This is a genomic window from Nonomuraea sp. NPDC049400 (assembly GCF_044466425.1).
Classification (GTDB): Bacteria; Actinomycetota; Actinomycetes; order Streptosporangiales; family Streptosporangiaceae; genus Nonomuraea.
This window is the reverse complement of record NZ_JBITMP010000005.1, coordinates 167,482-222,541: the sequence shown is the minus strand read 5'-3', so window position 1 is coordinate 222,541 and position 55,060 is coordinate 167,482. Positions and strand designations below refer to the sequence as shown.

At 70.1% G+C, this 55,060-nt stretch carries 54 protein-coding genes (2 of these 54 running past the window's edge); 23 read left to right on the top strand and 31 right to left on the bottom strand.

All coding sequences use genetic code 11. The annotated features are described in order from the left end of the window. Positions 1-677, top strand: partial view of a GTPase Era gene (era, locus tag ACIBVN_RS09140; RefSeq protein WP_349457030.1) — the 3' portion only. The gene continues 232 nt to the left of window position 1, outside the view; 677 of the gene's 909 nt are visible here — the last part of the coding sequence; its start codon lies off the left edge, out of view; the stop codon is at positions 675-677. A 3-nt stretch (positions 678-680) separates the two neighbouring features. Here the strand turns inward: era and ACIBVN_RS09135 are convergent, their stop codons facing one another. Genes ACIBVN_RS09135 through ACIBVN_RS09105 form a run of 7 tightly spaced genes read right to left on the bottom strand, consistent with a single transcriptional unit; the run spans position 681 to position 5,830 of the window. Beyond that, positions 681-1,151 carry a hypothetical protein gene (locus ACIBVN_RS09135; protein WP_397134306.1) on the bottom strand — a complete coding sequence of 157 codons (471 nt, stop codon included), beginning with the start codon at positions 1,149-1,151 and terminating at the stop codon, positions 681-683. A gap of 29 nt (positions 1,152-1,180) precedes the next feature. Next, positions 1,181-1,948, bottom strand: coding sequence for an urease accessory protein UreD (locus ACIBVN_RS09130; RefSeq protein ID WP_397134304.1), 768 nt, complete (start codon positions 1,946-1,948; stop codon positions 1,181-1,183). Next, positions 1,948-2,622, bottom strand: a complete 675-nt coding sequence (gene ureG / locus ACIBVN_RS09125) for an urease accessory protein UreG (RefSeq protein ID WP_397134302.1) — start codon at positions 2,620-2,622, stop codon at positions 1,948-1,950. Before ureG ends, ACIBVN_RS09130 begins: the two co-directional genes overlap by 1 nt. Before the next feature lie 17 nt (positions 2,623-2,639). Beyond that, the gene (locus ACIBVN_RS09120; protein ID WP_397134300.1) at positions 2,640-3,512 is read right to left on the bottom strand and encodes an urease accessory protein UreF; all 873 of its coding nucleotides are present in this window, start codon (positions 3,510-3,512) and stop codon (positions 2,640-2,642) included. Further along, positions 3,512-5,227 (bottom strand): urease subunit alpha, encoded by a 1,716-nt coding sequence (locus ACIBVN_RS09115; RefSeq protein WP_397134298.1) that lies wholly within the window; start codon positions 5,225-5,227, stop codon positions 3,512-3,514. Before ACIBVN_RS09115 ends, ACIBVN_RS09120 begins: the two co-directional genes overlap by 1 nt. Further along, complete coding sequence (locus ACIBVN_RS09110) at positions 5,220-5,531, bottom strand: urease subunit beta (protein ID WP_397134296.1); 312 nt, start codon at positions 5,529-5,531, stop codon at positions 5,220-5,222. Before ACIBVN_RS09110 ends, ACIBVN_RS09115 begins: the two co-directional genes overlap by 8 nt. Further along, positions 5,528-5,830, bottom strand: a complete 303-nt coding sequence (locus ACIBVN_RS09105) for an urease subunit gamma (RefSeq protein WP_127930875.1) — start codon at positions 5,828-5,830, stop codon at positions 5,528-5,530. The genes ACIBVN_RS09110 and ACIBVN_RS09105 overlap by 4 nt, the downstream gene beginning before the upstream one ends. A gap of 199 nt (positions 5,831-6,029) precedes the next feature. Between ACIBVN_RS09105 and urtA the strand changes: the two genes are divergently transcribed. Genes urtA through urtE form a run of 5 tightly spaced genes read left to right on the top strand, consistent with a single transcriptional unit; the run spans position 6,030 to position 10,517 of the window. Next, complete coding sequence (urtA, locus tag ACIBVN_RS09100) at positions 6,030-7,250, top strand: urea ABC transporter substrate-binding protein (RefSeq protein WP_397134293.1); 1,221 nt, start codon at positions 6,030-6,032, stop codon at positions 7,248-7,250. Then, positions 7,250-8,098, top strand: coding sequence for an urea ABC transporter permease subunit UrtB (gene urtB / locus ACIBVN_RS09095; protein ID WP_397134291.1), 849 nt, complete (start codon positions 7,250-7,252; stop codon positions 8,096-8,098). Before urtA ends, urtB begins: the two co-directional genes overlap by 1 nt. Then, on the top strand, positions 8,095-9,114 hold the full coding sequence (gene urtC, locus ACIBVN_RS09090; protein ID WP_397134289.1) for an urea ABC transporter permease subunit UrtC: 1,020 nt from the start codon (positions 8,095-8,097) through the stop codon (positions 9,112-9,114). The genes urtB and urtC overlap by 4 nt, the downstream gene beginning before the upstream one ends. Next, a complete protein-coding gene (gene urtD / locus ACIBVN_RS09085; RefSeq protein WP_397134287.1) occupies positions 9,098-9,850 on the top strand; it encodes an urea ABC transporter ATP-binding protein UrtD in 753 nt (250 codons plus the stop codon). The genes urtC and urtD overlap by 17 nt, the downstream gene beginning before the upstream one ends. Then, positions 9,828-10,517 (top strand): urea ABC transporter ATP-binding subunit UrtE, encoded by a 690-nt coding sequence (gene urtE / locus ACIBVN_RS09080; RefSeq protein WP_397134285.1) that lies wholly within the window; start codon positions 9,828-9,830, stop codon positions 10,515-10,517. Before urtD ends, urtE begins: the two co-directional genes overlap by 23 nt. A gap of 22 nt (positions 10,518-10,539) precedes the next feature. Here the strand turns inward: urtE and ACIBVN_RS09075 are convergent, their stop codons facing one another. After that, a complete protein-coding gene (locus ACIBVN_RS09075; RefSeq protein WP_397134623.1) occupies positions 10,540-11,211 on the bottom strand; it encodes a Mut7-C RNAse domain-containing protein in 672 nt (223 codons plus the stop codon). Positions 11,212-11,291: 80 nt separating this feature from the next. Here ACIBVN_RS09075 and ACIBVN_RS09070 point away from each other — a divergent pair, with 80 nt between their 5' ends. Beyond that, on the top strand, positions 11,292-12,197 hold the full coding sequence (locus ACIBVN_RS09070; RefSeq protein ID WP_397134283.1) for a TAXI family TRAP transporter solute-binding subunit: 906 nt from the start codon (positions 11,292-11,294) through the stop codon (positions 12,195-12,197). Here the strand turns inward: ACIBVN_RS09070 and ACIBVN_RS09065 are convergent. The 5 genes from ACIBVN_RS09065 to ACIBVN_RS09045 form a co-directional block, all read right to left on the bottom strand. Beyond that, positions 12,188-13,516: an ATP-binding protein gene (locus tag ACIBVN_RS09065; RefSeq protein WP_397134281.1), complete on the bottom strand. Its 1,329-nt coding sequence runs from the start codon at positions 13,514-13,516 to the stop codon at positions 12,188-12,190. The two genes, ACIBVN_RS09070 and ACIBVN_RS09065, sit on opposite strands and share 10 nt — an antisense overlap. Then, the gene (locus ACIBVN_RS09060; RefSeq protein WP_397134279.1) at positions 13,513-14,178 is read right to left on the bottom strand and encodes a response regulator transcription factor; all 666 of its coding nucleotides are present in this window, start codon (positions 14,176-14,178) and stop codon (positions 13,513-13,515) included. Before ACIBVN_RS09060 ends, ACIBVN_RS09065 begins: the two co-directional genes overlap by 4 nt. 9 nt (positions 14,179-14,187) lie before the next feature. Continuing rightward, positions 14,188-15,501, bottom strand: coding sequence for an MFS transporter (locus tag ACIBVN_RS09055; RefSeq protein WP_397134277.1), 1,314 nt, complete (start codon positions 15,499-15,501; stop codon positions 14,188-14,190). Positions 15,502-15,667: 166 nt separating this feature from the next. Further along, positions 15,668-16,642 carry a GNAT family N-acetyltransferase gene (locus ACIBVN_RS09050; RefSeq protein WP_397134275.1) on the bottom strand — a complete coding sequence of 325 codons (975 nt, stop codon included), beginning with the start codon at positions 16,640-16,642 and terminating at the stop codon, positions 15,668-15,670. A 42-nt stretch (positions 16,643-16,684) separates the two neighbouring features. Beyond that, complete coding sequence (locus ACIBVN_RS09045) at positions 16,685-16,930, bottom strand: DUF2630 family protein (protein WP_397134273.1); 246 nt, start codon at positions 16,928-16,930, stop codon at positions 16,685-16,687. 101 nt (positions 16,931-17,031) lie between these two features. Between ACIBVN_RS09045 and ddaH (ACIBVN_RS09040) the strand changes: the two genes are divergently transcribed. The 3 genes from ddaH (ACIBVN_RS09040) to ACIBVN_RS09030 all read left to right on the top strand — a co-directional run bounded on the left by ddaH (ACIBVN_RS09040) (position 17,032) and on the right by ACIBVN_RS09030 (position 20,595). After that, positions 17,032-17,778 carry a dimethylargininase gene (ddaH, locus tag ACIBVN_RS09040; RefSeq protein WP_397134271.1) on the top strand — a complete coding sequence of 249 codons (747 nt, stop codon included), beginning with the start codon at positions 17,032-17,034 and terminating at the stop codon, positions 17,776-17,778. Between the two features lie 207 nt (positions 17,779-17,985). Beyond that, entirely contained in the window at positions 17,986-19,695 is a 1,710-nt protein-coding gene (gene leuA, locus ACIBVN_RS09035; RefSeq protein ID WP_397134269.1) for a 2-isopropylmalate synthase, read from the top strand. A 453-nt stretch (positions 19,696-20,148) separates the two neighbouring features. Continuing rightward, positions 20,149-20,595, top strand: coding sequence for a hypothetical protein (locus ACIBVN_RS09030; RefSeq protein WP_397134267.1), 447 nt, complete (start codon positions 20,149-20,151; stop codon positions 20,593-20,595). 284 nt (positions 20,596-20,879) lie between these two features. On the opposite strand, the gene ACIBVN_RS09025 is transcribed toward ACIBVN_RS09030, so the two are convergent. Genes ACIBVN_RS09025 through ACIBVN_RS09015 form a run of 3 tightly spaced genes read right to left on the bottom strand, consistent with a single transcriptional unit; the run spans position 20,880 to position 23,913 of the window. After that, complete coding sequence (locus ACIBVN_RS09025; RefSeq protein ID WP_397134265.1) at positions 20,880-21,470, bottom strand: hypothetical protein; 591 nt, start codon at positions 21,468-21,470, stop codon at positions 20,880-20,882. Beyond that, complete coding sequence (locus ACIBVN_RS09020; protein ID WP_397134263.1) at positions 21,467-23,674, bottom strand: hypothetical protein; 2,208 nt, start codon at positions 23,672-23,674, stop codon at positions 21,467-21,469. Before ACIBVN_RS09020 ends, ACIBVN_RS09025 begins: the two co-directional genes overlap by 4 nt. After that, positions 23,671-23,913, bottom strand: coding sequence for a hypothetical protein (locus tag ACIBVN_RS09015; RefSeq protein ID WP_397134261.1), 243 nt, complete (start codon positions 23,911-23,913; stop codon positions 23,671-23,673). Before ACIBVN_RS09015 ends, ACIBVN_RS09020 begins: the two co-directional genes overlap by 4 nt. A 427-nt stretch (positions 23,914-24,340) precedes the next feature. Between ACIBVN_RS09015 and ACIBVN_RS09010 the strand changes: the two genes are divergently transcribed. After that, positions 24,341-24,901: a TOPRIM nucleotidyl transferase/hydrolase domain-containing protein gene (locus ACIBVN_RS09010; RefSeq protein WP_397134259.1), complete on the top strand. Its 561-nt coding sequence runs from the start codon at positions 24,341-24,343 to the stop codon at positions 24,899-24,901. Between the two features lie 48 nt (positions 24,902-24,949). Here the strand turns inward: ACIBVN_RS09010 and ACIBVN_RS09005 are convergent, their stop codons facing one another. Continuing rightward, positions 24,950-26,956 (bottom strand): hypothetical protein, encoded by a 2,007-nt coding sequence (locus ACIBVN_RS09005; protein ID WP_397134257.1) that lies wholly within the window; start codon positions 26,954-26,956, stop codon positions 24,950-24,952. Between the two features lie 201 nt (positions 26,957-27,157). Next, positions 27,158-28,081: a LysR family transcriptional regulator gene (locus ACIBVN_RS09000; protein ID WP_397134255.1), complete on the bottom strand. Its 924-nt coding sequence runs from the start codon at positions 28,079-28,081 to the stop codon at positions 27,158-27,160. 142 nt (positions 28,082-28,223) lie between these two features. Here ACIBVN_RS09000 and ACIBVN_RS08995 point away from each other — a divergent pair, with 142 nt between their 5' ends. The 4 genes from ACIBVN_RS08995 to ACIBVN_RS08980 all read left to right on the top strand — a co-directional run bounded on the left by ACIBVN_RS08995 (position 28,224) and on the right by ACIBVN_RS08980 (position 34,248). Continuing rightward, positions 28,224-29,630 carry a M20 family metallopeptidase gene (locus ACIBVN_RS08995; RefSeq protein WP_397134253.1) on the top strand — a complete coding sequence of 469 codons (1,407 nt, stop codon included), beginning with the start codon at positions 28,224-28,226 and terminating at the stop codon, positions 29,628-29,630. Positions 29,631-29,896: 266 nt separating this feature from the next. Continuing rightward, a complete protein-coding gene (locus ACIBVN_RS08990; RefSeq protein ID WP_397134251.1) occupies positions 29,897-31,312 on the top strand; it encodes an MDR family MFS transporter in 1,416 nt (471 codons plus the stop codon). Further along, positions 31,309-33,651 (top strand): PEP/pyruvate-binding domain-containing protein, encoded by a 2,343-nt coding sequence (locus tag ACIBVN_RS08985; RefSeq protein WP_397134249.1) that lies wholly within the window; start codon positions 31,309-31,311, stop codon positions 33,649-33,651. Before ACIBVN_RS08990 ends, ACIBVN_RS08985 begins: the two co-directional genes overlap by 4 nt. A 6-nt stretch (positions 33,652-33,657) precedes the next feature. Then, on the top strand, positions 33,658-34,248 hold the full coding sequence (locus ACIBVN_RS08980; RefSeq protein WP_397134247.1) for a TetR/AcrR family transcriptional regulator: 591 nt from the start codon (positions 33,658-33,660) through the stop codon (positions 34,246-34,248). Here the strand turns inward: ACIBVN_RS08980 and ACIBVN_RS08975 are convergent. The 3 genes from ACIBVN_RS08975 to ACIBVN_RS08965 are packed head-to-tail and all read right to left on the bottom strand — an operon-like array spanning position 34,235 to position 36,159. Continuing rightward, positions 34,235-35,116, bottom strand: coding sequence for a hypothetical protein (locus ACIBVN_RS08975; RefSeq protein ID WP_397134245.1), 882 nt, complete (start codon positions 35,114-35,116; stop codon positions 34,235-34,237). The two genes, ACIBVN_RS08980 and ACIBVN_RS08975, sit on opposite strands and share 14 nt — an antisense overlap. Further along, a complete protein-coding gene (locus tag ACIBVN_RS08970; protein ID WP_349457202.1) occupies positions 35,113-35,442 on the bottom strand; it encodes a helix-turn-helix transcriptional regulator in 330 nt (109 codons plus the stop codon). Before ACIBVN_RS08970 ends, ACIBVN_RS08975 begins: the two co-directional genes overlap by 4 nt. A 24-nt stretch (positions 35,443-35,466) precedes the next feature. Continuing rightward, positions 35,467-36,159, bottom strand: a complete 693-nt coding sequence (locus ACIBVN_RS08965) for a TetR/AcrR family transcriptional regulator (RefSeq protein WP_397134242.1) — start codon at positions 36,157-36,159, stop codon at positions 35,467-35,469. Positions 36,160-36,272: 113 nt separating this feature from the next. Here ACIBVN_RS08965 and ACIBVN_RS08960 point away from each other — a divergent pair, with 113 nt between their 5' ends. From ACIBVN_RS08960 to ACIBVN_RS08950, 3 genes are read left to right on the top strand one after another with little or no spacing between them, the layout of a single operon-like run. After that, positions 36,273-36,431: a hypothetical protein gene (locus tag ACIBVN_RS08960; RefSeq protein WP_397134240.1), complete on the top strand. Its 159-nt coding sequence runs from the start codon at positions 36,273-36,275 to the stop codon at positions 36,429-36,431. 2 nt (positions 36,432-36,433) lie between these two features. Then, a complete protein-coding gene (locus tag ACIBVN_RS08955; protein ID WP_397134238.1) occupies positions 36,434-37,345 on the top strand; it encodes an NAD-dependent epimerase/dehydratase family protein in 912 nt (303 codons plus the stop codon). Further along, complete coding sequence (locus ACIBVN_RS08950) at positions 37,342-38,229, top strand: Gfo/Idh/MocA family protein (protein ID WP_397134236.1); 888 nt, start codon at positions 37,342-37,344, stop codon at positions 38,227-38,229. The genes ACIBVN_RS08955 and ACIBVN_RS08950 overlap by 4 nt, the downstream gene beginning before the upstream one ends. Here the strand turns inward: ACIBVN_RS08950 and ACIBVN_RS08945 are convergent. The 5 genes from ACIBVN_RS08945 to ACIBVN_RS08925 form a co-directional block, all read right to left on the bottom strand. Further along, positions 38,213-39,034 carry a trypsin-like serine peptidase gene (locus tag ACIBVN_RS08945; protein WP_397134234.1) on the bottom strand — a complete coding sequence of 274 codons (822 nt, stop codon included), beginning with the start codon at positions 39,032-39,034 and terminating at the stop codon, positions 38,213-38,215. The genes ACIBVN_RS08950 and ACIBVN_RS08945 overlap by 17 nt on opposite strands. 57 nt (positions 39,035-39,091) lie before the next feature. Continuing rightward, the gene (locus ACIBVN_RS08940; RefSeq protein ID WP_397134232.1) at positions 39,092-40,096 is read right to left on the bottom strand and encodes an acetamidase/formamidase family protein; all 1,005 of its coding nucleotides are present in this window, start codon (positions 40,094-40,096) and stop codon (positions 39,092-39,094) included. Further along, positions 40,093-41,460: an APC family permease gene (locus ACIBVN_RS08935; protein WP_397134230.1), complete on the bottom strand. Its 1,368-nt coding sequence runs from the start codon at positions 41,458-41,460 to the stop codon at positions 40,093-40,095. The genes ACIBVN_RS08940 and ACIBVN_RS08935 overlap by 4 nt, the downstream gene beginning before the upstream one ends. A gap of 83 nt (positions 41,461-41,543) precedes the next feature. Next, on the bottom strand, positions 41,544-42,026 hold the full coding sequence (locus ACIBVN_RS08930; protein WP_397134228.1) for a cupin domain-containing protein: 483 nt from the start codon (positions 42,024-42,026) through the stop codon (positions 41,544-41,546). Positions 42,027-42,112: 86 nt separating this feature from the next. Continuing rightward, positions 42,113-43,342 (bottom strand): Glu/Leu/Phe/Val dehydrogenase, encoded by a 1,230-nt coding sequence (locus ACIBVN_RS08925; protein WP_397134226.1) that lies wholly within the window; start codon positions 43,340-43,342, stop codon positions 42,113-42,115. A gap of 218 nt (positions 43,343-43,560) precedes the next feature. Here ACIBVN_RS08925 and ACIBVN_RS08920 point away from each other — a divergent pair, with 218 nt between their 5' ends. From ACIBVN_RS08920 to ACIBVN_RS08905, 4 genes are all read left to right on the top strand, one after another. After that, positions 43,561-45,111, top strand: a complete 1,551-nt coding sequence (locus ACIBVN_RS08920) for an alkaline phosphatase D family protein (protein ID WP_397134224.1) — start codon at positions 43,561-43,563, stop codon at positions 45,109-45,111. A gap of 21 nt (positions 45,112-45,132) precedes the next feature. After that, positions 45,133-45,843, top strand: coding sequence for a class I SAM-dependent methyltransferase (locus tag ACIBVN_RS08915; RefSeq protein WP_397134222.1), 711 nt, complete (start codon positions 45,133-45,135; stop codon positions 45,841-45,843). Between the two features lie 83 nt (positions 45,844-45,926). After that, positions 45,927-46,520, top strand: coding sequence for an RNA polymerase sigma factor (locus ACIBVN_RS08910; RefSeq protein ID WP_397134220.1), 594 nt, complete (start codon positions 45,927-45,929; stop codon positions 46,518-46,520). Next, positions 46,513-47,742, top strand: coding sequence for a CU044_5270 family protein (locus ACIBVN_RS08905; protein WP_397134218.1), 1,230 nt, complete (start codon positions 46,513-46,515; stop codon positions 47,740-47,742). The genes ACIBVN_RS08910 and ACIBVN_RS08905 overlap by 8 nt, the downstream gene beginning before the upstream one ends. A gap of 58 nt (positions 47,743-47,800) precedes the next feature. On the opposite strand, the gene rocD is transcribed toward ACIBVN_RS08905, so the two are convergent. The 3 genes from rocD to ACIBVN_RS08890 all read right to left on the bottom strand — a co-directional run bounded on the left by rocD (position 47,801) and on the right by ACIBVN_RS08890 (position 50,424). Then, positions 47,801-49,015, bottom strand: coding sequence for an ornithine--oxo-acid transaminase (gene rocD / locus ACIBVN_RS08900; RefSeq protein ID WP_397134216.1), 1,215 nt, complete (start codon positions 49,013-49,015; stop codon positions 47,801-47,803). Positions 49,016-49,017: 2 nt separating this feature from the next. Further along, on the bottom strand, positions 49,018-49,815 hold the full coding sequence (ddaH, locus tag ACIBVN_RS08895) for a dimethylargininase (protein WP_397134214.1): 798 nt from the start codon (positions 49,813-49,815) through the stop codon (positions 49,018-49,020). A gap of 123 nt (positions 49,816-49,938) precedes the next feature. Continuing rightward, positions 49,939-50,424, bottom strand: coding sequence for an Lrp/AsnC family transcriptional regulator (locus ACIBVN_RS08890; RefSeq protein WP_397134212.1), 486 nt, complete (start codon positions 50,422-50,424; stop codon positions 49,939-49,941). 92 nt (positions 50,425-50,516) lie between these two features. On the opposite strand from ACIBVN_RS08890, the gene ACIBVN_RS08885 reads away from it, so the two are divergent. Continuing rightward, entirely contained in the window at positions 50,517-52,862 is a 2,346-nt protein-coding gene (locus tag ACIBVN_RS08885; RefSeq protein WP_397134210.1) for a GH1 family beta-glucosidase, read from the top strand. A 5-nt stretch (positions 52,863-52,867) separates the two neighbouring features. Here ACIBVN_RS08885 and ACIBVN_RS08880 read toward each other — a convergent pair whose 3' ends face one another. Then, positions 52,868-54,247, bottom strand: a complete 1,380-nt coding sequence (locus ACIBVN_RS08880; protein ID WP_397134208.1) for a glycoside hydrolase family 16 protein — start codon at positions 54,245-54,247, stop codon at positions 52,868-52,870. Between the two features lie 208 nt (positions 54,248-54,455). Further along, positions 54,456-55,060: the 3' portion of a DUF5941 domain-containing protein gene (locus ACIBVN_RS08875; RefSeq protein ID WP_397134206.1), read on the bottom strand. Its footprint extends 115 nt past the window's final position; the window shows 605 of its 720 coding nt (coding positions 116-720); the start codon falls outside the window, past its right edge; the stop codon is at positions 54,456-54,458.

Sequence of the window (55,060 nt, the reverse complement as noted above, 5' to 3'; positions counted from 1 at the left end):
TCGACAGCCTGGTGCTGTCCACGCTGACGGAGGTGGACGTGATCGGCTTCTGCGTGCCCGCCAACGAGCCGATCGGCAAGGGTGACCGGTTCATCGCCGACAAGCTCTCGGCGGTGAAGAAGACGCCGGTCGTGGCCGTGGTGACCAAGTGCGACCTGGCGAGCAAGGAGCAGATCGCGGAGCAGCTGCTGGCGGTGTCGCAGGTGGCGGAGTTCGCGGCGATCGTGCCGGTGTCGGCGCAGTCGGGTGAGCAGCTCGACGTGGTGGCCGATGTGCTGATCGAGCACCTGCCGGAGTCGCCGCCGCTCTACGAGGGCGGGCAGCTCACCGACGAGCCGGAGCAGGTGCTGGTGGGCGAGCTGATCAGGGAGGCGGCGCTGGAGGGTGTACGCGACGAGCTGCCCCACTCGATCGCCGTGGTCGTGGACGAGATGCTGCCCCGCGAGGGGCGCGACGACCTGCTGGACATCTACGCGCACATGTTCGTGGAGCGGCCCTCGCAGAAGGCGATCGTCATCGGGCACAAGGGAGAGCGGCTGCGCGAGGTGGGCACCAAGGCCCGCAAGCAGATCGAGGCCCTGCTGGGCACCCGCGTCTACCTGGACCTGCGGATCAGCGTGGCCAAGGACTGGCAGCGCGACCCGAAGCAGCTCCGGCGGCTGGGCTTCTACGACTGACGGTCAGGCGCGGCGCACCAATGCGAGGACGGAGAGCACGACGACCGCCACCGCGCAGCCCAGCGCCGCGAACCAGCCGAACTTGACCGCGGGACCGATCGACAACATCTCGCCCAGGTCCACGGAGATCCGGTCGCGCAGACCGCCCCCGTCGGTCATGAAGAGCACCAGCACCGCCACCGCCGCGGCTCCGGGGAGGGCGGCCAGGGCGGCGATCCTGGGCCGGGTGAGCAGGCCCGCGACGCCGAAGCCCAGGGCGACCAGCCCGGCCAGCAGCGTGTAGACGCCGAACCGGTCGTCGATGCCGCGCACGTCGTTCGCCAGCGCGCCGCCGATGAGGTCGCTCTTCACCTCCAGCCCGGCCCACGGGAGCACGGCGCAGAACACCAGGAGCGCTCCGGCGACCACCACGCCCAGCGCGTAGCCGCGACGGGCCGCCGGTCTGGCTGGGGTGGACTGGAGGTCATCGGCCACACGATCACTGTAAGCCGGGGGCGCGCCTGTCACCAGGCATACGCAACGGACTCGTCACCACCGTCGCAGGGGTCAGGACAGGTGGCGGCGCGTTCGCCCCATTCGAGGCGGGAGCGGAGCAGGACCGCGTCGCCGGCCAGGGCGGACACCAGCGTGCCCGGGCCGGCCAGGGGCAGCACGGCGACGCCCTCGGCCACGACCGGCTCCTTGGCGGTCGTCGTGAGGAACGTGGTGCCGACGCAGCGGGCCGCACCGTAGACGGCCGGGGACGTGTCCAGGGCCGGGTCGCCGACGGTGAACTCCTGCCTGAGCAGCGGGCGGCCCTCGCGCGTCGCGTCGAAGCGGGCATGGCAGCGTCCCGGCGCCTCGCCGTGCCGGCCGAAGACGATCTCTTCGCGCCACCGCACTTCGGCGTCCGCCGCCAGCTCGAGACGTACGAGGAGGCGGTGCCGGCAACCGGCGGCGAGCACCGTGGGCTCCGGGGCGAAGCGGAGCCTGGCGCCCGCCCCCACCCGGGCGGTGACCAGCAGCTCGGACTCGCCGTCCCCCGGCAGGACCAGAGTGGCGGCGACCGAGCCCAGCTCCAGGGTGGTGCGCGGGGCGACGTCGAGGTCCAGATGGAGGCGGTCGCCACCGAGCGGGCCCGCCGCCGTGGAGACGAGGTGCACGGTGTACGGGCCCGTCTGGCGCAGCGTCAGCGGGGGCGCCGAGGCCAGGCGGTGGATGAGGGTCCGGCCATCTGGGGACAGGGCCGTGGCCACCGCGGCACCGGCCCGCATCGCGCGACGGCCGGACATCAGGAGACGGGGGCCGCGTGGGTGTGGGCCCAGGCGCTCACCTGTTCGGAGACCCAGCCGGCGACCGTGGCGGCGGTGGGGTCCTGCCTGATCGAGGTGAACAGCACCGGCCTGTCACCGCGTACGGCCGCCGCGTCGCGGTCCATAACGCCCAGGTCGGCGCCCACCATCGGGGCGAGGTCGGTCTTGTTGACGACCAGCAGGTCCGCCGTCGTGACGCCCGGGCCGCCCTTGCGCGGCACCTTGTCACCGCCCGACACGTCCAGCACGAAGATCTGCCTGTCGGCCAGCCCCCGGCTGAACGTGGCCGTCAGGTTGTCACCGCCGCTCTCCACGATCACCAGGTCCAGCGGGCCGAACCGGTGCTCCAGGGTCTCCACGGCGTCCAGGTTCGCGGCGATGTCGTCGCGGATGGCGGTGTGGGGGCAGCAGCCGGTCTGGACGGCGAGGATGCGCTCCTGGTCGAGCACGCCCGCCCGGCGCAGGAAGTCCGCGTCCTCGGTGGTGTAGATGTCGTTCGTCACCACGCCCAGGGACAGCGACGGGCCCAGCGTCCTGCACAGCGCGGCCACCAGGGCCGTCTTGCCGCTGCCTACCGGACCGCCCACGCCGAGCCGCAGCGCCCGGCCACGGCCGTCGGGGGCGTGGTGGTGGTCATCATGATTGGCGCCCATATGTCGTGATCCCTTCATTATGAGACGAACAACCTGACCTCGGCCCGCGCATGCTGCTCGGCCAGGAGGTCAAGGGCTGGGGACGAGTACGCGGGCAGCTCCCCCCAGCGGGGGTGCGCGTTCGCGGCGGCGAAGTGAGCCTCCGCGGCCACGGCGGTGAGGTCTGGGGCGAGGTCGGCCAGCAGCCCGTGCACGGCCACCGGATCGAGCCCGAGGAGCCGTACGGCCGCCGTGGCCGGCCCGCTGATCGCGTGGTACGCCGCCGCCATGGCCGCCTCCTCCGGCGTGGCGCCCGCCGCGTGCGCCGCCACTCCGAGGGCGATCGGATGATGGGGGTTCGGTACGTCCCGCGCAAGCTCGTCCAGCACCGGCGACGGCCACACCCGGCGGGCGACCCTCAGCAGGAGCCTGCCCTGCGTCCTGGACGCGTCCCGCTGGGCGGGTGCGGCGGTCCTGGCATCGACCTCGGCGTCGAGCAGCACCCACGGCGACTCCGCGCCGCCGCCCGCTTCCGGGAACGGGTTTCCGAACGCCGACTCGCCCGCGAACGTGCCTGCACCGCCGGTGCGCTGCGGCATCGTGGCGGTCGGCATCGTGGCGGTCGGCGGCGCGGTGGCCGGTTGTGCGGTGGGCGATGGTGCGGCGGCCGAGGGCGCGGCCGGCGGGGGCAGGGCGGCCGGCGAGGTGGCGGACTGGGCGCAGGCGGCGGCCGTCAGGGCGGCGGCGACCGTGCCCGCCGTGTGGAGTCGTCCCCGCAGGAAGCGGGCCAGCGAGGGCACGTCGTGCACCGCTCCCGACGTGATGGCCTGTTCGGCCCCGCCCGAGTGGGCGTGGCCGCCGGCCGGCAGGCGGGAGTCGGCGAGGAGGAGCAGGGCCGGGTTCATCGCCATCAGAAGAGGAAGTAGCGCTGGGCCATCGGAAGGCTGGCGGCGGGCGCCGGTTCGACGAGGTCGCCGTCGATGCGTACCTCGAACGTGTCGGGAGCCACCTCGATCCTGGGCATCGCGTCGTTGAGCGGCATCGACGACTTGCCGCGCCGCCGTACGTCCGCCACCGGCGCCAGGCGGCGGCGTACGGACAGGCGGTCGGCGAGGCCGGAGTCGAGCGCGAGCGGGGCGACGAAATGCAGGGAGGTGGCGGCGGCGGTCACCGGTGAGGCGCCGAACATGGGGCGGGGCAGCACCGGCTGGGGCGTCGGGATGGAGGCGTTGGCGTCGCCCATCTGCGCCCAGGCCACCACGCCGCCCTTGAGCACCAGATCCGGCTTGACCCCGAAGAACGCCGGGTCCCACAGGACGAGGTCGGCGAGCTTGCCGCGCTCGACGGAGCCGATCTCGCCGTCCAACCCGTGGGCGATAGCCGGACATATCGTATATTTCGCGACATATCGGCGGGCGCGCAGATTATCCGCAGGCCCGCCCAGAGAGCCGCGACGGCCCTTCATGACGTGCGCCGTCTGCCACGTACGGATGATCGTCTCCCCGATCCGCCCCATCGCCTGCGAGTCCGAGCCGATCATCGAGATCGCCCCCAGATCGTGCAGCACGTCCTCGGCGGCCATCGTGGTGGGCCTGATGCGGGACTCGGCGAACGCCAGGTCCTCCGGGATCGACGGGTTGAGGTGGTGGCACACCATGAGCATGTCGAGGTGCTCGTCGAGCGTGTTGACGGTGTGCGGCCGCGTGGGGTTGGTGGAGGAGGGCAGGACGTTGGCGTAGGCGGCGACGCGGATGATGTCCGGCGCGTGCCCGCCGCCGGCCCCCTCGGTGTGGTACGCGTGGATCGTCCGGTCCCCGATGGCGTTCAGCGTCGACTCCACGAACCCGGCCTCGTTCAGCGTGTCCGTGTGGAGCGTCACCTGCACCCCGGCGGCGTCCGCCACGCTCAGGCACGCGTCGATGGCGGCCGGCGTCGAGCCCCAGTCCTCGTGCAGCTTGAAGCCCGACGCGCCCGCCCTGAGCTGCTCCATCAGGCCCTCGGACGAGACGGTGTTGCCCTTGCCGAGCAGCGCGAAATTCAGCGGGTACGCGTCCAGCGACTCCAGCATCCGGCCCAGGTACCAGGTCCCGGTGACGGTCGTCGCCTTCGTGCCCTCGACGGGTCCCGTGCCGCCGCCGACGATCGTGGTGACACCGGACGCGATCGCCTCGTCGAGGAGCTGCGGGCAGATCAGATGGACGTGCGAGTCGACGGCCCCGGCGGTGAGGATCTTGCCGTTGCCCGCGAGCACCTCCGTGGACGGCCCGATGACCAGGTCGACGCCGTCCATCGTGTCGGGGTTGCCGGCCTTGCCGATGGCATGGATGCGGCCGTCGCGGATGCCGACGTCGGCCTTGACCACGCCCCAGTGGTCGAGGATCACCACGCCGGTGATGACCAGGTCGGCCGCGCCCTCCGCCCGGGTGGCCCGCGCCTGCCCCATGGACTCGCGGATCACCTTGCCGCCGCCGAAGACGGCCTCGTCGCCGGGTCCGGAGGGCCCGATCGACAGGTCCTCGGTGACCTCGATGAACAGGTCGGTGTCGGCCAGCCGGATCCGGTCGCCGACCGTGGGCCCGTACAGTGCCGCGTAGCGGGCGCGCGAGATCCGAGCTCCGTCAGCCATCGAGCGGCCCCGCCCACTCCGGCCGCAGCCCCGGGACCACCCGGTTGCCGGCCAGCGGTACCAGCGTCACGTCGCGCTCGACGCCCGGCTCGAACCTGATCGCCGTCCCGGCCGGCACGTCGAGCCGCATGCCCCAGGCCGCCTGCCTGTCGAACTCCAGCCCAGGGTTGGCGGCCGCGAAGTGGTAGTGGGAGCCCACCTGCACCGGCCGGTCGGCCGTGTTGACCACCCGCACGGTCACCCGCTCGCGCCCGGGATTGAGCGCGAGAGCGCCCTCCGGGTGCACGTACTCGCCCGGGATCACGGGATCGGCCTGTGTACGGTGACCAGCTTCGTGCCGTCGGGGAACGTCGCCTCGATCTGCACGCTCTCCAGCATCTCGGGAACGCCTTCCATGACGTCGGCCCGGCCGAGCACCGACCGTCCGGCCTCCATCAGCTCGGCCACGGTGCGCCCGTCCCTGGCACCCTCCATGAGGAACGACGCGATGATGGCGGTAGCCTCGGGGTGGTTCAGGCGCAGGCCCCTGGCCTGCCGCTCGCGCGCCACCCCGGCGGCGACGTGAATGAGCAGCCGTTCCTGCTCGTGTGAGGTAAGCCGCATGGCCGGACCATAGGAACCGGCGGTTTCGTGGCTGTTGCCGAGGGATGTCGTGTTGGTTTCGCGCTGCTTCTCAATCGCCATATTTCGGATTAAGTGCGTTTGTGAATATTCGGCAAACGCGTCTTAACAACCGGGATCTACTCGGGAAATCTCGCCGAGTCACCTTTCTCGCAGTATCGGTCGCCAGGAAGGAACGGCTGTGCGAATCTCCCGTCCGATTGTCTCGGCGCTGGCAGTGGGGGCACTGGTGTCCGCCCTCTCTGCCTGCGGATCCGACGCGAAGCCCGCCGCCGAGTCGAAAGAGATCAAGGTGGGGCTCCTCCACTCGCTCAGCGGCACGATGGCGATCAGCGAGGTCACCGTCCGCGACGCCGAACTGCTCGCGATCGACGAGATCAACAAGGCGGGCGGCGTGCTGGGCAAGAAGCTCGTCCCCGTGGTCGAGGACGGCGCCTCCGACTGGCCCACGTTCGCGGAGAAGGCGACGAAGCTGATCAGGCAGGACAAGGTCGCCACCGTCTTCGGCGGCTGGACCTCGGCCAGCAGGAAGGCCATGCTGCCGGTCTTCGAGCGTTACAAGGCGCTGCTGTGGTATCCGGTGCAGTACGAGGGGCTGGAGAGCTCGCCGTACATCTTCTACACGGGCGCCACCACCAACCAGCAGATCATCCCGGGCCTTGACTACCTGAAGGAGCAGGGCAAGAAGAAGTTGTTCCTGGTGGGCAGCGACTACGTCTTCCCGCGCACCGCCAACAAGATCATCAAGGCGTACGCGGCGGCGAACGGGATGGAGATCCTCGGTGAGGAGTACACCCCGCTCGGCCACACCGAATACTCCACCCTCGTCAACAAGGTCATGCAGGCCAAGCCGGACGCGGTCTTCAACACGCTCAACGGTGACAGCAACGTGGCCTTCTTCAAGCAGCTCAAGAGCGCGGGCGCCTCGGCACAGACCATGCCGGTGCTTTCTGTGAGCATCGCCGAGGAGGAGGTCACCGGCATCGGCGTGGACAACATCGTGGGCCAGCCGGTCGCCTGGAACTACTACCAGACCACCGACACCCCGGCGAACGAGGCCTTCGTCAAGGCGTACAAGGCCAAGTACGGGCAGAACAAGGTCACCTCCGACCCCATGGAGGCCGGGTACAACGCGGTCTACCTGTGGGCGGAGGCGGTCAAGAAGGCGGGCACGACCGAGGTCGAGGCGGTCAGGAAGGCCGCGCCCGGCATCTCGCTCGAACGCCCCGAGGGCCAGGTCACGATCGACGGCGAGAACCAGCACATGTACAAGACCGCCCGCATCGGCGTCATCCAGCCCGACGGCCTGATCAAGCAGGTGTGGGACTCCGGCAAGCCGATCAAGCCGGACCCGTACCTCAAGGGTTACTCCTGGGCGGCCGGCCTGGCGGCGGCGAAGTGATGTCGGCCTTCGCCAACCAGCTCCCCATCGGGCTGTCGATCGGGGCGGTGCTGCTGCTCATCGCGCTCGGGCTGACGTTCACGTTCGGCCAGATGGGGGTGATCAACATGGCGCACGGCGAGTTCATCATGGCCGGGGCGTACACCGCGTTCCTGCTGCAGGACCTCCTGCTGGCGCTGCCGGCGGCGTTCCTGGTGGCCGGCGTCATGGGGCTGATCCTCGAGCGGGCCGCCATCAGGCACTTCTACGGCCGGCCGCTGGACACGCTGCTGCTCACCTGGGGCGTGAGCCTGGTGCTGCAGCAGCTCGCCCGGGACCTGTTCGGGGCGCCGAACGTGCAGGTGCCCGCCCCTTCCTGGCTGTCGGGAGGGGTGGGCATCCTGCCCTACAACCGGCTGTTCATCATGGGGCTCGCGGTGGCCGGCGTGGTGGCGGTATGGCTGTACCTCACCCGCACCGGGCTGGGGCGCAGGACGCAGGCCGTGGTCCAGAACCGGCAGCTCGCCGCGACCAGCGGCATCGACACCGGCCGGGTGGACATGCTGACGTTCTTCATCGGGTCAGGGCTGGCGGGTGTGGCCGGGGTGGCGCTGACGCTCATCGGGCCCGTCGGGCCGGCGCTCGGGACGTACTACATCGTGGACGCCTTCCTCGTCGTCGTGGCGGGCGGGCTCGGGCAGCTGCGCGGGGCCGTGCTGGCGGCGATCGGGCTGGGGCTGCTGAACTCCTACGCCGAGTTCTGGTCCGACGCCTCCCTGGCGAAGGTGATCGTCTTCGCCGTGCTCATCGCGTTCCTGCAGATACGGCCGCAGGGCCTGTTCGTGCTGCGGTCGAGGGTGCTCACATGATCAAGAGAAATCTGCCTTTCGCGACCGTGGCCGTGATCGCCCTGGTGGCGGCCCCGCTGCTGCTGGAGCCGTTCCGGCTGGGGCTGCTGGCGAAGTACCTGTGCTATGCGATCGTCGCGCTCGGGATCGGGCTGGCCTGGGGCCAGGGCGGCATGCTCACGCTCGGCCAGGGCGTCTTCTTCGGGCTCGGCGGCTACTCCATGGCGATGTACCTCAAGCTGACCGAGGCCGGCGGCGGGCTGCCCGACTTCATGGTGTGGAGCGGGGTGGAGCGGCTGCCCGCGCTGTGGGCGCCGTTCGCCAACCCGGTCTTCGCCCTCGCCATGGCCGTGCTGGGGCCCGTGGCGATCGCCCTGATCCTGGGCACGCTGGTGTTCAGGCAGCGCGTACGGGGCGCGTACTTCGCCATCCTCACCCAGGCGCTGGCCGCGGCCATGGTGATCCTGCTCGTCGGCCAGCAGGGCCTGACCGGCGGCACCAACGGCATGACCAACTTCTTCGAGCTGTTCGGCCAGGACCTGGCCGAGGACTCCACGCAGCGGACGCTCTACGTGGTGGTGGCGTGCGTACTCGGGATCCTGTACCTCGCCACCCGGCAGCTCGTGAACAGCCGCTACGGCCGGCTGCTGGTCGCGGTCAGGGACGGCGAGGACCGGGTGCGCTTCCTCGGCTACGACCCGGCGCTGGTCAAGACCGTCACGTTCGCCGCCTCGGCCGGTATGGCGGGGCTGGCCGGCGCGCTGTTCGTGCCGGTGGTCGGCATCATCTCGCCCGCGCTGCTCGGCGTCGTGCCCTCGCTGGAGCTGGTCGTCGCGGTGGCCGTCGGCGGGCGGCACGCGCTGGCCGGGGCGGTGCTCGGCGCGGTCGTCATGGGGTACGCCAAGACGGCGTTCAGCGAGCAGTTCGCCGACGGCTGGCTCTACCTGCAGGGCGCGCTGTTCATCCTGGTCATGACGCTCGCCCCCAAGGGCATCGCCGGCATAGCGGGAAGGTTGCGACGTGCTCGAGCTACGTGACGTCCATGTGGTGTTCGACGGGTTCAAGGCGCTCGACGGCGTGGACCTGACCGTGCCGGAGGGCGAGCTGCGATTCCTGATCGGACCCAACGGCGCGGGCAAGACCACGCTGATCGACGTGATCACCGGGCTCACGAAGCCGTCGGCGGGCAGCGTGCGGTTCGGCGAGCACGACCTGGTCGGCAAGAAGGAGCACCGGATCGTCCGGCTGGGCGTCGGCCGCACGTTCCAGACGTCGGTCGTGTTCGAGGAGCTCACGGTGGTCGAGAACCTCGACCTCGCGGCCAGCTTTCGCAAGCCCCTGTGGTCGCTGGCCCGGCGCCGCAAGGGCGTGTCTGGGGCCGTGGAGGAGGCCCTGGCCAGGACCGGGCTCGAAGAGCTCGCCGAGCGTTCAGCGGGCGTTCTCTCGCACGGCCAGCGCCAGTGGCTGGAGATCGGCATGCTGCTGGCGCAGCGGCCCCGGCTGCTGCTGCTGGACGAGCCGGTGGCGGGCATGTCCGGCGACGAACGTCAGCGCACCGGCGAGCTGCTCACCCAGATCGCCGAGGACCACACGGTGATCGTGGTGGAGCACGACATGGAGTTTCTCCGGCGGCACGCCTCGACGGTGACCGTGCTGCACGAGGGCAAGGTGCTCGTGGAGGGGCCGGTGGACAAGGTCAGCGCCGACCCCCGCGTGCAGGAGGTCTACCTGGGGAGGAGGAAGGCGAGCGATGCTGTCGGTAACCGGCCTTGAGTCGGGGTACGGGAGGGCGCGCGTACTGTTCGGGGTCTCGCTGGAGGTCGGGCCAGGGCAGCTCGTGTGCGTCATGGGGCGCAACGGCGTGGGCAAGACGACGCTGCTCAACACCGTCATGGGGGTGCTCCCGGCGACGGCCGGCACGGTCATGTTCGAGGGGCGCGACGTGACCAGGCTGAAGCCGCACGAGCGGGTGCGGCTGGGCATGGGGTACGTACCGCAGGGCCACGCCTGCTTCCCCCAGCTCTCGGTCCTGGGCAACCTGCTGGTCACCATGGAGGCCGCCAAGACGCCCAAGCAGGCACTCGACGAGGCGCTGGACGTCTTCCCCGCGCTCAAGCCGCTGCTCAAGCGGAGCGCGGGGCACCTGTCGGGCGGCCAGCAGCAGCAGCTCGCCATGGCCCGTGCCCTGGTGACCAGGCCCAAGCTGCTCATCCTCGACGAGCCGACCGAGGGCATCCAGCCGTCGATCATCCTGGAGATCGAGGCGGCCATCGAGCGGCTGCACGCCTCGGGGCTCGCCGTGCTGCTCGTGGAGCAGTACCTGGACATCGCGCTGCGGCTGGCCGACACGTTCGTCATCCTCGACGGCGGGCACGTCGTACGCACGGGAGCCGCCGAGGAACTGCACGGAGAGGAGGTACGCCGCCTGCTCGCCGTCTGACGCGAGACGCCACGCCCGCCCTTCAGGCCGACCAGGCGCGCGCCGACCTGACGATCTCCTCCAGGTGGTCGCTGTGCGCGCCGCGCCAGTAGACCTGGCCGCACTCGCCGCACCGCCCGTACGCGTCGTAGTTGCGCTCCGTGCCCGCCTCCAGCAGCGGCGCCACCTCCTGCTTGGCGACCGGCTCCAGCTCGCCGTTGCACGCCGTGCACCGCGTCCACGGGCGCAGCGGCGGGGTGAAGCGCTCGAGCAGGTCGCGGAGCTGGTCGGCGGGGCGGGAGCCGCGCACGTACGCGCCCAGCCACAGCGCGCGGCGGCGCAGCAGGCCACGGTCCTGCGTGAGCAGCACCCGGCGCTCCTCGTTGGCCTGCACCACCAGCGCCGGGTCGTCCATGTCGTTGTGGTAGGCCGCGTCGATGCCGAGCAGCCGCAGCCGCCGCGCCAGCGTGCCCAGGTGCACGTCGAGCAGGAAACGCGGCTCGTCCGGCAGCGGCTGCGGGCGGGGGATCGGGTGCACCTCCACCACGTCACCGGGCACGAGCTGGTACGAGGGCGGCACTCCGTGGCCGTCCACGAGCATCGGCCCCACCTCGGTCAGCGGGATGCCGAGCGACTCGACGTGGTGGCCCAGCGTGGAGGTGCCATCCGGCGTCACCTTCTGCCACTCCTGCCGCCGGCTCACCGGCAGGAACATCGTCAGGTCCGAGGCGATGCGTAGGCGTGCGTCCAGTTCGCTCACAGAGTCTATTCTGGTGGACCAGATAACGTGAGTTCATGTCGATATCCCGCCGCGCCTTCCTCGGGCTCGCCGCGCTGGCCGCCGGATGCTCGGCCTCCGGCGGCACGTGGCCCGAGCTGCGGCTGGCGACCGGCGTGACCGGCGGGATCTACGAGCAGCTCGGCGACGGGCTGGCGGGGGAGCTGCGGCATGACGGGCTCTCGGTGCGGGTGATGAAGACCGCGGCCAGTGTGCAGAACCTGACGATGATGACCGACGGGCGGGCCGACGTGGCGTTCGCACTGGCCGACAGCGCCGACGACGCCGTCAGGGTGCGTCACCAGCCGGTGTCCGCGCTGGCCAGGGTGTACATGAACTACGTCCACCTGGTGGTGCGCCGGGGCTCCGGCATCGCGGGGCTCAAGGACCTGGCGGGACGGACGGTCTCCATCGGGCTGGAGGGCTCGGGCACGGCGGTGACCGCCACCCGGGTGCTGGCCGTGGCCGAGCTGGCCGAGCCCGCCGAGATCAGCAGGCTGGGCCTCGACGAGTCGGTCAACGCGCTGCGCGACGGCGAGATCGAGGCGTTCTTCTGGTCCGGCGGGGTGCCCACACCTGTCCTGGTCTCGTTCGAGGACATCGAGCTCGTGCCGCTCGATCCGCTGGTGCCGGTGCTGCGCCGCCGGTTCGGCCCGCTCTACGAGCACGCCCTGGTGCCCCCCGGTGTGTACGGCAGCGGGAAGCCGGTGCCGACCGTCGGCACCCCCAGCTACCTGATGTGCCGGACCACGCTGCCGGACGATCTGGCGTACATGATCACAGAGACCCTCTTCAGTGCCCGCGACCGCCTGCAGGCTCCGTCGGCGCCGGGCGGGCGGCTGGACATGCGCTACGCCATCGGCACCGGCGTCGTCCCGCTCCACCCGGGCGCCGCCCGCTACTACCGGTACGCCTACGGCTGAGCCTTCAGGCGCAGCTCCACGACCAGGCCGCGCGGCACGGCGGGCAGCAGCGCCAGCGTCGCCCCGCACGTCTTGGCCAGCTCGGCGGCGATGGCCAGGCCCAGGCCGCTGCCCGGCACGTTCGCGTGCGCCCCGGACCGCCAGAACCGTCCCAGCGCCTCGGCGCGCTCCTCCTCGCTCAGCCCCGGCCCGTCGTCGGCCACCCGCAGCACGCCGTCGTCCAGGGTGACCGTGACCGTGCCGCCCTCGGGCACGAACTTCTGGGCGTTGTCGAGCGCGATGTCCGCGATCCTGGCCGCGGCCTCAGGAACGACCTCCGTTTCGGAGATGTCGGCCACGAGCCGCACGCCCTTGGCCGCGTACACTTCCCGCCAGGTCCCCAGCCGCGGCGCGAGCGGGATCTCCTTGCCCTCGACCACCGCGCCCGCCTCCACCCTGGCCAGCGCCAGCAGGTCCTCGACCAGCAGCGCCAGCCGGTCCAGCTCCGCCATCGCCTCTTCGAACTCGGCCGCGCCCTCGCCCTTCAGATGCGGCTCGAGGTTCTCCAGCCGCAGCCCGAGCACGGTGAGCGGGGTGCGCAGCTCGTGGGAGGCGTCCGCCACGAACGCCCGCTGCCGCTCCATCGCGCTGGAGACCGCGTCGGCCATCGCGTTGAAGCGCTCCTCCAGCCGCCGCAGCTCGGAGGGCCCGGCGCCGGGGTGCGCGCGGGCGTCGAGCCTGCCGTGCGCGATGGCCTGCGTGGTGCGGTCGAGCTCGGTGACGGGCCGCAGGATCCAGCGGGCCAGCTGCCTGGCCGCCAGGGCGGAGTACGCCAGGGCCACCAGCGCGCCGAGCGCCAGCGCGCCCCACACCAGCGACACGTCCAGCCTGGCCCGGCCGGTGGGGGCCTCGAGCAGCACCACTCCGGACAGCTGGGCGTCCCGTCCCGCGGGCTCGGCGAGCAGCACCGTGGCCGGGCCGAACGGGCTGATCGTGGGCAGGTCCTCGGTGGTGCGGCCGGACAGCGCGAGCCGGGTCGCGTCCCGGTCGTCGGCGTCGAACCGGCCCGCGGTGGCGAGGATCGAGCCGTCGCGGTCGCGTACGCGTATCGCGGCGCCGTACAGCTCGGCATAGCGGTTGATCTCGGCGATCAGCCCGGCACGGTCGTCCTCCCTGGCCGCCTGGTCGGCCAGCTCGGCGAAGCGGGTGGCGTCGGCGCGGCGGTCGAGGAGGAGGCGGTTCGTGCGGTGGGAGGCGTAGGCGAAGCCGAGCGGCACGGCCAGCCCCGCGATGAGGAAGACGATCAGCGTGGTGAACGTGACCACCAGGCGGGAGTTCACGCCGTCGAGCCCAGCCGGTAGCCGGTGCCGCGCAGCGTCTCCACCAGGCCGGGGCGGCCGGTCTTCGAGCGCAGGTTGGCCACGTGCACGTCCAGCGACCGGGACGCCGACAGCAGCGGGTCGCCCCAGACCTCGTCGAGGATCTCCTCCCTGCCGCGCACCACGCCGGGCTCGCGCGCCAGCATCGCCAGCACGTCGAACTCACGCCTGGTCAGCGTCACCGGCTCCCCGGCCACCGTGACCTGCCTGGACTCCAGATCGATGCGGACGTCGCCGACGCTCACCACGTCGTCGCGGGCCGGCCGCGGCCGGGTGCCGCGGCGCACCACTGCCTCCATGCGGGCCATCAGCTCGATGGTGCGGAACGGCTTGACCAGGTAGTCGTCAGCGCCCGAGCGCAGCCCGCGCAGCACCTCGCGCTCCTCCATACGGGCCGTGACCACGATTAGCGGCACCGCCGACACCCGGCGCAGGCGGCGCAGCACGTCGAGCCCGTCCATGTCGGGCAGGCCCAGGTCGAGCAGCACGAAGTCGACGCCCCCCGCCAGGCGGAGGGCGTCGACGGCCAGGCCCGCCCGGATGACCTGGTGGCCGTGCCGGGCGAGGGCAGTGGTGAGCGCGGACGCGAGCCGATCGTCGTCCTCAACTAAGAGAACTCGCATACGGCCAGGTTAGACGCGCGCCGGGACCGAATCCTCCGTCGCCTGCTCGGCACGGGTGAGGGCGGCGTCCCTGGTCTCACGCATGGTGAGGTAGACGATGAGCGACACCGCGGCGCAGCCGGCGACGTACCAGAAGAAGCCGGACTCGATCTTGTTGTCCTTGAACCACAGCGCCACGTACTCGGCGGTGCCGCCGAACATGGCGTTCGCGATGGCGTAGGGGAGCGCGACGCCGAGGGCACGCACGTTCGTCGGGAAGAGCTCGGCCTTCACCACGGCGTTGATCGAGGTGTAGCCGGTGATGATGATCAGGCCGCACAACGAGAGCACGAGCCCGCCGCCGAACCCCTGGACCCCGCCGAGCGCCGTCATCAGCGGCACCGTGCCCAGCGTCGACCCGATGCCGAACGTGATCAGCAGCGGCCTGCGCCCGATCCGGTCCGACAGCGCCCCGGCCAGCGGCTGCAGGCACATGAAGATGAACAACGCGCAGAAGCTCACCAGCGTGGCCGTCTCCTTGGGCAGACCGGCGGTGATGCTGAGGTACTTGGTGAGGTACGTCGTGTAGGTGTAGTACGCGACCGTGCCACCCATCGTCAGGGCGATGACCAGCAGCGCTTCCTTCTTGTGGGTGAGCAGCGCCTTGATCGTGCCGCGGCTGTTCGGCTGGACGTCGCGCTCCTCCTCGTCGTACGCCTCGGTCTCCAGGAGGTTGCGGCGCAGGTAGAACACGACCGCGGCGGCCAAGGCGCCGATCACGAACGGGATGCGCCAGCCGTAGGAGCTGAGGGCCTCCTTGGACATCGTGTTCTGCAGGATGATCTGCAGGCCGAGGCCGACGAGCTGGCCGGCGGTCATGGAGACGTACTGGAAGCTCGAGGCGAAGCCGCGGCGGCCGCGCGGGGTGGCCTCGGTGAGGTACGTGGCGCTGGCCGCGTACTCGCCGCCGACCGAAATACCCTGCAGGAGGCGGGCCACCACCAGCACCACGGCGCCGAAGTAGCCGACAGCCTCGTACGTCGGCGCGATGGCGATCAGCAGGGCGCTGGCCGACATGAGCGTCACGGTGAGCGTGAGTGCCGCCTTGCGGCCCTTCCTGTCGGCGTACCGGCCGAGCAGCCAGCCGCCGAGCGGGCGCATGAAGAAACCGACGGCGAAAATGGCCGCCGTGTTGAGCAACTTCGCCGTGTCATTGCCCTCAGGGAAGAAGGACGCGGCGAAATAAATGGCGAAGCTGGAGTAGACGAACCAGTCATACCACTCGACCAGATTGCCGACCGATCCGCCGATCACTGCTTTCCAGGGCACGCGTGCCTTGCTCATGGTGGAACCTCCTGGGGGGAGTAGGTGCAGGCCAGAGCCTCTCCGCAGGAGGATGTTCGGACAAGGGCTGTAGGCCCAGATCTAACGTCCGCTTAACATGCGCGCAACCTTCGGCGTATAGCCGCCCCGCAGGGGCCTACAGCGCTTTGTAGAGCCCTACAGCGCCCTATAGTGCCAGCCGCCACTCGTTCCACTCGTCGAAGAGCTCGAAGCCCATGGCCTCGTTGATGGCCAGCATGTGGGCGTTGGAGGTGGCGTTCCAGGTGATGATCCGCTCCAGGTGGGGCTCGTGCTCGCGCAGCCAGAGCAGGTTGGCGAGCTTGAGCAGCAGGCCCAGGCAGTGGCCCCGGTGCTCGGTCAGCACCGTCGTGTCCGCCTGGTTGCCCCAGCCGGTGGAGCGGTCGGCCTCGAGGTAGATGCGCGTGTAACCGGCGGGAGCCCCGTCGGAGTCGCGGCGGGCGATCATCGTGTAGGAGCTCAGGCCACGGAGCGGGATGCTCTCCTCGCGGTGGCGGATGCGGTCGAGGTTGAAGTCCACGTCCTCGACGTCCGCGTCGCGCGGGGCGTCGTTCATGCCGTTCATCAGGGCCGCGAGGTCGGGGATCAGCTCGGGTGCGGCCGGTCCTGTCCAGCGTTCGAGGTGGTAGCCCTCGACGCGGGGGAGCATGCGTTCCAGCGCGGCCCAGTCGGCCTTGCGGAGATCGAGCGTGCGGCGGGCCTCCACGAGGGAGACCGTCATGCCATGGGCGAGCGCGAAGCGGGCGCCCACGCCGGTGGTGGGCGTCTCCGTGAGGAGCAGGGTCCTGCCCTGGGCACGCAACCGGTCCAGCGCGTGCTCGAACAGTGCCGCGCCGAGCCCCCGGCCGCGCCGCTCGGGGCGCACCACGAGGGGGAAGAGCCACCCCATATGGGTGTTGTCGAGCTGGGGCAGCGACAATCCGTAGCCGCCGACGACCTTTCCGTCCTCGACGACCGCCCACAGCTCGGCCCGTTCGCCCGGCGTGTGCGTGGCGACCTCGTGGCGGAAGCGGGCGAGCGAGATCGTCGGGCCCGGATCGTCGGTGTAGCCCGCCAGGTACGCGTCGTGCAGGCCTGTGACCAGGTTTCCCGGCCGGTCGAGAGCAATGGACTGGATCCGCATGCGTCCAGCAAATCGCACCGGGGAACGGCGGGGCGAGCGAATTTACTGGCGGTAGTTCTCCACCTCGTTGGCCGGGCGGGCGGCGGCGTGGTCGGGATCCTCACCGGCGCTGCGCCTGGCCCGGCGCTGCCTGAGCAGGTCCCAGCACTGGTCGAGCGCGAACTCCAGCTGCTTGATGCGCTCCTGCTCCTCGTCCGTGGTCACCTCGCCCTTGCCGAGCTTGTCGCGTAGCTCGTGCTCCTCGGTGACCAGAGCACTGATCCTGGTGAGAATCTCGTCGTCCCGCATGTCTGAACTCTAGTCACCGGCTGCGTCCCGCTTCACGGCCGGGGCGGGAACGCAGGTGTCCCCCGGCTGAATGCAAGACGACGCGTGATAAAACACGCCCTATGCCTGGTATTGCGCTGGTTAGGAAGCCCGGCCCCCGGATCGCCGAGGGCATCGTGACCCACATCGAGCGCGAGCCGGTGGATCCCGGGCGGGCGCTCCATCAGCACAACGCCTACGTGGCCGCGCTGGGCGCCGCCGGTTGGCGGGTCACGTACGTACCGGAGGCCGACGAACTGCCCGACGCGCCGTTCGTGGAGGACGCCGCGGTGGTGTCGGGGCGGCTGGCCGTGCTGACCAGGCCAGGGGCGCCGGAACGGCGGCCCGAGGTGGAGTCCGTGGCGGCGGCCGTGCGCGAGCTGGGGCTCAAGGCGGTCAGGGTCGCGGCGCCCGGCACGCTCGACGGGGGTGACGTGCTGCAGGTCGGGCGCACCGTGTACGTCGGAAGGTCGGCGCGCACCAGCGACGACGGCATCGCCCAGCTCGCGGGCCTGCTGCCGGAGCGCCAGATCGTGCCCGTGGACCTGGACGGCGTGCTGCACCTGAAGTCGGCGGTGACCGCCCTGCCCGACGGGACGCTCATCGGTGACCCTCGCCATGTGGACCTGCCGGGGCTGCTGGTGCCGCCGGAGGAGGCCGGGGCGCACGTGGTGCTGCTGGGCGGCGACCGCGTCCTGCTGGCCGCCTCGGCGCCCAAGACGGCCGCGATGCTCGAGAAGCGCGGACTTACTGTGACGAGGGTGGATATTTCGGAGTTTGAGCGCCTGGAGGGGTGCGTGACCTGCCTCAGCATCCTGATCACCGACTGAAGGCGTTCGGCGGCTCCTCATGCGTCTCAGCCTTCTCAGGATTTGAGACCAGGGACGGCGCATCCCGAGATGTCTGGTAGCGTGCATGGCATGCTGCGTGGGCTGCTTCTTAGCTGCCGCGGCGGGGGCCTCTAGGCCGGCTCCCTCGCCGCGGGGCCAGTCATGCGCGTCGGCCGCTTTCATCCGACCGACGAGGAGCCAGCAGACATGACCGCTCAGCGGCCCAGCCCCATGCCGATCCATCGCTATCAGCCTTATCAGCCCGTACGCCTGACCGACCGCACGTGGCCCGACCAGGTCATCACCAAGGCGCCCCGCTGGTGCGCGGTCGACCTGCGCGACGGCAACCAGGCCCTGATCGACCCGATGGACTCCCATCGCAAGCTCCAGATGTTCGAGCTGCTCGTACGCATGGGCTACAAGGAGATCGAGGTCGGCTTCCCGGCAGCCTCGCAGACCGACTTCGACTTCATCCGGCAGATCATCGAAGAGGACCGCATCCCCGGCGACGTGGTCATCCAGGTGCTGACCCAGGCCAGGCCGGAGCTGATCGAGCGCACCTTCGAGGCCATCGAGGGCGCCAAGCAGGCCATCGTCCACCTGTACAACTCGACCTCCACCCTCCAGCGCCGCGTCGTGTTCGGCCAGGACAAGGACGGCATCACCGCCATCGCCGTCGAGGGCGCCAAGCTGGTCAAGAAGCTCGCCGACGCGACCGACGTCGACGTCTACTTCCAGTACTCTCCCGAGTCGTTCACCGGCACCGAGCTCGAATACGCCGTCGAGGTGTGCGACGCGGTCAACGACGTGTGGCAGCCCACCCCCGACCGCAAGGTCATCATCAACCTGCCCGCCACGGTCGAGATGGCCACCCCCAACGTCTACGCCGACCAGATCGAGTGGATGCACCGCCACCTCAAGCGCCGCGACTCGATCGTCCTGTCCCTCCACCCGCACAACGACCGCGGCAGCGCCGTGGCCGCCGCCGAGCTGGGCTACATGGCGGGCGCCGACCGCATCGAGGGCTGCCTGTTCGGCAACGGCGAGCGCACCGGCAACGTCTGCCTGGTCACCCTGGGCATGAACCTGTTCTCCCAGGGCATCGACCCCGAGATCGACTTCAGTGACATCGACGAGATCCGTCGCATCACCGAATACTGCAACCAGCTGCCCGTGCACCCGCGCCACCCGTGGGGCGGCGAGCTGGTCTACACCGCCTTCTCCGGCTCCCACCAGGACGCCATCAAGAAGGGCTTCGAGCACCTCGAGCGCGACGCGGCCGCGGCGGGCGTGCCGGTGGACGAGTTCACCTGGGCGGTGCCGTACCTCCCGATCGACCCCAAGGACATCGGCCGCACGTACGAGGCGGTCATCCGCGTCAACAGCCAGTCGGGCAAGGGCGGCGTCGCGTACATCATGAAGGCCGACCACCAGCTCGACCTGCCGCGGCGGCTGCAGATCGAGTTCTCCAAGGTGGTGCAGGCCCGCACCGACAGCGAGGGCGGCGAGATCAGCCCGGCCGCGATGTACGAGATCTTCCGCGACGAATACCTCCCCAACCCCGCCAACCGCTGGGGCCGCCTCAGCCTCATGGCCCACCGCCACGAGTCCACGGTGGACGACAAGGACCGCATCAGCGCCGACGTACGACTGGACGGGGAGATCCGCGAGATCGCGGGCACGGGCAACGGCCCGATCTCGGCCTTCATCGACGCCATCGCGGGGGTCGGCATCCGGGTGCGCGTCCTCGACTACGTGGAGCACGCGATGAGCGCGGGCACCGACGCCAAGGCGGCCTCTTATCTGGAGTGTGAGGTCGACGGGCAGGTGCTGTGGGGCGTCGGCGTCGACGCCAACACCACGACGGCCTCACTCAAGGCCATCATTTCGGCGGTCAACCGCGCTTCCCGCGCATAAGGCCACGTAACTGATTGACTCGACCGCGCCCCCTCCGGATCAGGAGGGGGCGCGGTCGATTTATTGATGCCGAGGGCGTTTCTGCGCCAATTCGCAAATACGTACGCCAAACAAGGGCCCTCTCGTGCTTGCTCACTCCAGGTAAGCCGTATTCGGACTAACCGGCCGAAGTAGCTCCCAAGCGGCACCGACAAAGCCCGCTGGAGCGTCGCGGATGCGAGCCGATCGACGAGGAAAATCGTACGGCCGCGGGCATCGTATGCAAGAATTGGCCTAAGTCCCAGGCCGGAACTGGCTGCGAGCAGTTCTGTTCGTATCAATTTCCGGTTTGGCGGACTGAAAGCATCCAGTATCGACGGCACGTACACGCGCGCCGCACGCGCGGTAATAGAACAACCGAATCCCGGACAGATCTTATTCCTTGCACTGGCGACATAGGAAAGTCGGGAAACCGTGGCAAGTATTATCGCCGCACTCCTTGATGGGCGCGAGATCTCGAAATATTTGATCGGCATTGCAGACGTCGAGGCCGAGTGGGATCTCTACAAAATCAGCACCGATGCGAGCGGGTGGGTCGGCACCGGCGACAACGGAATCGCAATCGACGAGGCGCAAAGCGAAAGATGTATGATCAAATACGAGTTCTGGGATGGACCGCCCCCTCCGTTCGACTCGTGGGACAGAAGCTGGTCTGGAAGCGTACACCTGGCCTCGGGACGGGTGTTCTCTATAAGTGGCCGTTCCGGTGACGCGTTCCATGGCGCCGAGTTCGATCTCGGCCAACGGGACAACGTCTGGCAGGTCAAAATCCTTCGCAAGTCCCTGGGTTACGAAGAGTTCACGCCGGACCTCATCAGCTTCACTCTGCTGAAGGCGCAATTTTGGCCTGCGCCGCTGTAGGCAAGACAGGTGAGATCGAGGGGCACGGGCAACGGCCTGATCTTGGCACGTCTCGACCTTCATTGACACCATCACGACGCCGGCATCAAAGGTGGGCTCTTCGACTACGTGGAGCGGACGATGAGCGCAGTGCGGACGCCAGGCTGCCTCCTACTTGGAGTGCGAGGTCAACCGGCAGATGCTGTGGGAGGTGGGCGTCGATGGCAACACCACGGCAGCCACGATCAAGGCAATTATCTCTGCGGTCAATTGCACCGAGCTCGTGTTTCTGCGGGCTCGGGTTCCTACTCGTCGCGAGTGCAGTCGTAGACCTCGCTGTAGCGTTTTTGGGCGATGCGCATGAGCGCTATCAGGTCCTTCATCGCATCCCGACCCTTGGCGACTTTCGCCAGGAAGATGTCGATCAGTCGCTCTTTGCCGCCGCACTTAAACTTCGCGCTCACTCGGTACGGTTGGTCGTCCAATGGACTGTTCGTTACCTGGGCAGCCATGCCGTCACCGAGGTCGGCAGGAAGCCTGACTCCGCCGTGTCGTGTGTAGAGGTCACGTCTGCCGTCCATTAGAAAGTCCAGATGCTCCTGGCTCGTCCCATCGCCCACTTGTAGCCAGCCGACCTCCAGTGGCCGAGGCGTCGTATCAGGAGCCCAGCATTGACCGCTACTCTCATTGCCACGTGTTTTCTCGACGAACAGCCCCTTTGTACTACTTATCAATCGAAATGCTTGTTCCGGAACGAATTTGCAGATATAGGGCGTGGAATCCGCGACCTGCTGGGGGGTTGGGGGCGGTGCGGAGGCGGTGTCGCTTTCCGGAGTGCACGCTGTGCTGAGCAACGCGAGAGCAATCAGAGTGACAGTCAGCGGAGAATGCTTCATCCCCGCCCTCCGGAAGTGGAGGCTATCTGGAGGCCGAGGTAGTCGTCCACCTCGCTTGTCCTGCGCAAGGTGCTGCTGAAGCGATCGAGAAGATCATCGCTTCCGCCCTTCTTGCGAATCCATTCGAGGAACTCGCTGTAGTCCTGCGGTCCCATATCAGTGAAGGGCTTGATCGTCGGAGGGATGCCCGTCGCGAATATCTGATTCTTTATATTGACCCCGTCAAGCAGGCCCTTGTTCAACATGGCTGTGGCCAGCAGCTGCTCTGCCAGCCGCTCCACCGCCAGCCGATTGTCCGCGAGTGTCCGGTGCGTCTCGTCCAAACTCCGCCCGTGTCCGGACATCAGCTGCGAGACCTGGTTGGCGATCTGGTCATACGCGGCTCCGGAGAGCTTGTCGTACCCGTTGCCGATCAGTTCGCCGAACACTCCCTTGGCGAGCTGGCTCACCTGCTTGGCTCCCGGCACCGGGAGCAGCCCGATTGCGTCGCCCACCATGGTCTTCAGCGCCTCGTCCGCCTTCTTGTCATCCAGCCCTTGAGCGATAAGCACTTGCCGGCGGATCTCCGCGATGTGGCTGAAGGGGCGTGCCTCCGCCACCGTCCGGTCCGTCAGGAACTGCATGATGTCGGCCTTGTCGACCCGTCCATCCCCATCGAAGTCGAATTCCTTGACGTCGGCCATTGTGAATCCAAGCCGTTCGGCGTTGGAAGCGTCGAGACCGACCGGAGGCACGGTCTCTAGCGCCGCTCGCATGTGTTCGGTCTGTGCTCTCACCAGCGCCTCGAACCCGGTGTCGTTGGAGGTGGCGAGCGCCAGCGCATACGACATGTCCGCGGCTGCGACCCTGCCAAAGGTCGCGTGGTTCAGGAGCAGCTGGGAGAGTTGGTCGATATTGGCCGCGATCGCGCGGGCCAGGGAATAGCTCAGAGGCGCGTAACGATCGAATGCCTCTCTGTCCCTGATCTCCAGGTTGCCGCTGTCGGCTTTGCCGAAGGTGCCGCGTACCTCGTCGGCGAGGATCTTGGTCAGCTCGGCGGCAAGCTTCCGGCTGGTCGCGTCCTGGCCGGTCGTCGCGGTCGCCAGCATGTCGTTGAACGGCGCATAGTCGCCCCGATAGCGGGAAGCGTCCCACCGGGTCGTGAGCAGATAGTCAAGGACGGGCTCCTTCCACCCGGCCGGAGTGTGGTCCAGCAGGGCGTGTGACGCCTCGCGGCTGGACCCTGCCGCGTGGAACAGGTCGTCCACCACCGACGATGTGCCGTTCGCGCCCGGGCTGCCCGCGTACGTTCCCGGTCTGAGCAGGGCGCCGAGGCCGAACGCGCCGGCCAGGTCGAAGATGGGGACCTGGGCGCCCGCGAAGGCGCGGCCGAGCAGGTCCTTGCTCGCCGCCCATTCGTCGTTGCGCTGCTCGTACTCGTAGACGATCACGTCGCGCCCGACGATCTCCATGAATTCTCTCGAGAATGGCGGCTTCCCGTCGTGGACGCGCCAGATGAGCGCCTGTGCCTGGTAACCCGAGTACTTCGTGTCGCCGGCCTTCTGCTCGGCGCGGCCCTCCCGCACGAGGTCCTTGAGGAAGTCGGCGCCCACGTACGCGGGATCCTTGGGATCGGTTCCCTTGGCCAGTGCCGTGCTCAGCATGCGCAAGGCCTTTTGGCCTTGGCCGGCGAGCTGGGCCATGCGGTCGGAGTCCCCGCGGGTCCTGGCGTCGCGCAGCTGCGCGGCGAGCGAGCCGGGCAGGCGCGTCACGCCCCGGGCGCCCAGCACGCCGAGGAACGCCTTGACGAACTCCGCGTTCCCGGTCCGAGATGCGTACTTCTCCAGTTCGGCCAGCGCCTTGGCGTCTGCGTCTGCGGCGTTCAGCGCGGCGCGACCTGCCAGCGTCCCGTCCAGCAGCCCCTTGGCGGCCTCCGGACTGTCAGGCATATCGAGGAAGCTCCCGGCGGGCGTACTCCTGCCGAAAGTGACCCTCTGCCGCTGCAGCTCGTGGACCAGTTTCTGCCGCCGCCGCAGGTCCTCGGCCTGCGCGGTGACCCGCCCGGCCAACTGCCGCAGCCGTGCTGCCGGAGACGTGTCGAGTCCGGCGATCTGCAGCTCGCTGTGGAGGATCCGCGCCAGTGCCTCCAGTCGTTCGGCGGCCTCGGTGTGCTTACTAGTCATCGTGTCGAATTCGGGCTGCCTGACCCCGGTGAACCCCGTCATGGCGTGTCCTGAAGCGAGGCCAGCTTCTGAATCGCGCTGTGGACGGCCTGTGTGAGCGTGTCGCGCAGCTCCCGCTGGTCAGCGTGGACCTGGGCGTCGAATCGGGCGCTTGCCGGCCCCACCCACGCGTCGCCCTCCATCAAGCGGCAGGACGGATCGAGCGCCCACCAGTGCTCGTCGGACAGCCGCTGGATCCGCTCCGCCACGGCTTGCATCGCCTTGCGATCGATGTCAGCCAAGTTGATCTCCCAGAACCCAGATCATGAGGCGGAGGCCCCACGGCTTTCACACGGTAATCAATATCACGTCAACAAAACAAACTTAAACTCGCTGGGAAGATGCAGCGTATTCGGGCTTTGTTGGAGAATGGGCGCTTTGCCTGGGTGCAGCGCGGCTTCGGGGGAGCGGGTTGTGTGAAGTCGCTGTTACGGCCTGGTGTGGTGGAAATGAGATCTTTGGTTGCTTTGTCGGGCAAGCATTGGTTGTGGCTCATGGAGCTTTTTTGCCAAAGCAAATGAGAAATCTGGCGGGCGCGCTGGCTCTGCCCGGCGAGCCGCGCCGTGCCTCCTCAGTGCGGCAGGCGGAGAACGTGATCTGCGGCAGCCGGTGACCTTCCCGTGCGTAAAAGGGGATGAACCTCTCTACGTTCGGTGCAAGGCTGGGCTCGTGAGCGACACGCAAACCGTGGTCCTGGTCGAGGGAGTCAGCGATAAGTCGGCGATCGAAGCGTTGGCCGAGCGCCGTGGCCGGAACCTGGCGGCCGAAGGCATCTCCCTGGTGGCGATGGGCGGTGCCACGAACATCGGGACGTATATCGGCAAGTTCGGCCCTCCCGGTCGCAATCTCCGGCTGGCCGGTCTCTGTGACGCGAGGGAGGAAGGCGACTTCCGGAAGGCCCTCGAGCGCGCCGGACTGGGATCAAATCTCAGCCGAAGCGATCTGGAGGCACTCGGATTCTTCGTGTGCGTCGCTGACCTGGAAGACGAGTTGATTCGCGCCCTCGGCACCGCCGCGGTTGAGCGCGTTGTCGATGCCGAGGGCGAGCTGCGTTCATTTCGTACGCTCCAGAGGCAACCCGCATGGCGCGGGGGCACCACTCACGACCAGCTGCGCCGGTTCATGGGGTCGGGCGGTGGCCGCAAGATCCGCTACTCCGGCCTGCTCGTCGCGGCACTCGATCTCGATCGTGTGCCGCGGCCGCTGGAGAGGCTGCTGGCCCACCTTTGAGGCAGCCGAAGATGGCCGGGTTCGGGGGCAGACAACCGATCCCTGACGTCAGCGCCTGCGCTTCTTGCCATGACCGGAACGCCGGCCGCGCGCCCCCGGCCGAGGCCCCTCCACGAAACGGAGCGCGTGGGAACGGGTACGCAGCGGCTCGGCCACCAGTCTGCGTAGCTCGTCCATGCCGACCGTGGCGGGATGACCGGATTGCGTCACCGCCTCGATGATCTGTGGCGCCTCCCTGCCCGCCATCTGGCCGAGCTGCGTCACGACCTCCTCCGGACCGGCCAGCTCCAGCAGGTTGAGCAGGCCTTCTGTCATGAGCAGGAGTTGCTCGGAGGCGGACATATCCTCGGGTCCCACGGCTCCGGCGTCATGCAGCAGGGTGATGGCGATGGGCCCGAGCGCGCGGTCCCCGCGCAGGCGCGCGAGGAGCGACCGGCCGTCGGGATGGGTCTCCACCAGGGTGGTGAGCATGGCGGACGCGCGGGTGCGGAACGGGCAGGTTCGCACGGCATCCAGCAACGGCTCGACATCCCCGCCATGAGCCGCGAGCCAGCCCTCCAGCTCGGTCGTGGCCTCCTCCGGCGGGTAGTGCTCCGCGAGCACGCCGAGCAACCCGCCCGGCGCGGCCTGCGCAAGCTCGCCCACCAGCGGTGCGTCCCGGCCCTCGGCGAGCATCCGCTCGCGCACGCCCCGCATGCCGAGCGGTGTCAGGCTCACGAGCATGCCCGGCTCGGTGAGGATGGCACGCAGCCGGGTCCGCGCTTCCGGCGGCAAGGGTTGTTCGTCATCGTCATCGCCCAGGTCGCTGAGGTAGAGGGGATCGGCGACGCCGTGTCTCAGCTCCACGGCGCCGAGCTCGGCCAGGGCCTCCAGCGCCGCGACCAGGTCGTCGTCGGCCTTCCGCCGCCACAGGCCATGCGTCCGATCGCCCAGCCGCAGGTATTCGCTGCAGGCCAGCCAGACCGTCTCCTGGAGGCGGGCCACGGGGACCTGGTCCGAGAGGCCGTACACGCTGTTCAGCACGTCCGCCATCACCTCGTCGAAGACCTCCGCCAGCAGCGACTGGGCGTCCCATCCCGAGGCGGAGGCGCCGATCATGGGACCGAGGTCGAAGAAGACCTCGAAGGCCCGCGACCACAGCCGTTCCGGGTCACGCAGTAGAGGCGCGGCCTTGGCCACCCGCAGGAGGCGGCCTTTGCTCACGCGAACCAGGCGGGCGGCCTTCGCCCATTCGACGAGGAGATGCAGCTTGGGCATGTGCGTGGCGCTGCGAACCTTGAGGTCCTGCTCGCCGGTGCCGAGGAGCTCGGCCAGCTCGCGGGCGTCGGCCACGCGGAGGTTTCCGGCGCCGGTCAGCGGCCGGCCCTCCGCTCCGGCCCAGTCGGCCAGCGCCGCCAGCCTCCGTACGGTCTCGCTTCGCGCCGCGGCGGCGGCGATCTCAGGCGCGGGCGGCAGGACGATGGGCGGCTGAGGGAACGCCCGTTCCTCGTCGGGCCCCAACCCGAGGAAACGTGCCTCCGTCACCTGGTCGAGCACGTCCGCGTCGTACGTCACCCGCCCCGCGTCGACATCGCGCTGGAACTTCGTCAGGGCTTTGTGGTCGCCCGGGTCGACACCGTTGTCGATGGCCACCTGCGCCCAGAACTTCGCCAGCCCCAGGCGGTACGGGTCCGCCAACGCCGCCGGATATTCCTTCACGGCCTCGGCCACGGCCTTCTCCAACTCGGCCGTAGCGGCGCCGCGCGGGTCGCGGACGCCGGTCGCGTCGAGGTAGCGCAGCAGCGTGATCAGGGTTTCCGGGGCGGCGTCGAGGTCCTCCCGGGGTGCGGCGACGTACCGGGGGATCCACTCCAGCAGGAACCGCCGCACCTGCGCGGCATCCCAGAAGGCCAGCCGTCCGTCTCTGCTGCGATGGCGGGAGTCCAAGGCCGCCGTCAGCACCAAGCCGTCGGCGGCGAGGCCGCGGTCCTCGGCCCAGTCCAGGCAGCGGCGGATCAGCAGGTCCTTGGCCGCCTCGAACTCCTCTTCCTGGTCCGGCTCGAAAAAGGTCCGCATGATTCCCCACGGTGGTTCCGGCTGCCCTGGAGGCTGGAAGCCGCGCGGGCCGATGACTCTCCATGATGGACCATCGACCCGCTGTGCGCGGGCCGCCATCGCCAGACTCGTGACCGGGGCCGTGCTGTGCGCGCCGGCCACGTCGATGCCGCAGTTCATCGTCTTCCGCGTCGTGCAGCGCATGGGGGATGACGCACGCGGCTATCCGGCGGCCACGTTCCCATCCGGCGGGCACAGCAAGGAGACCAGCAGCCCCGCGAACTCCGTCACCGCCCAGGGCAGCCGTCGGCCCAGAGCGGTCTGCACCTGGGCCTCCCGCTGGCGGAACACGGGATGGTCCAGCCGGACGTAGGCGACCCCTTCGACCGACGTCTCGCGATGCAGGTCGCCGAGATCCCCTACGAGCGCGATGCCACCCCCGCAGCGGACGAACTCGTGCAGCGGCCCCAGCCCGTCGCAGACCAGCACCGGGCGGACGGTCAGCCCCTCGATCTGCGCGCCGATGTCGAAGAGCTCACGCTGGCTGGTGCCGGTGGAGGCGAGGGCCAGGGGGTGTTCGCACAACTCCGCCAGCCCGACCTGACCCCGCCCCGCGAGTTCGTGCCCGAGCGGGACGATCGCGACCACCGGGATCACGACGGCGCACTCCACCCGCACATCGTGCTGCGGTCCCATCGCATACGTGACGGCGACGTCGGCGATCCCCTCGATCACCCGGCGGGTCGCCTCCTGCCGGGGGACGACGTCGAGATGGAACGTCACGTCGGGGTGGTCGCGCCGGAAGGCCGCCATCGCCCGCGGGACGATACGGCGTCCGAACCCCTCCGAACAGGCCACCGTGACATTGCGGGCATCTGCTCCGCGTCCGGTCCGCAACTCGTTCACCAGAGCGGACGCCTCGGCCTCGCTGCGGCGGACATGGGCGAGGAGCCGGGACCCGGCCTCGGTCAGTGTCATCCCGCGCGGATGCCGGACGAACAAGGACACCCCGCACCCCGACTCCAGCTTGCTGATCTGCCTGCTGATCGCCGAAGGCGCGACGGTCAGCGAACGGGCCGCCTCGGTCACCGAACCGGTCCGCGCGACCTCGAGGAAGTACGACAGGCCCACTGGCAGGAGTTGCACCGGACCACCTCCCGGTCAGGCTTCGGGCGCGGGTTTGCCAATAGTAGAACGCGGGATGCGGCAAACGGCAATGGTCCCCGGCCGGTGAACCGCCCTACGCTGCTGATCGGAGCGCCGCCCAGACTCCACGGAGGAACCTCTCGTGATCCCAGCAGACCTCATCGAACAGGCGGAGGAGTACGTCGACTCCGGTGCCTTCTTCGCCGAGCTCGCCACGATGGTCTCCTATCCCACCGAGAGCACCAAGCCGGAAAGCCGTGTTGCTGTCAAGGCATACCTCGACGAGGTTCTGGCGCCCGCGCTGACCGACCTCGGGTGCTCCGTGACCGAGCACCCCAACCCCGACGCCGGCGGGGGGCCGTTCCTGGTCGGCACCCGGGTCGAGTCCCCCTCGCTGCCGACGCTCCTCTGCTACGGCCACGCCGATGTGGTGGACGGCCACGCCGGCCGGTGGAGCGCAGGCCGTGACCCGTGGACGCTGACCGCGGACGGCGACCGCTGGTACGGCCGCGGATCGGCCGACAACAAGGGACAGCACCTGATCAACCTCGCGGCGCTGCGCCTGCTGCTCGCCCGGCAGGGGAGGCTCGGCTTCAACCTGATCTTCCTCTTCGAGTCCGGTGAGGAGGTCGGCTCGCCGGGGCTGGCCGAGTTCGCCGCCGCGCACCGCGAGGCGCTGCGGGCGGACGTCCTGATCGCCTCGGACGGCCCGCGCCTGGACGCGGCGACGCCCACGCTGTTCCTCGGGTCACGCGGAGGCGTCGACATCCAGCTCGAGGTCGATCTGCGCCCCAACAGCTATCACTCCGGCAACTGGGGCGGTGTCCTCCGCAACCCCGCCACCACCCTCGCCGGCGCGATCGCGAGCTGCGTCGACGGGCACGGGCGCGTCCAGGTGCCCGCGCTGCTGCCGCCGGAGCTCCCGGACGCGGTCCGCGAGGCGCTGGCCGGCGTCACGGTCGCGAACACCCCCGGCGACCCGGTCCCCGACGAAGGCTGGGGCGACACCGGTCTGACCGCCGCCGAGCGGCTGTACGGCTGGAACACGCTGGAGGTCCTGTCGATGGGGTCGGGCGACATCGACAACCCGGTCAACGCGATCCCCGGACGGGCCCGTGCGATCCTGCAGCTGCGGTACGTGGCCGGGACCGATGTGAGCGGCGCGGAGCAGGCCATCACCGAGCATCTCGCCGCCCACGGCTACCCGATGGTCGGCGTCAGCGTCCTGCGCCACTTCCCCGCCAGCCGTACGGCACTCGACGACCCGTGGACACGATGGGCCAAGGGGGCGCTGGAGCAGGTGACCGGCAAGCGTGTCGCCGTGCTGCCGAACATCGGCGGTTCCCTGCCCAACTTCGTCTTCACCGACGTCCTCGGCCTGCCGACACTGTGGCTGCCGCACTCGTACCCTGGCTGCCTCCAGCACGCGCCCGACGAGCACCTGCTGGCCATGATCGCCCGTGAGGGCATCGTGCTGGCCGCCGCGCTGTTCCACGCTCTCGGCAACCCTCCGGCCGACCACCCTCTCCCCGCTCGCCGCCCGGCCTGACGACGTCAGCCGCGCCCCCCGCCGGAAGGACCCTCGACGGCCGTCGCCTCGACCGGTTCGGCTCAGCCCGCGGACCGCCCGGCGGCGTCCGCGAGGTGTGGCTCCGCCGGACGCGCGATCGCGGCGGCGGCCATCGGCAACGCGCTCGAGCGGTTCGACCTCGCCGTGTACGCGCCGACAGAGCACCGAGATTAGTGAACGTTGCGTTTCCTTGCGCTTAATTCTATGCTCCTTAGAGAACGGTTCGTTCTCTAAGGAGAAGTGCCATGGGCTTCGTGCTGTCCGGCCTGATGCTGGCGATGTTGCTGGGTGCGCTCGATCAGACGATCATGGCGCCCGCGTTGCCGGCCGTGGCAGGCAGTCTGGGCGGGCTGGACCAGATGCCCGCCGTCGTCAGCGCGTACCTCGTCGCCGCCACCGTCGTCATGCCCGTCTACGGCAAGCTCGGTGACCGGTACGGCCGCAAGCCCGCCATGCAGGCAGCCATCGTCATCTTCGTGACCGGGGCCGTGCTGTGCGCGCTGGCCACGTCGATGCCGCAGTTCATCGCCTTCCGCGCCGTGCAGGGCATGGGCGGCGGCGGGCTGATGATCGGGGCGCAGGCGATCATCGGCGAGGTCGTGAGCCCGCGCGAGCGGGGCCGCTACCTCGGTCTCATCGGGGCCGTGTACGTCGTGGCCGCCGTGGGCGGGCCGCTGCTCGGCGGGGTCTTCATCGACCAGTTGAGCTGGCGGTGGATCTTCGCCGTCTACCCGCCGCTGGGCGTGCTGGCGCTCGTCGTGTTGAGCGTCACCCTGCGGCTCCCGAGGCCCCAAGGCCGACCTCAAGGCCGACCCCATGGGCGACCTCAAGAGCGCGGGGCGCCGCTTGATGTCGCGGGGATCGTCACGCTGGCCGTGGCCGTCGTCGGGGTGGTCATGGCGGGGCAGACCAGGCATCCCGCCTTCCTGGCCGTGGCGGCGGCGGGGGCGGTGGCGTGGCTGGTCAGTACGCGCTTCGCCAAGGATCCCATCCTGCCGCTGCGGCTCTTCCGCGACCGCGCCTTCGCGGTGCCCGTGCTGATCAGCCTGCTCATCGGGTTCGCGCTGTTCGGGACGGTCACGTACATGCCCGCCTACCTGCAGATCGCCCTGCACTCCAGCGCGACGCAGGCGGGGCTGCTGGTGACGGCGCTCATGGGAGGCGTGCTCGCCACGACCATCGTGTCCGGACGGCTGATCACGCGCACCGGCAAGTACAAGCCGTACCCCGTCGTCGGCACGGCCGTGGCCGCCGCCGGGCTCGGGCTGATCGGCCTGGCGGGAGCCGACCCCCTGGCGCTGGCGGGCGCCATGCTGCTGACCGGGCTGGGGGTCGGGCTGGTCATGCAGACCATGGTGCTGGCCGCGCAGAACGCCGTGGAGTACGCGGACCTGGGCGCCGCCACCTCCTCGGTGACCTTCCTGCGCCAGATCGGCGCGTCGGCCGGGGTCGCACTGGTGGGCGCGCTGATCACCCTGAGGTCGGGGATCTCCGCCACCCAGCCGTCCGCCGTGCCGGAGAGCGTCCGCCAGGACTTCGCCGCGGCCGTGCCGCCGGTGTTCGCGGCCATGGCGCCGCTGCTCGCCGTGGCCTTCTTCCTCGCGCTGGCGCTGCCGGCGCGCCCACTCCGCACCACTGCCTACGCCGAGGAGAGATCGTGAAACTCGTCGCACCACTCAGCGCCTGTGGCGACCTGGCCGTGGCCGGGGGCAAGGGCGCCAACCTGGGCGAGCTCGTCAGGAACGGCTTCCCCGTGCCCGACGGCTTCGTCGTCACCACCCACGCCTACGATCTGGTCGCCCAGGGGCACGGCACCCGGGCGTACTTCGAGCAGGTCGAGCTGCCGGACGAGCTGCGCGCGGCCATCGCCGGCGCGTACGCCGAGCTCGGCGGCGGGCCGGTGGCCGTGCGGTCCAGCGCCACGGCCGAGGACCTGCCGGGAGCCGCGTTCGCCGGCCAGCAGGACACGTACCTGAACGTCGTGGGCGAGCAGGCCGTGCTCGACGCCGTACGCCGCTGCTGGGGCTCGCTCTGGAGCGAACGCGCCATCGCCTACCGGGCCCGGCTGGCCGTCGAGGAAGTGAGCATCGCGGTGGTCGTTCAGCGCATGGTCGAGGCGGACATGGCGGGCGTCATGTTCACCGCGGACCCGGTCACCGGCGACCGTACCCGGCTCGTCGTCGACGCCAGCAGCGGGCTGGGCGAGGCGGTCGTGTCCGGGCTGGTCACGCCGGACCACTACGTGATCTCGTCGGACCGGACGGAGTTCACGCCCGGCCGCCGCGAGGTGGTCATCAGGGGCGTGGCGGACGGCGGCGTCACGCGCGAGACCGGCGCGACCGCCGACGAACGGCTGCCCGACGAGGCGCTGAAGGAGCTGGCGAGGCTGGGGAAGGAGGTCGCCGCGCACTTCGGCCGGCCCCAGGACATCGAGTGGGCCTACGCGGGCGGCCGCGTCCAGCTGGTGCAGGCCCGCCCCATGACCGCGCTCCCGCCACCCCCGGTGGGCGAGCTCAACCCGATCCGGCGCCGCATCTCCGGCATCCTGCTGGAATACCTCACGGAACGCCCCTACCCGATCGACATGACGACCTGGCTCCCGTACGGCCCCGCCGGGCTGATGGGCAGGGTGGCCGCCGCCTTCGGCGTGCGCGGTGTGTTCGAGGGGTTCCTGCGCGAGGAGGACGGCGTCGCCTATCAGATCATCCCGCCGTCGCCGCGGCCCACCGCCGGGATACTCACTGTCCCGTTCCGCCTCCTGGCCAGGGCGAGGAGGTACGACCCCGCCCGGTGGACCGAGGACCCGCGCTTCCGCGACTACCTCGCCGCGGTCGAGGAGCTGGCCGCGCGCGACCTGGGCGGGATGCCGTGGCCGGAGCTCGTCCGCGTGCCCGGGCTGGCGCTGGCGCTGGTGCGCCCGGTGGCCGACCTGCGCGTGGACTACCTGCCCGGCACGGGGCTGGCGCTGCTGCGGCTGCTGGTGGCGGTCAAGCTGCTCGGGCGTGGCAAGCTCTTCGGCGACCTGCTGCACGGGGCGCGTACCCGCACCACCGACGCCAACCAGGCGCTGGAACGGCTGGCCGAGATGGCCAGGCGCACCGGCGCGCTCGACCGGGACCCTAGGCCCGCCGAGTTCGAGGAGGCGCTGCGGGCGTTCCTGGCAGAGTACGGCCACCGCGAGACCGCGAGCCCGATCCTCGTCACCACACCCACCTGGGCGGACGCTCCTGAGATCGTCATCGACCTGGTCAGGGTGCTGGCCGGCCGGCCGCCCGGGAGGAAGGGCGACGACGACGCCATGGAACGCCTGCTCCGCCACCCGCTGCTGAGAGCCCGGGGCCGCGCCAGGATGCGACGGCGGGTGGCGGCCGCCCGCGCGGGCATCGCGTTCCGCGAGGACAGCCACTTCTACTTCATGATGCCGCAGCCGATCCTGCGTAGGTCGCTGCTGGAAATGGGCCGCCGCCTGCGCGGCGAAGGCGTGCTCGACCGGCCGGAGGACGTCTTCCACCTGCGGCTGCCTGAGCTGGAGTCGATCGCGGACGTGGCCACGCTGCCGGGCGCGGACCGGGAACGGCTGCGGGAGCTGGTCAGGGCGCGCTCGGCCAAGCGCGAGGAGCTGTCCGGTGTGCGCCTCATCGACCCCGCCGCGGTCTTCCCCGTCCGCGAGACGGGTGACGCGCTGGTCACCGGATCGCCGGCGAGCGGCGGCGTGGCGACCGGGCGGGTGAAGGTGATCAGGGAGCCGGCCGAGTTCGCCAAGCTGGAGAGCGGCGACGTGCTCGTCTGCCCGTACACGAACCCGTCGTGGACGCCGCTGTTCCAGCAGGCGGCGGCCGTGGTGGTCGACGCCGGCGGGGCCGGCTCGCACGCCGCGATCGTCGCCAGGGAGTACGGCATCCCGGCCGTCATGGGCACCGGCAGGGGCACCGCCGTGCTGGAGGAGGGCCGGCTCGTCACGGTCAACGGAAACACGGGGCACGTCACTCGTGCTTCCTAAAATGCCATGGTGACCGACCACCGCAAGCTGCCACGACGCCGGGGCGAGGCACTCAACGCCGCCATCTACCAGGCGACGCTCGACGAGCTGGACGAGGCCGGCTACGCCGGGCTGACCATGGAGCGCGTCGCTGAGCGCGCCAGGGCCAGCAAGGCCTCGCTCTACCGGCGCTGGCCCACCCGCATCGAGCTGGTGATGGAGGCGGTCTACCACACGCTGCCCACCCCCGAGTCCTCGCCCGACACCGGAAACCTGCGCGACGACCTGCTGGCCATGCTGAGGCTCACGGCGAAGGCGATGGCGGGCCCGGCGGGCGAGGCGATGCGCGGGCTGCTCGGCGAGGCGCTGCGTGGCAACTCGCCGCTGTCCGCCCTGCGGAAGAACTCCACGCGCACCTCCAGGAAGCTGATGGAGGAGGTCCTCCGCCGGGCCGTCGAGCGCGGCGAGGTCGACCCCGCCGCCATCACCCCTCGCCGCCTCGACGCCGGTCACGCGCTGCTGCGCCACCATTTCCTCTTCGAGGGCTCGCCCATCCCCGACGAGCTCATCGTCGCGGTCGTGGACGAGGTGCTGGTGCCGCTGTTCACGCGGGGCTGAGCAGGCCGATCACGGTCGTGCCGCGCCTGATCGCGCTCCTCGCCACCAGCGCGCCCATCCACACGCTCACCAGCGCGCTCAGCGCCACCATGGCCAGGAACGACCAGGACGCCTTCTCCAGGCCCATCGCCAGCAGGACCGCGACGAACGCCCAACCGAGCGCGTTGCAGATGACCGCCGACGCGAGGATCTGGCCGGTGCCGCGCACGGAGGAGCCGAGCGACGGCGCGCCCGCCGCCGTCATGGGCAGCGACAGCACCAGTGCCATGATGATCGGCACGAGGAAACCGCCCACCATCGCCTCGCCCAGCGGCCCGACGGGATAGCCGGCGTCCTGGAAGGCCATGCTGGCGAAGATCTGGCCGACCAGCCCGACGGGGACGACGAGCAGTGCGGCCGTCGTGATCACCCGTCGTGCGGTCATCCGCGTGAGCGGCCCGTGCACGGAACGGCGCATCGCGACGAAACAGGTGTGCAGCAGCGGCGCCACCGAGAGCACGGCTATGACGCTCGCCATGACGAACCACGTCTGCGCCATGCCCCGCATCTTCCCGGCGATCGGCCCCAAGCTGGCGGCCTCGGCCCACACGCCCTGCAGACTCGCCACGTCGCGTACGCCCGGATTCCACAGGAGCCCCAGGCCCACCCCCGCACAGACCAGGACCGCCGCGAGAGGAACCGTCAAGGCCCCGGCCCCCGGCACGCGCCGGTGGTGGACCCAGGCGTCGGCCGCGCCCCTGATCAGGTCGAGCACCGTGCGCACCCGTGCCGGCCGCGACGCGATCAGATCGTCGACCTCCTCGCCGTAACGCTCCCGCCACGCCTTCGGGTAGAGGCTGAGCATCGCCTCGGCCACAGCCCGCATCATGCGAGCCCCCAAGCGGCTCCCGTGCGCCTGGCGCCCGCCTGCTCGATGCGCCGCAGCGTGGCGAGCTGCTCGCTCAGCGCGTCCCGCCCGCTGTCGGTGATCCGGTACGGCTTGCGCCGCTCCGTCGACTCGACCGCTTCGATCCAGCCGCGCTCCTCCAGCCGCATCAGCGCCCCGTAGAGCGTGCCCGGCTCCAGCGCGGTCCCCGAGAACTCCTCGATGTCATTGATCATTCGATAACCGTGCTTCTGCCCTTCGGCGAGACTGATGAGGACCAGCAGCGCCACGTCCGTGAAGCGGCCGAGTTCCTGCTTCTTCCGTGCCATGTATTCAGTAAAACTTAATAAGTCTCACTGAGCAAGCCCGATCGTCGAGGCCGCCAGCCGCATCGAGTGCCCGAACACCGCTTGCCGGTCCTCGATCGTGTTGTTGAACTGGCCGAACACCTCGAAGTTGACCCATCCGTACAGCGCGGTCCACGCCGAGACTCCGCGCCAGAGCACGCTGTCGGGCACCCCGGGCATGAGGTCCCTGAGCGCGGCCGCCTCCGGCGTCAGCTCCTCGGGCACCAAATCCGCGGGCGGCCGGATCGCGCCCGCGCGCCAGGCGTCGGAGATGAGCCGGCCCAGGACGGTGACGTCGCGTACCCGGGCCGCGACCGTGTCCTGTGGCGCCTGGTAGCCGGGCACGGGGGAGCCGTAGAGCAGCGCGTATTCGTGCGGGTGGGCCACCGCCCAGTCGCGTACCGCGTGACAGATCGTCATCCACCGGCGCGGGAAGTCGTCCTGTGGGCACGCGGCGTCGGCCCGCTCCACGGCCTCGCCGAGCGCGTTGTACCCGTCGATGATCAGTGTGGTCAGCAGGTCGTCCCGGCTCGGGAAATAGCGGTAGATGGCCGAGGAGACCATGCCCATCTCGCGTGCGACGGCCCGCAGTGACAGGCCGCCGGCGCCCTCGGTGGCGAGCTGGCGGCGCGCGATGTCGGTGATTTCCCTGGTGAGCTCGGCTCTGACGCGTTCTCTGGCGGTACGGCTGGCTGTCATGCAACGCAGGCTATCAGAGCGGTGCCAAAAAACGAGAGCACCGCTCTTGACGATCGCCGCTCTTTTGAGAGAGCATTGCTCTCGTAATCGAGCGACGACCTACGGGGGACCGGATGCCGGCCAAGCACGCCAACGCCGCCGCACTGGAGATCCTCTGGTTCGGTGGCGGCGCCGCCGCCCTCTACGCTTCGGGTCTGGTGACCCCGGCCGCCGTCTTTTTCGCACTGTTCGTACTCAACGCGGTTCTCCGCATCATCTGGAAGCAGGTCTGATCATGGGTAAGCACGTCGTCGTGGGCTCCGGCCAGGTCGGCACGCATCTGGCGCGCAAGCTCGTCGCGCAGGGGCAGGACGTCACCGTCGTGACCCGCTCGGGCAGCGGCCCAGAAGGGACTGTCAAGGTTGCCGCCGACGTCGCCGACAAGGCCAGGTTGATCGAGGCCGCCAAGGGAGCCGACGTCCTCTACAACTGCGTCAACCCGCGATACCACCGCTGGCTCACCGACTGGCCGCCGATGGCCGAGTCGTTCCTGGCCGCCGCCGAGGCGAGCGGCGCCGTGTACGCGATGCTCGGCAACCTCTACCCGTACGGGCCCGTCACCGGCCCCATGACCGAGGACCTGCCGCTCGCCTCCACCAACCCCAAGGCGCAGGTGCGGGCGAAGATATGGCGGGACGCGCTGGCCGCGCACGAGGCGGGACGGATCAGGGTGACCGAGGTGCGGGGCTCCGACTACTTCGGTCCGGGCGCCAGCGACCAGTCCTACCTGGGGGACCGGTTCCTCGTGCCGCTCAGGGCGGGCAAGACCATCTCGGTCCCCTATCCCCTTGACATGCCGCACAGCTGGACGTACTTGCCCGACGTGGCCGAAGCGCTGATCGTGGCCGGCGGCGACGAGCGGGCCTGGGGCCGGGCCTGGCACGTGCCCACCGGCGACCCGTTGAGCTTCCGCCAGCTCGCCGAGCGGATGGCCGCGCTGCTCGGCCTGCCCGCGCCCAAGATGGCGCAGCTGCCGTGGGCGCTGGTCAGGGCGGCCGGGCTCTTCTCGCCCATGCTCGGCGAGCTCAGGCACATCCGCTACCAGTTCACCGCGCCGTACGTGCTCGACTCCTCGGCGTTCCAGCGCACGTTCGGCGTCGCGCCTACCCCGATCGACGAGGCGCTCAAGGCTACGCTCGACACGTGAAGATAGCCATGATCGGTCTGGGTGACATCGCGGAGAAGGCATACCTTCCCGTGCTGGCCGCCCAGCCCGCCCTCGACCTGCACCTCTGCACGCGCAACCAGGCTCGGCTGGAGCGGCTCGGCGACACCTACCGCGTCGCCGGGCGCTCCACCAGCGTGGACGAGGTGATCAAGTCGGGGGTCGAGGCGGCGTTCGTGCACGCGGCCACCGACGCCCATCCGGAGCTCGTCGAGCCGCTGCTCCGGGCCGGGATCCACGTCTACGTCGACAAGCCGATCGCCTACACGCTCGCGGAGTCGGAGCAGCTCGTGCGGCTGGCCGAGGCCGAGGGGAGGTCGTTGATGGTCGGCTTCAACCGGCGATACGCACCCGGATATGTCGGACTTGCCGCTCATCCCCGCCATCTCCTCCTCATGGAGAAGAACCGCGAGAATCACCCCGACGCACCCCGGCGGGCGATATTTGATGACTTCATCCATGTGGTGGACACCCTCAGATTCCTCGCCCCAGGCCCGGTCACCGGCACCACGATCAGGACCCGCGTCCAGGACGGCCTGCTGGAGCACGTCGTCCTGGAGCTGTCGGGCGACGGCTTCACCGCCATCGGCGTCATGAACCGGGTCAGCGGGGCGAGCGAGGAGTCCTGCGAGGCCATGGGCGACGGCGCCAAGCGCCGCGTGGTCAACCTCGGCGACGTCATCGACTACCGGGGCGGCGAGACGCTCTTCCGCCGCCCCGACTGGACACCGGTGGCCAGGCAGCGCGGCATCGAGCAGGTCTGCCTGGAGTTCCTCGCCGCCGTACGCGAGGGCCGCCGGATCGCCGCCGACGACGCCCTGGCCACGCACGCGCTCTGCGAGGAGATCGTCAGCCGGACGGCGTGAGCTGCATCGACCTGTCGGCCTTGGCGAACATCCGCTCGAACGCCGGCTCGTTCAGCCGGGTGAGCACGGTGTACCCCTTCGAGTCACTCAGCGGGCTGGACGACGACACGACGCCGGCCACCGCACCGCCGTACAGCGCGGGCCCGCCGCTGCCCCCGGCGGCGGCGTGGCAGTTGTGCGTGACCATCAGCCCGGGCCCCTCGGTGAGCGCCTCGACCGCGTCACCCACGCACCGGTACATCTGCGTGCCCGGATAGTCCTTGCCACCCGGGTAGCCGAGCAGCTCCAGCCCGCGCAGCTCCGTGCCCCTGGCGGTGGCCAGCCGCGGCAGCCCCCGCCCGGTCACGGCCTCCAGCGGGCGCTTGCGGCGCACCACGCCGACCAGGCCGATGTCGTACGGCAGCAGATCCGGCGAGTACGGCTCATGGCGCCACTTGGCCGGCACCCACGTGCGCACGGCAGGCCAGATCCCCATGCGCGGCCGCCGGTCGTAGCCCGGCAGGAAAGCGAGCTGCTTGATCGCCCGCCCGTGCTGGTACAGGCAGTGCGCCGCGGTCAGCACCAGGCTGCGGCTGCGCGAGCCGATCACCGCGCCCCCGCACAGCACGCTCGTCCGCGTCACGGGGTCGTGGCCGAGCAACATCCCGGTGAGCCGCCGCGGCCCCGCGTAGGGGCGCGGGACCGGCGCGTAGCCCAGTCGGTCGCCGTCGGGGGTCAGGATGCGGGGAACGGGGACGCTGCGTTGCGACACCTCGGCGACGGCGGTTGGGTCGAGCAGGACCAGAGACAGCACCAACCTGAGCACCCTCCCACCTTAGAATGAAGATGATCAGTGCTCTGACCTGCAAGATTAAGCTTTACCCTAACTTGTGTACTGCAAACCCAGCGCGCGCAGCCGATCGTGCGCCGACTCGTAGGCGACCGGCCGGCCGAGGTACGCCTTGGGTAGTTTCGCGACCATCGTGTAGTTGGTGTCGCACACGTTCCCGACCGGCGCCTGCCCGGCCTGACTGACGAGCTGGTAGGCGTCCAGCGTGTCCAGCCCGGTCAGCTCCGAGGTCCAGGTGACCAGGTCGTGCTGGCTGATCCGGTACGCGTCCTCCAGCGGCCTGGCCGACCCCGTGGACATCAGGTGCAGGTCGTCCTCCAGGCGCGGCCACGGCGTCGCCACGCCCTTGACCAGCTCGACCGCGACCACGGTGTTCATGGCCGACTCCACGGCGGTGCCGCAGACCTCGCCGTGGCCCTGCAGCCCGTGGCCGTCGCCGATCGAGAACATCCCGCCCTCGACGTTGACCCCCAGGTAGACGGTGACGCCCGCGCGCAGCTCGGGGGTGTCCATGTTGCCGCCGTGCGCGTCGGGGGTGATGGTCATGCGTGCCTCGTTCGCGGCGGGGGCCACGCCGACCGTGCCGTGCATCGGGTCGAGCGGCAGGGCCACGCTGAAGTCGCTGTTGCGGGCGTGGTAGACGGCCACGCCCCTGTCGAGGTCGATGTCGTACCGCCAGACCCGCTCCTCCAGCGGCGGCTGCAGCATGGCTGTGGTGTGGGTGCCGGTCAGCGCGCCGAAGTGGGGGAAGGTCGTGGACACCGCCCAGTCCCTGGCCGGAGTGATCTTGATGAAGTGCAGGGCCAGCGTGTCGCCCGGCTCGGCGCCCTCGACGTGGAAGGGGCCGGTGACGGGGTTCAGGTAGGGGAACTCGCACACCTGCGACGGCAGGTCGTGCACGCTCCGGACGCGCCCGCCGAAGCAGTCCTCGGTGTACAGCTCCAGGATCGTGCCCGGCCGGACCTTGCCGACGGCCGAGCGTCCGCCGAAGGTGTAGCTCAGCTCTTCCGGCGAGGGACGGTAGGAGACGACATTCATTTGACCTCCGAGGGGAGTACGGGCCGGCGGCCGGAGAGGTACGAGGCGCCGAGGACGATCAGGCCGATGAGCAGCCAGATGCCGCCCGCCCACTGCGCGTAGACGTTCTGGTTGAAGACCACGGCCAGCAGGACGACGAAGCCGATCACCGGCGCGACCAGGTGCGCGAGCCAGTTGCCGCTGCGCCGCCGGAAGACGTGGTGCACGACGACGGCGATGTGCAGCAGCATGAACGCGACCATGGCGCCGAAGTTGACCAGCGAGGTCAGCTCGCCGATGCCGTTCTGCCTGGTGCTCATGTAAAGGCCGATGACCAGCGAGACGGCGGCCACCACCAGGGTGGCGTTGACCGGCACCTTGTGCTTGGGATCCACCTTGGCCAGGAACGCGGGGAGCTGGCGGTCGCGGCCCATCGCGAACAGCAGGCGCGAGGTGGCCGCCTGAGCGACCAGCGAGTTGGCGAAGCCCCACGCGATGGCGGTGGCCACGGCGGTCAGCACCGCCAGCCAGTGCCCGCCGGCGAACTCCGCGGTGGTGTAGAACGCGGTGCCCGTCACGTCGTCGTTCGCGATCAGCGCGTCGCGGCCGGGGGTGAGCAGCGCGGCGACCCACGTCTGCGCCACGAACAGCACCGCGGCCAGCCCCAGCGCGGCCACCATCGAGCGACCGAGCCGGCGGGCGTCCTCGCGGCTCTCCTCCGCCAGCGTGGAGATGCCGTCGAAGCCGAGGAACGACAGCACGGCCACCGAGGCGCCCGCCAGCACCACGCTCCAGGTGAACCCGGAGGACTCGAAGATTGGCGTCAACACACCGGTCTGCGCCTTGCCCTGGGCCAGCGCGATGACGCCGACCACCAGGAAGATCGCCAGCACTGCCAGCTCGGCGACCAGCATGATCCGGGTGATCCTGGCCGTCATCTGGATGCCGAGGTAGTTGACGACGGTGTTGAGCACGACGAACGCGACCAGCCACGCCCAGACGGGGATCGCGGGCACGGAGCCGTTCATGGCCACGCCGGCCACCAGATAGAGCAGCGAGGGCACGAGCACGTAGTCGAGCAGGATCGCCCAGCCGGCCATGAACCCGACGGGGGCGGCGATGCCCCGGCCCGCGTACGTGTAGACCGAGCCGGCCATGGGGAACGCGCGGGCCATCTGCGCGTACGACAGCGCCGTGAACGCCATCGCCACCAGGCCGATGACGTACGCGAGCGCCACCATCCCATGGGACACCGCGAAGACGTGGCCGAAGATGCCGAACGGCGCGATCGGCACCATGAAGATCAGGCCATAGATCATCAGATCGGAGAAGCCCAGGGAACGCTTGAGCTCCTGACGGTAGCCGAACTGCTCGATCGTGCTCATGTACGGCTCCAAGTGCGTGGGGGGTGATTCGCACGTTAGATCCAAAGCACTCGAGTGAAAAGGCTTCCCACGGCGCCGGCCGGCTAGAGCCAGTAGGTGTCGTGGCGGATGAAGAACTCCGCCTTCTCCTCCTCGCTCTTGCCGGCCAGGTCGAGCAGCCCTTCGAAATAGCCCTCGCGCGGAGCACCGGGGGCGAAGTGGAGCAGCATGGTGGCGGGCGCGCCCGACTCGTTGCGGAAGGCGTGCACGCCGCCCTCCGGCACGTGCACCCAGTCGCCCGGCTCGGTCTCGATCCAGCGCGTGCCGTCGTAGATCCGCACGCTGCCCTCGAGGATGTAGAACGACTCCGAGATCGACTTGTGGAAGTGCGGGCTGGGCCCGGACGGCTCCGGCCCCATCACCCAGCGGTAGAGCCCGAACTGGCCGTTGGTGGTGGCGCCGGTGGCCAGGTAGTGGACGGTGTTGCCGGTGGTGGGGTAGGTCAGCTCCGGCTTGTGGCCGAACGGGCGGTAGGTCGCGCTGAGCTCCCCGGTGTCCCCGTGGTAACGCGGTTCAGGATAGGTCATGAGGTCATCTTTGCAGCGATCGGGCTGGTGGCTGGTGGCTGGAGGCGACGCGACCCACGGCGACGGCACGCATCGCCTCCCCCGGGCTAGTGGCCGGAGACGACGCGGCTCACGGCGACGGCGTGCGCCGCCTCCCTGAAGGTCAGGCCGCGGGCGGTGGCGAGCGACCTCACCTCGATGAACGCGTCATGCATGCGGTCATGGAGCCGAGCGTCGAACTCGGCCTGGCTCCACGAGCCGGCCTGGGCGTTCCGCACCCACTCCAGGTGCGAGACGATCACCCCGCCGGCGCCGGCCAGGATGTCGGGCACGACCGTGGCGCCGTTCGCGGCCAGGATCTCGTCGGCCTCCGGGGTCGTGGGGCCGTTGGCGGCCTCCACGATCAGGCGGGCGCGGACCATGGGCGCGTTGGCCTCGCTGATCGCGCCTTCCAGCGCCGCCAGGACGAGGATGTCCACGTCCAGCTCCAGCAGGTCGTCCCGGTCCAGCGCGTCGGCGTCGCGGTAGCCGGACACGCCCCCGGACTCGGCGCTCCAGGCGCGCAGGCCGTCGAGGTCGAGGCCGCCGCCCGCGTGGACCGCGCCGGAGGCGTCGGAGACGGCCACCACCTTGGCGCCCGCCTCGGCGAGGTGGTGCGCGATCCGCGCGCCCACCTTGCCGAAGCCCTGCACGGCCACGGTCAGCCCCATGGGGGAGCCGCCGAGCGCGGACAGCGCGGCGACCCGCGCGCCCCGCGCGGTCGCGTCCTCGAGCGTCATGATGCTCGCGCCCGGCGCCCAGTAGCCGGAGTCGAGCCGGTAGGTGTCGCGGATCCAGGCCATGGTCCGCTCATCGGTCCCGGCGTCGGGGACGGGGACCTCCTTCTCCGGGCCCGCCAGCGGCAGGATCTCGGCGGCGTAGCGGCGGGTCAGCCGCTCCAGCTCGCGGGCGGTCAGTCCGGCCGGGTCCACGGCCACGCCGCCCATGGCGCCGCCGTACGGGATGCCGGCCAGCGCGCACTTCCACGTCATCCACATCGCGAGCGCGGTGACCTCGTGGAGGTCGGTGCCGGGATGGAAGCGGAGCCCGCCCTTGGCGGGGCCGCGCGAGACGTTGTGCTGGACCCGGAACCCCTGGACCACCTGCACGCGGCCGTCCTCGCGCCGCACCGGGACCGCGACGGCCATGGAGCGGCGGGGCGTGGCCAGCATCGTGTGGGTCTCGTCGTCGAACCCGAGCTGCTCGACGGCCCGGGCGAGCTGGTGGAGAGCGGAGTCGAGGGCCTGGCGGCCCGGGGTGATCAGGGCCGGCGTCTTTGACGGCACCATGATGCTCATGGAAGCGAGTCCTCCTGTTAGTCGCGCCCTATTTGCAGGGAAAGCGCCATTGCCTTCCACTTGTGGGCGCTATTGTCGCGATCATCCTAGGGTGGGGCGTTTGACCTTGCCTAGTTATTGGTAGAAATCGGGCCGCTCATCGAGGTGCTGTGGACCGTGCCACTCTGGCAGGCTTGCGTCCCGTGAACGTGCCGAATCGTCAAAATCCCGGGGGTGAGATGCCCGCACTCGTGATGGGGCCGATGCTGCGGTACGTGGACTCCGTCAGCGCCTCGATCTGGGTGGAGACCGCCGAACCCTGCACGGTCGCCATCGAGGCGGACGGCAGGACTTACCGGTCGCCTACCTTCACCGTGCACGGTCACCACTACGCGATCGTGGATCTCGTTGAGCTCTCCCAGGATATCGGTTCGTATTCTGTGAGCCTCGACGGGGAGCAGGTATGGCCACTGGCGGGTCGCCCGCCGAGCCGGATCCGGCTGCTGCCCGCCGACGGGGCGCGCAGGCTGGCGTTCGGCTCGTGCCGCGCCAGCGTGCCGCATGACGCGGCGCACGTCCTGGCATACGGGGCCGACGTGCTGCGCGCGTACGGCGACCACCTCGCGGTGGCGGGTGACGAGGAGTGGCCCGACCTGTTGCTGCTCCTCGGCGACCAGGTCTACGCCGACAGCCCCTCGTCCGAGATGCTGGACTACATCAGGGCCCGTAGGATCACGGAGCCGCAGGGGGAGATCGCCGACTTCGAGGAGTACGCCGAGCTCTACCGGCTGACCTGGACGGACCCGAAGATCCGCTGGCTGCTGTCCACCGTGCCGACCGCGATGATCTTCGACGACCACGACGTACGCGACGACTGGAACACCTCGCAGCCCTGGCGCGAGCAGATGGCCGCGACGCACTGGTGGCAACGCCGGGTGGTCGCGGGGCTCGGGGCGTACTGGATCTACCAGCACCTCGGCAACCTGTCGCCGGCCGAGCGTGCGGAGGAGCCCCTGCTGCGCGTGCTCATGGAGGGCGGCGACGGCGGGGCGGCGCTGGACGCGTTCGCCGAGAAGGCGGACGCCGAGCCGAGTAGCAACCGCTGGAGCTACGCCCGCGACCTCGGGCGGGCCCGCCTGATCATGGTCGACACGAGGTGCGCCAGGCAGCTCACGCCCGGCGACCGTCGCATGCTCGACGCGGAGGAGTGGGCCTGGCTCGAGGAGCAGCTCGCGGCCCCGGCGGAGCGGCTGGTCATCGGCTCGTCGATCCCGTTCCTGCTCCCCGAGGGTGTGCACGGCGTGCAGAACTGGAACGAGGCCCTGTCCGACGGCAAGTGGGGCGGGCTCGTGCGGCGGTGGTCGGAGAAGTTCCGGCAGGCCATCGACCTGGAGCACTGGGCGGCCTTCCGGCGCTCGTTCGATGACCTGGCCAGGCTGCTGATGGGGCTCGGCAAGCCGGTGCTGATCCTCTCGGGCGACGTCCACTACTCCTACCTGGCCAAGGCCCGCTCGGCGCCGGTCTACCAGATCGTCTGCTCGCCCATCCGCAACCCGCTCAGCCGCCTGCTGCGCTGGGCCAACGTGTTCACCCAGTTCAGGATCGCCACGCTGGTGGGCGGGCTGCTGGCGCGGCTGGCGGGCATCCCGCGGCCGCCGTTCAGATGGCGGGTCACCAAGGGGCCCTGGTTCCAGAACGCGCTGGCCACGCTGACCTTCCCCGACGAGGTCATCTGGTACGAGTCCGACGGCGACTCCGTCACTCCGATCGACTCTGTACACCTAAGATGAAAATGGTTATCGTCCCTCCCCATGGATGAAAACTACTCCCTCGCCGTTCCCTTCTACGACCTGTGGCACGAGGACGGGCACGTGCCGCTGATCCGCGAGCTGCTGCCGCCGCTGCTGAAGGGCGTGGAGCGGAGCGTCATCGAGATCGGCGCGGGCACCGGACTGGTCACCCGGGTGATCGCCCAGGAGACGCCCGCGGAGATCTACGCCGTCGAGCCGGCGCTGGGCATGCGTTCCGTCCTGGTCAACCGGCTGGCGGAGGATCCGGAGCTGCTGCGCCGGGTCACCGTCCTGCCGTGCGGGGCGCTGGACGTGGAGGTGGACGAGCCGGTCGAGGCGATCGTGATGATCTCGGTGCTGCAGAGCTTCCCCGCCGAGCAGCGGGCCGAGCTCTGGCGGGTGCTGGCCAGGCAGCTGGAGCCGGGCGGGCGGCTGGTGTTCAACTGGCGCGAACGGGCCGTCCCCGTGCCGGGTGACCTGGAGGTCATGGGCTCGTACGAGGTGGGCAGGCACACGTACGAGGTCGCGGGGCAGGTGCTTGAGGTCGCCGGCGAGAGCGTGACCTCGCGCTTCGTCTACCGGATCCGGCAGCGCGGCGTGGTGGTCAGCGAGGACGAGGCGGTGGTCACCAACCACTGGCCTGCGGAGGAACGGCTGGTGTCGGAGCTGGAGGCGGCCGGGTTCAGCCGGGACGCGGCACCCGAGGGCATGGAGGTGTGGCGGCTTCCGTAGGCGGATTGCCGGAAATAGTGGGAACCGGGGTCCGGCGTGCGGCCAACAACAGGGTGACCGCATGAGAGAGGACCGGCAGAGTGGTGGGTGTTCAGGATGCGCCTGAGACGCTGGATGACTCGACCCTGATCGGGCATTCGCTCGGCGACCCGGAGAGCTTCGCGGCGCTGTTCGACCGTCATGCCGACGAGATCCACAGGTACGCGGCGCGGCGCCTCGGGGCGGAGCTGGCCGACGACGTGACGGGGGAGGTGTTCCTCGTCGCGTTCCGCGGGCGGGCGCGTTACGACCGCTCATGGCCGGACGCCAGGCCCTGGCTGTACGGCATCGCGACCAAGGTCGTCGCCCAGCACCGCAGGGCCGAGCGGCGGCGCACGGCGGCCATGGCCAAGGTGAGCGTGGAGCGCCCGGGCACGTTCGACGAGCGCAGCGCCGACCGGGTGACCGCCGAGCAGCTCCAGCCCAGGTTGGCCAGGGCGCTGACCAGGCTCAGCGCGGGCGAGCGCGACCTGCTGCTGCTCGTTGCCTGGGGGGACCTGACGTACGAGGACGCCGCGCTCGCGTTAGGCGTGCCCGTCGGCACCGTCAGGTCCAGGCTCCACAGGCTCCGCGCGAAGGTGCGCAGGGCGCTCGGCGGCATCGATCCCTTCGCAGCAGAGGAGCCCCGTCATGGATAGGCACGACATGGATGAGGACGAGATCCGCATGTTCGCCGACGGCCGGCCCGGCGTGCCGCCGTACGGGGCCGAGGCGAGGGCCAGGGCACGGGAGCGGCTGCTGGCGGAGGCGCGCGGCGGGGGCCGCTTTCGCCTGCCCAGGTTCGGCTGGCAGGCCGCGGCCGCCTTCGGGGCCACGATCGTCCTCGTCGGCGGCGTGGCCGTGGCCATGTCGAACCAGGGGCCGGGCGGCACGAACCCCGCCACGTCGGTGACCCAGTCGGCTTCCGTGTCGTCGTCCGACGAGCTCAACCCCCGGCCCGGCCAGTTCATCCAGATCGAGTCCGACACGATGTACGAGTCGTTGACGGTCGGCATGAAGGGCGGCGAATCGCGTCACCTCTACCGGACGCACCGGAAGATCTGGCAGTCGGTGGACGCGAGCGCGGACGGCCTGCTGCTGATCGAGGGCCGCGAGCCCCAGCCGTGGCCGGGCGAGTCGCTGCCGAAGGAGGCCAAGAAGTGGCAGGGCTCCGAGTGGCACACGCTGCCCGCCTGCCCGGGTCCGCGCCAGACCGACTACGCCTACCTGAGCACCCTGCCGACGGATGCCGACGGGATGCGGGCGCGGCTCTATGAGATGAGCGCGGCGTACGTGAGCGACGGCAAGGGCGTGGACGGCGACCGCGCCGCGTTCGACCACGTGCTGGATCTGGTCAGGGAGACGTACATGCCGAAGGCGCAGCGTGCGGCGCTGTTCGAGGCGGCCAAGACGATCCCCGGCGTCCAGGTGGCCGAGGGGGTGGCGGACGCGGCGGGCCGCAAGGGGGTGGCGATCGGGCGGGTGGACCCGCAGGGGACGCTCATCCAGGCCATCTTCGACCCGGCCACGCACCTGTTCATGGGGGAGCGGAACACGGTCGTGGACGATCAGCGCGCCCAGGCTCCCAAGGACAGCGTGCTGGCGCTGACGGCCCAGCTGAAGGTCTCGGTGGTGGATGAGCTGCCGCAGGCGCAGGTACGGGAAGGTGCCGTCTCCCACTGCATCAGCGCCACTCTCCAGGCCACCCCGAGCCCGTCGAGCACGGACACGCCGTCGCCGCCGCCGAGCCAGGACGCCGTGACGGAGCCGGCGCCGGCGGTGACGGCCACGTTGGAGGCGACAGAGGAGCCGCCTTCGCCCGCGGAGCCCACTGTGACGGTGACCGTGACGCCGGAGGAGACGCCTCCGCCCGGCAACTGACCGTCTCTCCGGTGCGGGCCCGGCCACGTACGGTGGCCGGGCCCTGCCGCGCTCCGCTCTAGGCCTGGCTGAACTCGTAAAGGGCGTCGGAGAGCTGGTTGACCGCCCACACCAGGTCGTCCTCCGAGATGACGATCGGCGGTGCGAGGCGGATGGTGGAGCCGTGCGTGTCCTTGGCCAGCACGCTCCTCGCCATGAGCGCCTTGGACATCTCCCGCCCCGTGGCGACCTCCGGGTCGATGTCCACGCCCGCCCACAGCCCGCGCCCGCGTACCTCGACGACCCCCCTGCCGACCAGCTCGCGCAGCCGGGCGTGCAGGACCTCGCCCAGCTTGGCGGCCCTGGCCTGGAACTCGCCGGTGTTGAGCAGCTCGATGACCGCGATGCCGACCGCGCACGCCAGCGGGTTGCCGCCGAACGTGGACCCGTGCTGGCCGGGGTGGATGACCCCGAGGACGTCCCGGTTCGCGGCGATGGCCGAGACCGGTACGACACCGCCGCCGAGCGCCTTGCCGAGGACGTAGATGTCGGGCACGACACCCTCGAAGTCGCAGGCGAACGTCTGCCCGGTCCGCCCCAGGCCCGACTGCACCTCGTCGGCGATCATCAGGATGCCCTGGGCGGTGCACAGCTCCCGGATCTCGCCCAGGTACCCGTCAGGCGGGACCAGCACCCCGGCCTCGCCCTGGATCGGCTCGACCAGCACCGCGACCGTGTTGGCGTCGACGGCTCGCCTGATCGCCTCCGTGGAGCCGTACGGCACGAGACGGAAGCCCGGCGTGAACGGGCCGAAGTTGTCGTGTGCCTCCGGGTCCGTGGAGAAGCTCACGATCGTGGTGGTGCGGCCGTGGAAGTTGCCTTCCATCACGATGATGTTCGCCTGGTCGGGCTCCACGCCCTTGACCTCGTAGCCCCACTTGCGCGCCACCTTGATGGCGGTCTCGACGGCCTCGGCTCCGGTGTTCATGGGCAGGATCATGTCCTTGCCCGTGAGGTCGCCGAGACCGGCGCAGAATTGCGCGAACTGGTCGTGGTAGAAGGCTCGGCTGGTCAGGGTCAGATGCTTGAGCTGCTCCTGGGCGGCCTCGATGATCTTCGGGTGGCCGTGGCCGAAGTTGAGCGAGGAGTAGCCGGACAGGCAGTCCAGATACCGCTTGCCCTCGACGTCGGTGACCCAGGCGCCGTGCGCCTCATGGATCACGACGGGCAGTGGATGATAGTTGTGCGCGCTGCGGCGCTCGCTCATTTCGATGAGCTCTGCGCTGGTGGTCATGGTCAGTTCTCCCCCCTGATCTCCAGTGTGCAGCACTTTGGGCCCCCACCCGCCTTACGCAGCTCCGACAGGTCGACCGGGAGGACCTCGTAACCGCGCCGCTTGAGCTCCAGCTGGAGGTTCGACGCCTCGGCGTTGACGACCACGTTCGTGCCGTCGCTGACCGCGTTCAGCCCGAGCACCTCGGCGTCCTCGGCGGTCGCGACCACCGCGTCGGGGAACATCGCGCGCAGCACCTTCCTGCTGCCCTCGGAGAAGGCCTCCGGGTAGTACGCGACGTTGCGGCCGTCGAGCGGGAACAGCGCCGTGTCGAGGTGGTAGAAGCGCGGGTCCACCAGCGCCAGGGAGATCACCTGGCGGTCCAGGTACTCCTGCGCCTCCTGGTGTGCGACCACGTCCGTGCGGAAGCCCGTTCCGGCCAGGATGACATCGTCGAGCGTGAGGAAGTCGCCCTCGCCCTCGTTGACGTGGAGCGGCTCGTGCACCGGGTAGCCGCGCTCGGCGAACCACCGCAGGTAGGCGGGGCCCTCGGGGCCGCGCTCGGGGTGGGCGAACCTGGCGCCGTAGACGCGGCCGTCCACGACCAGCGCGCCGTTGGCGGCGAAGACCATGTCGGGCAGCCCCTCGACCGGGTCGATCAGGCTCACCTTGTGCCCGAGCTCCTCGTACGCCGCCTTGAGGCCCTCCCACTGCCGGACCGCCACGTCGCGGTCCGCGCCGGCCTCAGGATGCATCCACGGGTTGATCGCGTACTCGACCGTGAAGTAGTCCGGACGGCACATCAGGAAGTGTTTGGGCATGCAGGTCTCCGTCGAGGTTTATGGATGGATGTCCAGATTGAAGGGACGGAGACAGCCTAAGAATGCATGTTTATGCAGGCCAAGCGTCTGGCATTGCGTGTTGGCGCGGGTCTGTTGCGTCTATCAGGGCGTGGGATGCGATCCGTTGCGCGGCTCCGGCACTGCGGCGCCCGGAGGGGTGTCCACCAGCCGCGACAGCACGATGGAGCTCTTGGTCCGCACCACGAACGACTCCGCGGCGATGCGCTCGATCACCCGCTCCACGTGGCGCACGTCCGTGGCCCTGATGTGCAGCAGCGCGTCCGCCTCGCCGGTGATCGTGGCCGCCGCCACCACCTCGGGGAACTTGGCCACGGCCAGCGCGATGTCCGAAGGCTTGGTCTTGCCCTGGCAGAACAGCTCCACGTACGCCTCGGTCGTCCAGCCGAGCGCCTGCGGCGCCACCCGCGCGCTGAACCCGGTGATCGCCCCCGTGTCGCGCAGCCGGTCGACCCGCCGCTTCACCGCCGACGCGCTCAGCCCCACGTGGTGGCCGATGTCAGCGTAGGTCGCGCGCGCGTCCTCGACGAGCGCCGCGATGATGTCACGATCGAGCCGATCCAGTTCCACGCGCCTTGTATACCGCCTGGCCAGGCTGGCGCGCGACGAGCGGCGCGCGGGAAACTGGGCGTGCTGACAGTCATCGGAAGGTATCCGCCAGAATGAGCACCACAAGCTTCCCCGAGGGTTTCGTGTGGGGAGTGTCGACCTCCGCCTTTCAGATCGAGGGGGCCACGTCCGCCGACGGCCGCGGGCCGTCCATCTGGGACGGTTTCTCCGCCGACCGCGCAGAGGCCTGCGACCATTACCGTCGCTATCCCGAGGACGTGCGGCTGATGAAAGACCTCGGAATGGCCGCATACCGGTTCTCGGTGAGCTGGCCGCGGGTTTTCCCCGAGGGCTCGGGAAAGGTGAACGAGGCCGGGCTCGACTTTTACGACCGGTTAGTCGACGAGCTGCTCGCGGCGGGCATCAAGCCTTATGCGACCCTTTATCACTGGGACCTGCCGCAGGCGCTTGAAAAGCTCGGCGGCTGGCCGTCCCGCGACACCGCCCACCATTTCGCCGATTACGCCTCGGCGGTCCACGACCGGCTCGGGGACCGGGTCGACACCTGGTTCACGCTGAACGAGCCCTGGGTGGCGGCCTTCCTGGGATACGGCTCCGGGGTGCACGCGCCGGGCAGGAAGTCGGCCGCGGAGGCGTTCAGGAGCGCCCACCACATGCTGCTCGCGCACGGACTGGCCACGCGGGCGCTGCGCTCGGCGGGGGCCACGAGGGTCGGGACCGTGCTCAACATCTCGCCCGTCATGACGCCCGCCCAGGTGAGCGACTTCGGCAGGGAGCTGTCGGAGGAGGACGCCGAGGCCGTGGCCAGGATCGACGCGCTGGCCAACCGGCAGTTCCTGGAGCCGGTGCTGCGCGGGTCGTACCCCGCCGAGCTGCTGCCCATCATCGAGCGCCACGGCGGCCTCGCACACATCCGCGACGGCGACCTCGACACCATCGCCCAGCCCGTGGACCTGCTCGGCGTCAATTACTACACCCCGCAGGTGGTGCAGGCGCAGCCCAGCGAAACCGCCGACCCGGCCTTTCCCGGAAGCGAGGGCGTGCTGTTCTGCACGATTCCCACGGCGGTCACCGCGATGGGCTGGCCGATAGTGCCGAACTGCCTTTCGCTGCTGCTGCGGCGCCTTTCCCGGGAATACCCGGAGCTCGATCTGATGGTCACCGAGAACGGCGCCGACTTCGTGGACACGATGACCGGCGACGGCATTCACGACGTGGACCGCATCAGTTTCGTCGAGGAACATCTGCGTGCCCTGCAGTCGGCCGTCGAAGAGGGCGCGCGGGTTCGCGGATATCTCGTCTGGACCCTGCTCGACAACCTCGAATGGGCCGATGGCTACCGGCGGAAGTTCGGCCTCGTGCACGTCGATTTCGCCACCCAGCGGCGGCTGCTGAAGGACAGCGCGCTGTGGTACCGCGACGTCATCCGCCGCAACGGCCTCACCGAGACCCGCCCCAAGCGGCCCACCCTCGAGACCGTGGCCGCCCGCGCCGGCGTCTCCAGGGCCACGGTCTCGCGCGTGGTCAACGGCGAGGCGGCGGTGAGCGCGGACGTACGCACCACGGTGATGCGGGCCGTCAAGGAGCTCGGCTACGTGCCCAACGCCGCCGCCCGCAGCCTGGTCACCCGGCGCACGAACACGATCGCCCTGGTCCTGTCCGTGCCCAGGCAGGGGGACTCGCTGACCGCCGCCGTGGTGCAGTACGTCACCAGCATGCTGGAGGGCGCGGGCAAGCAGATCACGCTCATGCTCGCCGACACGGCCGAGAGCCACCGGCGCATCATCCAGCAGGCGGAGGCCCGGCTGGTGGACGGGGTCGTGCTGCTGCCGCCCGACCGCGCCGACACGCTCGCCGAGCGGCTCTCGCGCACCGGCGTGCCGATCGTGCTGCTGGGCAAGCCGGCCGTCGCCTCGCTGGTGCCGTACGTGGACGTGGACAACGCCGGCGGGGCGGAGGCCGCCACCGAGCACCTCCTCGCCCGCGGCCGCCGCCGCATCGGCATGATCTGCGGCCCCACGGACCTGGTGAGCGTCCAGGACCGCCTGGCCGGGCACCGCGCGGCGCTGCACCGTGCGGGCCTGCAGCCGCTGCTGGCCCTCGCGGACCTCACGCGCGCCTCCGGCACGGCGGCCGCCCGGCAGCTGCTCGGCGACGATCCGGCCCTGGACGCGATCTTCGCCGCCACCGACCAGCTCGCCATCGGGGCGCTGCAGGCCGCGCGGGAGGCGGGGCGGCGGGTGCCCGAGGACCTGGCCGTCGTGGGCTTCGACGACATCGACGCGGCCTCGGCCACCACGCCGGGACTCACCACCGTGCGGGTGCCGCTGGCGGACCAGGCGCTGGCCCTGGCGCGGTTGCTGCTGTCGCGGCTGGAGGGCCGCCACACCGAGTCAGTCATCCTGCCGACCCGGCTGGTGATGAGGGACTCGACCTGAGCGTCTCAGCTGGTGGAGAAGGTGAACCAGTTGACGTTGACGAAGTCGGCGGGCTGACCGCTGCTGAAGGTCAGATACACCGTGTGCGTCCCGGTCACGGCCGAGATGTTGGCGGGCACCGTACGCCAGCTCTGCCAGCCACCCGTGTTGGCGAGGGCGAAGTCCCCGATGGGAGCGGCGGTGGGGCTGTCCAGCCGCACCTGCACCAGCCCGCTCACCCCGGCCGCGGCCCCGGACGCCACCCTGGCCCTGAACTGGCGGGCGGCCTCCGTCCCGAAGTTCACCCCGTCGAAGCGGAGCCAGTCGCCGTTGGCGATCGCCCCGACGTTCTGCCCGCCGCCCGTGTCCGTGGTGGTCTCGACGATGGTGCCCGACTGCGCCTGGTACCGCTCGGCCTGGATCGTCGAACGGGCGTCGACGCCCCCGGGAGGAGGGGTGGAGCCGCTTCCGCTCTGCCACACCGCCACGTAGTCCACCAGCATCGATCGCCCGGGCACGGTCGCCGCCGTGGGCGTCCGGCCGCCGAGCGCGTCGGGGAAGGCCCCGCCCATCGCCACGTTGAGCAGCAGGAAGTAGCCCGCGTGCCCGGTCATGTCGCTCCAGGTCCCCGCGTCGAACTGCGACTGGCTCACGCTGTGGAACTGCTGCCCGTCCACGTACCAGCGCAACTGGTTCGGGCTCACGCTGCGGTCCCACTCGAAGCGGTAGGTGTGGAACGCCGCCTGGCACGTCGAGCCGGGGCAGGCGCGGTTGGCGCCGAGGCCGGTGGTCTCGTTGCACGGGCCGCCCGGGTTGACGCCGCAGTGGAGCACGCCCCAGACGGCGTTGATGCCGTTGACGTTCTCCATGATGTCGAACTCGCCGATCCCCGGCCAGTTCCAGTAGTTCCCCCGGTACGGCGCCCCGAGCGCCCAGAACGCCGGCCAGTAGCCCAGCGCGGCGTCGCCCGTCACGTTCGGCATCTGGATGCGGCCCTCGATGCGCAGGACGCGGCCGTCGGCGGGCTTGAAGTCGGCCCGCCTGGTCTCGATGCGGGCCGAGGTCCACTCACCCGAGCCGCTGCGCTGCGGCGTGATGCGGAGGTTGCCGCCGCCGTCGAGGCTCAGGTTGGCGGTGCTGGAGGTGTAGTTCTGGACCTCGCCGGTGCCCCAGTTGGCGGGGCCGCCGGGGTACGAGTGGCCGGTGTCGATGATCCAGTCGGCCGACGAGGGCAGCGTGCCGGCCGTGCCGTTGAAGTCGTCCGACCAGACCAGCGACCAGCCCGACGGGGTGGGCGGAACGGCGGCCGAGGCGCTGACGGCCACCTTGACGAGCAGGCCGCTGAGCGCCACGAGCACCACGGCCACGGCCGCCAGGCGACGCCGGGGCCGGATGGCTGTTGTCATCCTTGCTCCATGGGGGGTGGGGGCCCGGGACTGAGAGAGCGCTCTCTGAGCCGATGTCAACACACCCTTTACCTGCTGTCAATGTTCCGCCCGGGGAGTGCCTGAGCCCCGAGCGCGAAGCGCTTCTCTGGGAAGCCCTTTGTGCTCGGGGCGGGCGTCAGCAGGCCCACGTGGTAACTGAGCGACGGGCCGGGCGGCCCTGGCCCACCTACCCCTTGTCCGCCTCGCCGGTGGCCTGCTCGAGCTGGTCTTCGGGGGAGGCTTCAAGGTCCTGTTCGGCGTCGGCGCCGGCCTGGGCGGAGGCCTTGTCGAGGCGCACCCAGCTCGTCACGCTCTCCACCGCGAACAACACGAAAAGGTACGCCGTCAGCACGGCCAGCACGGGCGTCAGCACGCCGAGCGCCGCTCCCACACCGATGATCAGCAGCCGCAGCTCCCAGCCGAGCCCCGCGTGGAACACCCAGGCGGGCGGCCAGATGCTCTGCCGCGTCCGGTAAACGGTGTCATACGTGTGGTAACCCACGACATAAACCAGCACGAAAAGCAGCCACTTGGGCGCGTCGGCGGCGAGGCCGATCGCGATCATGGTGAGGAACTCGGCGGCGCGCAGCAGCGGCGGCGTGAGCCAGTCGAAGCGGCCCAGGTGGTCACGCGGCGTGGTCGGCAGCACGAGCAGCAGTGTGGTCACGACCGGGAGAAGCAGGACAGGGCCGGGCTGGAGCACGCCGGCGACCACGAAGGCGGCGACGAGGAGGAGGGCGACGAGCGTGCCGGCCACGGGCGGCAGGCCCCGGCCGAGCTTGCCGGCGAGGG

Bases quoted from the DNA above. Each gene is read 5' to 3' on its own strand.
- ACIBVN_RS09130 (WP_397134304.1), bottom strand. From the start codon at position 1,948: ATGTCCGGCCGTCGCGCGATGCGGGCCGGTGCCGCGGTGGCCACGGCC.
- ureG (WP_397134302.1), bottom strand. From the start codon at position 2,622: ATGGGCGCCAATCATGATGACCACCACCACGCCCCCGACGGCCGTGGC.
- ACIBVN_RS09120 (WP_397134300.1), bottom strand. From the start codon at position 3,512: ATGGCGATGAACCCGGCCCTGCTCCTCCTCGCCGACTCCCGCCTGCCG.
- ACIBVN_RS09115 (WP_397134298.1), bottom strand. From the start codon at position 5,227: ATGGCTGACGGAGCTCGGATCTCGCGCGCCCGCTACGCGGCACTGTAC.
- ACIBVN_RS09105 (WP_127930875.1), bottom strand. From the start codon at position 5,830: ATGCGGCTTACCTCACACGAGCAGGAACGGCTGCTCATTCACGTCGCC.
- urtB (WP_397134291.1), top strand. From the start codon at position 7,250: ATGTCGGCCTTCGCCAACCAGCTCCCCATCGGGCTGTCGATCGGGGCG.
- urtC (WP_397134289.1), top strand. From the start codon at position 8,095: ATGATCAAGAGAAATCTGCCTTTCGCGACCGTGGCCGTGATCGCCCTG.
- urtE (WP_397134285.1), top strand. From the start codon at position 9,828: ATGCTGTCGGTAACCGGCCTTGAGTCGGGGTACGGGAGGGCGCGCGTA.
- ACIBVN_RS09075 (WP_397134623.1), bottom strand. From the start codon at position 11,211: ATGTTCCTGCCGGTGAGCCGGCGGCAGGAGTGGCAGAAGGTGACGCCG.
- ACIBVN_RS09070 (WP_397134283.1), top strand. From the start codon at position 11,292: ATGTCGATATCCCGCCGCGCCTTCCTCGGGCTCGCCGCGCTGGCCGCC.
- ACIBVN_RS09060 (WP_397134279.1), bottom strand. From the start codon at position 14,178: ATGCGAGTTCTCTTAGTTGAGGACGACGATCGGCTCGCGTCCGCGCTC.
- ACIBVN_RS09055 (WP_397134277.1), bottom strand. From the start codon at position 15,501: ATGAGCAAGGCACGCGTGCCCTGGAAAGCAGTGATCGGCGGATCGGTC.
- ACIBVN_RS09050 (WP_397134275.1), bottom strand. From the start codon at position 16,642: ATGCGGATCCAGTCCATTGCTCTCGACCGGCCGGGAAACCTGGTCACA.
- ACIBVN_RS09045 (WP_397134273.1), bottom strand. From the start codon at position 16,930: ATGCGGGACGACGAGATTCTCACCAGGATCAGTGCTCTGGTCACCGAG.
- ddaH (WP_397134271.1), top strand. From the start codon at position 17,032: ATGCCTGGTATTGCGCTGGTTAGGAAGCCCGGCCCCCGGATCGCCGAG.
- leuA (WP_397134269.1), top strand. From the start codon at position 17,986: ATGACCGCTCAGCGGCCCAGCCCCATGCCGATCCATCGCTATCAGCCT.
- ACIBVN_RS09025 (WP_397134265.1), bottom strand. From the start codon at position 21,470: ATGAAGCATTCTCCGCTGACTGTCACTCTGATTGCTCTCGCGTTGCTC.
- ACIBVN_RS09020 (WP_397134263.1), bottom strand. From the start codon at position 23,674: ATGACGGGGTTCACCGGGGTCAGGCAGCCCGAATTCGACACGATGACT.
- ACIBVN_RS09005 (WP_397134257.1), bottom strand. From the start codon at position 26,956: ATGCGGACCTTTTTCGAGCCGGACCAGGAAGAGGAGTTCGAGGCGGCC.
- ACIBVN_RS08990 (WP_397134251.1), top strand. From the start codon at position 29,897: ATGGGCTTCGTGCTGTCCGGCCTGATGCTGGCGATGTTGCTGGGTGCG.
- ACIBVN_RS08980 (WP_397134247.1), top strand. From the start codon at position 33,658: ATGGTGACCGACCACCGCAAGCTGCCACGACGCCGGGGCGAGGCACTC.
- ACIBVN_RS08975 (WP_397134245.1), bottom strand. From the start codon at position 35,116: ATGATGCGGGCTGTGGCCGAGGCGATGCTCAGCCTCTACCCGAAGGCG.
- ACIBVN_RS08970 (WP_349457202.1), bottom strand. From the start codon at position 35,442: ATGGCACGGAAGAAGCAGGAACTCGGCCGCTTCACGGACGTGGCGCTG.
- ACIBVN_RS08965 (WP_397134242.1), bottom strand. From the start codon at position 36,159: ATGACAGCCAGCCGTACCGCCAGAGAACGCGTCAGAGCCGAGCTCACC.
- ACIBVN_RS08960 (WP_397134240.1), top strand. From the start codon at position 36,273: ATGCCGGCCAAGCACGCCAACGCCGCCGCACTGGAGATCCTCTGGTTC.
- ACIBVN_RS08955 (WP_397134238.1), top strand. From the start codon at position 36,434: ATGGGTAAGCACGTCGTCGTGGGCTCCGGCCAGGTCGGCACGCATCTG.
- ACIBVN_RS08940 (WP_397134232.1), bottom strand. From the start codon at position 40,096: ATGAATGTCGTCTCCTACCGTCCCTCGCCGGAAGAGCTGAGCTACACC.
- ACIBVN_RS08935 (WP_397134230.1), bottom strand. From the start codon at position 41,460: ATGAGCACGATCGAGCAGTTCGGCTACCGTCAGGAGCTCAAGCGTTCC.
- ACIBVN_RS08930 (WP_397134228.1), bottom strand. From the start codon at position 42,026: ATGACCTATCCTGAACCGCGTTACCACGGGGACACCGGGGAGCTCAGC.
- ACIBVN_RS08925 (WP_397134226.1), bottom strand. From the start codon at position 43,342: ATGAGCATCATGGTGCCGTCAAAGACGCCGGCCCTGATCACCCCGGGC.
- ACIBVN_RS08920 (WP_397134224.1), top strand. From the start codon at position 43,561: ATGCCCGCACTCGTGATGGGGCCGATGCTGCGGTACGTGGACTCCGTC.
- ACIBVN_RS08915 (WP_397134222.1), top strand. From the start codon at position 45,133: ATGGATGAAAACTACTCCCTCGCCGTTCCCTTCTACGACCTGTGGCAC.
- ACIBVN_RS08905 (WP_397134218.1), top strand. From the start codon at position 46,513: ATGGATAGGCACGACATGGATGAGGACGAGATCCGCATGTTCGCCGAC.
- rocD (WP_397134216.1), bottom strand. From the start codon at position 49,015: ATGACCACCAGCGCAGAGCTCATCGAAATGAGCGAGCGCCGCAGCGCG.
- ddaH (WP_397134214.1), bottom strand. From the start codon at position 49,815: ATGCCCAAACACTTCCTGATGTGCCGTCCGGACTACTTCACGGTCGAG.
- ACIBVN_RS08885 (WP_397134210.1), top strand. From the start codon at position 50,517: ATGAGCACCACAAGCTTCCCCGAGGGTTTCGTGTGGGGAGTGTCGACC.
- ACIBVN_RS08880 (WP_397134208.1), bottom strand. From the start codon at position 54,247: ATGACAACAGCCATCCGGCCCCGGCGTCGCCTGGCGGCCGTGGCCGTG.